Here is a 57,671-nt window from a genome sequence, read left to right on the forward strand (position 1 = left end):
GCCCCCTTCCCCCCACGCAGGATGCGGATACCCATGCCTCACGGATCTGATACCTTTTCCTTCCTGCCTGCCAGCGCGCCAGCCTTCCGCGCCACGCCCCGCGTCAGTACGCACGCGCCCGCCCTGTCGCGGGCCGATGGCATATCATGGCTGGTGGTGGCGGGGGCCGTGTTCAACCTGGTGCTGTGCTTCATCAACACCCGGCATGTCATCACCGTCCATAATTCGGAAATCGTGCTGTGCGAACTGTTCATCATTTTCCTCGCCTTCCTTGAAGTGCGCAACACCATCTCGCCCGCCGTGGTGCGCATAACGGGCGTGATGGTGTGTTTCGAGGTGGGGGCCAAGCTCATCAATCCCGGCCTGGACATGAAGATCTTGCATGACCTGGCCATTGCCTATGTCTTCTACCAGCTAGGCACGCGTTCCACCCTGCGCGCGGGTGAGCGGACAATGTGGGTGATGATGGCGATCATCCTGTTCATCGGGTTTTTCGAACTGATGTTCACCAACGTGTTCGGCATGGTGTTCGATGTCTGGACCTATTACGTGAACAAGGGCGTCATCGCCAGCACCACGGTCAATTACAGCAACACCAACCTCTTTATCAGCGGCAATCGCGGGGCTGCGGCGTCGCGCACGTTCTTCCAGTCCATCTTCGGCTCGCACCGCGTGTCCTCCGTCTTCCTTGAGCCGGATTCACTGGGCAATTTCTCGGCCATCGGGTTTGCGTGGTGCCTGAGCACCCATCTCGGCTCGCGGCTGCGCCATGCGTGCCTGTTCTTCCTCTCCGCCCTGTGCTTCGTGCTGGCGGATTCCCGCTTTGCGTCGGGCTGCACGGTGGCGATGGTGCTGTTGCGGCTGACCCCGCTGTACCGCTCGCGCTTCGTGGTGTTCGCCATGCCGGTGGCGGTGATGCTCGGCCTGATGATCCAGGGCGCCAACCACGAGATGCCGGGCATCCTGCCGTCCATCATCGGCGACAACTTCTCGGGCCGCCTGCTGTTTTCGGGCCGGCTGCTCGATTACTGGAACCTGCCGCAATGGTTCGCGCTCGCCCCCTCGCAGGTCTATACGGCGGATACGGGCTATGCCTACATCATCAACAACCTTGGCCTGCCGCTGACCCTGTTCCTGCTGGCACTGTTCACCATGCACCCTGCCCACACCGAGGCCGCCGTGTCGATGAAGGCGATGATCTCGCTCTATTTCTCCACCTCGCTGTGCATCGGGGCCTCGGTCTTCACCATCAAGACGGCAGCGCTGCTGTGGTTCCTGTATGGCACGACCAACAGCATGATCCCCATGGCAGAGACCGTGCGCCAGGCGCCCGAGCGCCTGAAAGCCTTTCGCTTCAACCGCTTCTCCCCTTCAGCGGAGCATGTGACATGACAGCTTTCCCTTCTTCCCCGCGCTGGCCCGCCTGGGTGCTGGGCGCCCTTGCGGGGGGCGGGCTTGCACTGGCCGCTCCGGCAACTGCCCAGACCTATCGGGGCGTGAACCTTGCGGGCGCGGCCTATTCCTCCAACAAGCTGCCGGGGCGCTACGGGTATGATTATCTCTACCCCAAGCCGGCGGAGGTGGATTACTTCACGCAGGCGGGCATGAACACCTTCCGCCTGTCGGTGCTGTGGGAGCGGCTGCAACCCACGCTGAGCGGCCCGCTTGATGAAAAGGAACTCCAGCGCGTCAGCCAGTTCATTGCCTACGCGCAGGCCCATAATGCCGCGACCGTGCTCGACATCCACAATTACGGGCGCTACCGGGGGCAGGAAGTGGGTACGCCCGGCGTGCCTGACGCGGCCTTCGCCGATCTGTGGGCGCGGCTGACGCAGGCTTTTGGCAATAACACCCATGTCCTGTTCGGCCTGATGAACGAGCCGCAGCAGCATGACGCGGGTGCCTGGAAGGACGCCGTGCAGGCCGCGATTGATGCCATACGCAAGGCAGGTGGCCACAACCTGATCCTGGTGCCCGGCATTGGCTGGGATGGCGGGCACAGCTTTGCCAAACTCAACGGCCCGGCCTTAAGCCAGCTCCATGACCCCGATAACAAGCTGCTCTATGAAGTACATGAATATTTCGATGCCGATGCCTCGGGCACCAAAGCCGACTGCATTGCGCCCGACAAGGCGGTTGACCGCCTGCGCCCGTTTACCGACTGGCTGCATGCCAACCATGCCCGCGGCTTTCTGGGGGAGTTCGGGGTCAGCCGCCAGCCCGAATGCGTGAAACTGCTCGACCCCATCCTGTCGCACCTGCGCGACAACGCCGATGTATGGACCGGATGGACCTATTGGGCGGCAGGCCCGCTCTGGGGCAACTATATGTTTACCCTTGAGCCCGACCATGGTACCGACCGCCCGCAGATGACGGCTATCAGGCCCTTTCTTGCAGGTGGCACGCACTGACCATTGATTGCAACGGCCATAACCGGAATTTCAGGAGCCCTTTCATGGATATAAAGACCTTCAACATCGCGGGCATGATGCTGATCACCCCGCCGCGCTTTGGCGATGATCGTGGTTATTTTTCCGAAACCTTCAATGCCGCCCGCATGAAGGAAGCCGGCATTACCGACACGTTCGTGCAGGACAATCACAGCCTGTCGCGCCAGCGCGGCGTGGTGCGTGGGCTGCACTGCCAGCTGCCGCCCCACGCACAGGGCAAGCTGGTGCGCTGCACGCGCGGCAGCATATGGGATGTGGGGGTGGATATCCGCACCGGCTCGCCCACCTTTGGCCAGTGGGTGGGCGTGACCCTGTCGGAAGAAAATGGTTCGCAGCTCTGGATTCCGCCCGGCTTCCTGCACGGGTTCTGCACATTGAGCGAAAATGCCGAAGTGCAGTACAAATGCACCGACCTGTGGAACCGCGAATGCGAGCGCTCGGTGCGGTGGGATGACCCGCTGCTCAACATTGAATGGCCGGTGGCCCCCGGTGCGGCCATCCTGTCGGCCAAGGATGCGGCGGCGGAGGCGTTCTCCAACGTCAATGACTGGTTTCACGTCTAGAACGCCCCTTACCCATCCTTTCCTCCCGCAAGAAGAAAAAAGCTCACGATGCAGAAATCGATCCTGGTCACCGGCGGCAGCGGCCAGCTTGCCAGCGCCCTTGCCGCCCAAGGCAATGTAAAACGGGCTGGCCGCCCCGGCTTTGATTTTGAGCGGCCCGACACGATTGATGCCGCCTTCCGCGCGGCAGACCCCTCCTTTGTGGTCAACGCCGCCGCGTGGACCGCCGTTGACGCCGCCGAGACCCACGAGGCGGAAGCCGAACGCGCCAACAATACCGGCCCCGCCCATCTGGCCGCCCTGTGCCATGAACGGGGCATTCCCTTCATCCACATCTCGACCGACTACGTTTTCAGCGGCGACAAGGGCAGCCCCTATGTCGAGACCGACCCGGTTGATCCGCGCTCGGTCTATGGCCGCACCAAGGCGGAAGGCGAGCAGGCCGTGCTCGCGGCCCACCCCGGCAGCATCATCCTGCGCACGGCCTGGGTCTATTCGCCCTATAACCGCAATTTCGTGCGCACCATGGTCAACGCTGCCGCCCAGCGCCCGGTACTGCGCGTGGTCAGCGACCAGATCGGCAACCCCACCAGCGCCGACCAGTTGGCCGATGTGATTTTCAGGATCATCGCCCGCATTGAGGAAAATGGCTGGAAAGACGAATATGCCGGTATTTTCCATGCCGTGGGCGAAGGGGCTACGAGCTGGTACGAACTGGCCCGCACCGCCATCGCCGCCGCTGCCCGCCGGGGCAACCCGCTGCCCGAGATCGAGCCGATCACCACGGCGGACTGGCCCACACCAGCGCGCAGGCCGCCCGATGCAAGGCTGGACTGCACGCGCCTCAAGCAGGTCTTTGGCTGCGCGCCCGGCCCGTGGGCGCCGGAGGTGGACCGGGTTGTGGACGAGATCATGAAGCAGGAACAACAGGGATAAAAGTTTTTGGGTGCCGCCTTTTTTCAAAAAGGTGGCATTCTTCGAAGCTTTTTGAAAAAAGCTTCACCAAAAACTTCCTTATGATTACTGGATGTTTTCCGGGCTAACTTTCAAGCAATCTCCTGGAAAACATCGCCTTTTAAAAAGGCGACACCCGGAAACATCTTATATATTCAGGAAATACTACAGACCACCCCGGGCTATTTGCAGCCTCTGGATCGCGCGCGCAAGGGCTGCACGGTAAAGCTGCCAGCGTGATACCGCACCGGGAAAGCGCCTGAGTTCTCGCCGCAAATGACTACCGGGCATGAAGTAATGCCGCACGAAATGCGTCTGCCGCAGCAGGCTGGCAATATAACGCTTCTGGTCCAGAACCGGGTGCACGAATGTATGCCCCCCCGCAGGCAGCACCAGATCGGCCTCGAGAATGGGCGGGAACCATGTATAGCGCGAGACATCGCCATACCGGCCCAGCGGCACGAAATTGAGCCCGGCCTTTTCTATTTCCGATGCGACGAAAGCCTCACCAAGCGGCCAGAATTTGATTCCCGCCCCCGGCGCCGACATGGCGCGCCGCCGCGCCGCGAGATGCATGAGCGCACGGCTGGAAAAAAAGGAAATGCAGTTGAGCGAAGCCCGCAACTGCCCATCGGGGTAGATCCCGGCATGAAACGCCGTCCAGTACCATGACAGGTCCGCCACGATGGGATGCGCGACGAAATCGGCGTCGTCCGCGATCATGTCAGCAAGCAGGCGGCTGCCATTGCCACCGATGCAGGCGTCATATTCAACAAACAGATAATACGCGTACTCAGGAATGCGGGCCTGTACCTGATAATGGGTATAATCGGCATTCCACCACAGCAGGCTGCCTTTTTCAAAACGGTTGGCAAACCCAGCGTCCACCATATCGGCATTGCAGGTGCGCAATACATTGGGGTGCGCAATAGTGCCCGCAAAGCCGCCCGTCTCGTCAATGGAAACAAAAATGTCCGTATCCGGAAAAGTGGCCTGCAGGCGCTGCAACTGGCGCTGCACGAAACTGTCCCATGCATAGGTTTTCAGTACAATAGCGCATGTTCGTGCGGCGGTCATGTCGGTCGCGATCCCTGATTCATGTGCATTATGACCTAAATTGGCTGAAGGATATTCCGGTTTTCCTGTTTTTCATGAATATGTCCTATAGGGAAAAACACTGGTCGTTTTTTTTCGATGCATGAATTTTTATTTTCTTTTTCATTTATCGTATACTTTGCTCATACATGAGATCACATGAACGTGTGGTAAACGATATGCCTCTGTGCGCGTTAAAAATGTACATGGTATGTAATTTTGCAAGCACCCTGGCATCCGATGGTACCTAGGGTGCGGCAATCAGAACAATACTTGTACTACTCACCGAATTCAGTGAATCGGAATGTGAAAATGACAGAAATGTCGCTCCCGGAAATATCGTTCATCCGTTCCAACATTCCGAAGATCAGCCAGTTATCCGAGAGCGTCATCGCAATGGAAAACTCGGGCATCTATACCAATTATGGCCCGATCAACCAGAAGTTCGAAAAACGCCTCGTCGAGCAGATGTTCGGCGGCGTGGGCCAGTGCGTAACGGTGTGCAACGCCACGATCGGCCTCATGATGGCGCTCAAATATGTCACGCGCCACACCAGTCCTGAGCGCCAGCGCTATATCATCATGCCATCCTTTACCTTTGCCGCGGCGGCGCATGCCGTATTGTGGGCAGGCTTCGTGCCGCTCCTGTGTGATATCGACCCGCAGGACTGGATGGCATCGCATGATGCCGAACAGGCACTATTACAACAGTACAAAGGCCAGGTTGCGGCAATATTTCCCTATGCCACCTTCGGCAATGCTGCCGATATGGCATACTATACGGAACTCGAAAGGCACACGGGCATTCCCGTCGTGATTGATGCCGCAGCCTCACTTGGCGCGCGCGACAGCCAGGGCCGTGGCTTTGGCCAGGGCTCGCCGCATGCCATCATCTGTTCGCTTCACGCTACAAAAACCATGGGGATTGGTGAAGGCGGTTTCATTTACGCCAACAACCCCGAGATGATCGAAGCCCTGCGGGCCATGGGCAATTTCGGTTTTGGCCAGGTCCGCCATGCCACCATGCCGGGCCTCAATTCCAAACTGCCTGAAATCGGGGCGCTGCTGGCCCTGTCGGGGCTGGAACAGCTTGATGCCGTGGTCGAGAAAAAATGCAGCATCGAACGACTGTATTACGACCTGCTGCCCGAGTTCACGTTCCAGCGCCCGCGCGGCACGCGCACGGCCTATCAGTTCCTGCCCGTGCGCCTGCCCGCGCAGTACGCCCCGCACCGCCGCGCCATACTTGAGCGCATGAAGCAAAGGCGCATTGGCACTTCCACCTATTTCTCGCCCCATCTGCATGAACAGAGCTATTTCGCCGCCAATAGCGTGGCGGGCGACCTCAGTGCGACCACAGCGCTGGCCGCATCCATCGTGTCGCTGCCGCTATGGCATGAAATGACCCCTGAAATGGTGCATTACGTGTGCCGCGAATTCAGGGCCGCCTGCCATGCCCAGATTGTCTGAGCCCCCGTCGTTCCTTCCCACCACGGAAAACGGACCCATGCCCCATGTCCACCCACGCGACAACGCCCATCCTCATTGCTGGCGGCGGCCCCGCGGGCATTGCCATCCTGCTCGCCGCCTCACGCATCGGCCAGTTACCCCACCTCCTTGATGCTGGCGTGACCCTGGTTGAACAGGGCAGCACGATCGGCTCCGGCATGCTGGGGCGCTATGTCATCAACTCCGACAGCGCGGCGGAAACCTTTGTCGATGCGATTACAGCCAACCCCGTGCCGGAACTTGCCCGCCTGACCCACCACCCGCTGGTGGAAATGATCCGCAGCCAGGGCCGGCAGCCCCTGCCGCTGCGCATCGTGGCGGATTTTCTCAATGTAGTGGGCCATGTGCTGACCGGGATCATCGCAGCCCACCCCGCCTCCCGCCTGCTCACCGGCTGGCGGCTTGAAACCCTGACCCGGCAGCAAGATGGCAGTTGGCTGGCCGATCTTGCCACGACCCGCGGGGCCCGCAGCCAGCAGGTGGTTGCGGGCAAGGTGGTGCTGGCCCTTGGCGCCTGCCAGCCCGAAGCACGCCTTTATACCGAGAACGTGGCAGGCCGCCCCCTGCTGCCGCGTTATGCGGGGCGTGTCGTGCAATCCGATGCCCTGCTGGCGCCCGAAGGCATGCCCACGCTGCGCGCCATGCTGGCGGGATGCGAAAAACCCAGGATCACCATTATCGGCGGCGCCAGCAGCGCCCTGTCATCGGCCAATGTCATTCTGCGCGACATGGGCGAGCGGATCGCGCCGGGGCACCTGACGCTTCTGCACCAGTCCCGGCTCAAGCTGTTCTACCGCACGGCGGAGGAAGCAAAAGCGGACGGGTATGCCGATTTTACTGACAGCGACATCTGCCCGGTCAGCCAGTTCGTGCATCGCTTTGGTGGCCTGCGTTATGATTCGCGCAACCTGGCCATGCGCCTGCTGGGCATTGCCGGCGCCCCGCCCGAGCCGCGCCTGCACGCGCTGCAAATGACGCCCGACAATACAGCGCAGATACAGCACATTCTCGATCATTCCGATGCCATCATCGCCTGTCTTGGCTACAGCCCGCGCCGCGTGCGCGTGCGCGACGCGCTTGGCCAGCCCATCGCCCTTGCGGCAGACCAGCCCCATGGCGCCCTGACCGGGCCGAACTGCGGCATTCTCGATCAGGCGGGGCACGAAATTGCGGGCCTGTTTGGCATTGGCCTTGCCTCGGGCTTCAGGCCATCGGGGGCCATGGGGGGGGAAGCCAGCTTCCGCGGGCAGGTCAACAGCCTGTGGCTGTGGCAGAACGCCATCGGGGAGCGGATCCTGACGCATATCCTGCCCCTTTCGGCGCGTGCGCCTTCCTCTCCCGTGCCGGCGCGCCCGTTCGACCTCGCACGCGGGCATGTACATCTTTGAAAATAAAAGTTTCTAACAACGTCGCCTTTTTGAATAAAGGCGACACCCAAAAACGTCTTTACTTCAGGTTCAGCGCAACTGGTCGAAGGTGCCCGCCTTGAGGGCAGTCTCGATTTCCTCAAGCGAGCGGCCACGGGTTTCGGGCACGTAGCGCCAGATGAACACGAAGGCCAGCACGTTCAGCCCCGCATACATCCAGAACGTGCCCGCCGCACCGAGGGCCTGCACCAGAGAGAGCGTGGTGAGCGAGATCAGCAGGTCCGCCGTCCAGTGGGTCGCGGCCACGAGGCTCATGCCCTTGCTGCGGCACGAGAGCGGATAGACCTCGGCCCCCACCAGCCAGATCGCCACCGACAGGCTGCCCACGTTGAATATGGCGTAGCACACCACCGCTGCCGCCGTGATCCATGTATTGATGCCATGCGTTGCCCCCTGGGCAAACATCACTGCCAGCACCATGAGCGATAGCGCAGCACCGGGCACCAGCCGCAGCAGCAGCCTGCGCCGCCCCCATGCATCAACCGCCCAACTGCCAAAGGCGGTGGAGATGACCATGGCCACGCCAATGGCGATCGAGGTCAGCAGCGCCGATCCCTCGCCAAACCCCACGCCCGCGAAAATGGTGGGTGCGTAATACAGCACCGCGTTGATGCCGGTAATCTGGCAGAACAGCGCCACCCCCACCGATGCCACCACCGCCGGCCGCACCCAGGGTTGCAGCAGGGCCGACCACGGGGCCTGCTCATCATGCATGGCCACGATGGCATCGAGTTCGGCGCGGGCCGCCACCGGGTCACGCCGCAGGCGTTGCAGCACGTCAAACGCGCTTTCCAGCCTGCCCTTCATGGCCAGCCAGCGCGGGCTGCGCGGCAGCAGCGACATGCCGCCCAGCAGGATCACCGCCGGAATGACCCCCAGCCCGAACATGAGCCGCCAGGACTGCGCGCGGAACAGGTAACCAACAATAAAGGAGACAAGAATGCCGGTGACAACGGCAAGCTGGAACAGCACCACCATCTGGCCGCGTTTTTCTCGCGGTGCGATTTCCGCGATATAGACCGGCACGATCTGCGAGCACATGCCCACGGCCAGCCCCAGGATGAAACGCGCCGCAACCAGCACGCCCACCCCCGGCGCGAAAGAGGCGACCAGCGTGCCCACGATAAAGACGAGGGCCGCGAACATGATCATGTAGCGCCGCCCCAGCCGGTCGGACAGCGGGGCGGCCATCAGGCATCCCGCGAGCGCCCCGGCCACGATGGCCGAGGTCACCACCTGCTGCCCCAGCGTGCCCAGGGCAAAGGCCGGGGTGATCTGCAAAAGGGCTGCTGAAATGATGCCCGTATCATACCCGAACAGAAGGCCGCCGGTCGCGGCCACGCCTGCAATCAGGTTGACAATGCCGGAGCCGGTAACCGTTTGACTGTGATGCGCCATTATTATGCGTTCTTTCAACTGCGCCGGATCAGGGCGGGGCGGCGGCGCGCCCGGGGTTATTGCATCGGTATCTTCACCACCAGCCAGGGGCGCTCTTCCATGTCGTGCCCGTCATGGAACACGGGCAGCCGCCCCCACTGGCCCACGGTCAGCCACAGCGCGTTATCCTTGATGGTCAGGCCATCGGGCGCGATCAGGCGCGGGTCATGGGCTACGACCGAAAGCTGCCCGTCAGGCAGGCGGCGCAGTACGGCGTGGCGTTCGATATCGGTCAGGTAGAGGGAATTGTCCGGCCCGGTCGCCATGCCGTCCACCACGGCGTCCTCCCCTTCGTCGCGCACGGCCTGTTCAAGCTGCGCGGGCCTGGTGGCGGGGTTGGCCAGGAGTGCGGTCGGCGCGCTGTACAGCCTGCGGCTGGACAGGGGCTGCCAGTACAGCGTGCTGGAATCCGTGCTCAGCGCAACACCGTCGATCCCGCCCTGCCCCATGGCCGGATGCGCCATGTCATAACGCAGCATCCTGCCATCGAGTTCCATGGCAAAGCCCTGCTCGGCACGGACGGAGGGCGCGTTTTCAAGCACGCGGCGGGCATGGCCGGTGGCAATATCGACCACGATGATGGCCGGGTGATCCATCTGCGAGGTATCGCTGATGAAGGCGGTGCCCTTCCCGCCATGCGTCAGGTCCACACGCACGTCATTGACGTGGCTGTCCGGTCGCGTGGCGCCGGTGTCCGGGCCGAGGGGGATGGTGGCGATGATCTGGCCACTCCTGGGGTCCAGCCCGATCAGCATCGGGGTGGCGGGCGCTGCCTGCCCGGCCACGGTGCCTTCATCCACGATCCACAGGTGGCCCGCCGTATCCACCGTCATGCCAAGGGGGGAAATGAAACGCGCCTGCGTCGCTTCATCGGGGAAGGGAATGGCCTTGCCCTTGACCAGCTGGCCCAGGCGCGGCCCCTTGTGGTCGGCGGCGCTGCGGGGGAAGGCAATGACCAGCCGCCCGTCAGGCAGGGCCGCGATGCCGGAGGGCTGCATGTCCGCAAACCGGGCGACCACGGTTATGTTGCCACTTGGCGCAGCACCATGGTCCACGCTGTCCCTGGCATGGGCGCCCATGGGCGCGAGAAGGGCCAGCAGGGCCGCCCCGCAGGCATAATGATGGAAAAGACGGGGGAACAGGCGTGTTTTCATCAAACTCTATCCATTTCCTTATTCTTGCCCGACATGCGTAACATGATCGCCATACGGCCATAACCGTCTTTTTCCACACCCTGCCCCGCCTGTACCTTCAGGCCGGGCATGCGGCCATCGCACTGCGCAGGGCGGGATAAAGCGCGCGGTAACGGGCCAGTGGCGTGGCGTAGGCTGCGGCCATGGTCGCATCGGGCACGAGCGTCTCCTCACGCTGCTGCGGCTGGCATATGGCGGCAACCGCCTCGCCGGTTACAGCGATTCGGGCCAGACGCGCCGCACCAAAGGCCCCGCCCTGCGCCCCATGCGCCAGGCGGTGCAGCGCAAGCCCCGTGACATTGGCAAGGATCGAGACCCACAGGCGGCTGTGCGAGCCCCCGCCAATCACGTCCGCATCGTGCAGGACGGACCCGGCATCGGCCAACGCATCGACCACGTCGCGAAACGAGAAGGCAACGCCTTCCAGCACGGCCTGCGTCATCTCCGCCCGCGTGGTGGTATCCGCCAACCCGGCGAAGCTACCCCGGATCTGCCCGTCATTATGCGGCGTGCGCTCGCCTGAAAGATAGGGCAGGAACATGACGGGCGAAGGCCGCGTGATCTCGGGCGGCAATTCGGCCAGCAGGGCACTTTCCGCCATGCCGGTGACACGCGCCCACCACGCCAGCGACGACGCGGCCGAGAGTGTCACCCCCATCTGGTGCCACATAGCGGGCACGGCATGGCAGAAGGCATGGATGCCGCCCTGCGGATGGGGGCGAAAACGGTCGGTCGTGACCCACAGCACGCCCGATGTGCCCAGTGACAGGAAGGATGACCCCGCCTGCACCGCTCCCAGCCCCACGGCACCGGCGGCATTGTCACCCGCCCCGCCTGCCAGCACGGGGCGGCCCTGCATGCCCCAGCGCCGGGCCAGGTCAGCATGGAGCAGGCCCGCCCGCGCCGTGCCCTCGACCACAGCGGGCATGGCGTCACGGCCAAGCCCGGTGGCTGCCAGCGCCGCATCCGACCAGCACCGCCCGCCGACATCGAGCCACAGCGAACCGGCAGCATCGGACATGTCATCAATCATCTCGCCGGTCATGCGGTAGCGCAGCCAGGCCTTGGGCAGCAGCACATGGCGGGTGGCGGCGAACACCGCGGGCTCATGTTCAGCTACCCAGATCAGCTTGGGCGCGGTAAAGCCGGGCATGGCGATGTTGCCACAGACCTGCCGGCTATAGGGAAAGCGGCGCTCGAATTCGGCGCATTGCGCCACGCTGCGCAGGTCATTCCACAAAATGCACGGGCGCAGCACGCCCCCATCGGCGCCAAGCAGCACCGCGCCATGCTGCTGCCCCGACAGGCCAATGCCCACGACCTGCGCCATCTCGCGCGGGTTTGCCGCCGCCAGCGCATCCATGGTGCCCAGCAGCGCCGCCCACCAGTCCTGCGGGGCCTGTTCGCTCCACCCCGGCTGCGGCGATGTTACGCGCAGGGGGTGGGCGTGGCTGGCGACGACCTGCTGCCGGTCATCGACCAGCACGGCCTTGAGAGATGATGTACCCAGGTCCAGTCCGACAAACATTATTGTTATTCCCGTGCCGTAACTGGCATTGCAGTTGCGGCATTGCTGTTTTCTGCTTGTTCAGGACTTTACTCAAGACATACCGGCCGCGTTGTGGCAAGCACCGGATGGACACCTTATGGTGACCGGAATGCGGCAGGACCGAATATTGTTGCGGAAAATAAAAGTGCCGGGCCTGACATGCGTTAATTTTTTTCCAAAAACAGTTCATGAATGAAATACAAAGTTTCCGGGTGCCGCCTTTCCCCCAGAAGGCGGCATGCTGATTGTCAAGAACAGGCTTTACGCCGTCGCCACCTCATGCCCGATGAAGGCTTCCACAACTTCATTGACCGTCGTGGCGCTTTCAAGCTGCGGCATGTGCCCGATGGCGGGCAGGATGTGGCGGGTCACGCTGCCCGGCAGGCCATCGGCCTGTGCCACGGGCAGGATTTCATCCGCCTGCCCCCAGATCAGGGTCACGGGCATGTCGGCCGTGGCCAGCACGGGGCGCAGGTCATCGCCCTGCTTCCCGCCCGGAAAACACGCCGCCGCCACCGTGCGCAATGCGGCTTCCGCCCCGTCCAGCCGCTTGTAGCGCAGCACGTCATCGGCCATGCGCCGCCCGATGAGCGATTTGTCATGCACCAGGTATTTCAGCACATCCTGCACGCCGCGCACGCGGTCGGCCTCGATGAAGCCGTTGATGAAATCCATGTTGATCTGCGGCCCCAGCCCGGCGGGGGCGATAAGGGCCAGCGACGCCACCTTGGCAGGCTGGACCTGGGCCAGTGTCAGCGCAATGCCGCCGCCCAGCGAATGGCCCATGACATGCACGCGTGGCAGATCGAGATGCGCCAGCAGTTGCGCCGTGACATCGGCAAAGAACGCCAGCGTGCCCGGCCCCACATCCTTTGACGAGCCGCCATGCCCCGGCAGGTCGAATGCAATGACGCGCCGCCCATGCGCAAGGGCTGCGTGATTGAGCATCCAGTTCTTGAGGTCGCCACCAAAACCGTGAATGAGCACGAGCGGCGTGCCGTCTCCTGCGCCCCGGTCATGCACCCGCAGGTTGTGCGCGCCCACCTGCATCATCACCGGCTCATCAGCGGCCTCCGCCCCGCCGGGCGCGTCCGATGCAGCGGCAAAATCGGCCTGGAAGCGGGTGATGAACGCATCGATATCCGCATCCGCCACCGCCGCATCGGCCACGATGCCGATCAGCGCGCCCACGGGCAGCATCTCGCCATTGGCTGCTACATGGCGGCGCAGCAGGCCCGCGACCGGGCTTTCGAAAGTGTTGGTGATCTTGCTGGTCTCGATATCGACCAGTTCCTCGCCGGTCGTGACCTGCGTGCCGGGCTCGACCAGCCAGCCCGCAATCTTGCCCTCCGTCATGGCAAGGCCGAATTTGGGCATGGTGATGGGGGTGATGTCGGGAGTCATGTCACACTTTCTCCTTTACGCGGTGGTTCATGGTGGCGGTGACCGCAGCCTCGATCTTTTCAACGCTGGGCATGTACAGCGTTTCCAGCACGGTGGCGAAGGGCACCGGCGTGTGGGGTGGCACCACGCGGCGGATGGGCGCGCGCAGGGCATCAAATGCCTCCTCCGCCACCAGGGCCGCGATATCGGTGGCCATGTTGCAGCGCGGGCTGGATTCATCAACAATGACCAGCCTGCCGGTATCGGCCACGCAGTCCAGTATGGTCTCGCCATCGAGCGGCGATGTGGTGCGCGGGTCGATGACCGTGCAGCCTATGCCTTTTTTTGCCAGCCGGTCGGCAGCCTCGTTGGCCATGCCCACCATGCGGCCAAAGGCCACGATGGTCACGTCATCGCCCTCCCGCGTGAGGTTGGCTTCGCCAAAGGGGATGGCGTAGGGCTCATCGGGCACCTCTTCCTCCACGTCATACATCACCTTGTTTTCAAGGAAGATGACGGGGTCATCATCACGTATGGCCGAGATGAGCAGGCCCTTGGCCTCGTAGGGGGATGACGGGATGACCACCTTCAGCCCCGGAATATGGGTAAACAGCGGATACAGCGCCTGGCTGTGCTGGGCTGCGGCATTGAAGCCCGCGCCGTACATGGCCCGGATGACCAGCGGCGTGCGCGCCTTGCCGCCAAACATGTAGCGGAACTTGGCGGCCTGGTTCATGATCTGGTCGAGGCAGCAGCCGACGAAATCGACAAACATCAGTTCCGCCACCGGGCGCAGGCCGGTCACGGCGGCCCCTGCGGCAGCGCCGATATAGGAGGCCTCGGTAATGGGGGTGTCGAGCACGCGGGTCTCGCCAAATTCCTCATACAGGCCCTTGGTCACACCCAGCACGCCGCCCCAGGCATCGACCGTGCCAGCCGAGCCGCCACGGCCACCCGCCACGTCCTCGCCCATCAGGATGACGGTGGGGTCGCGGCGCATTTCCTGGCGCAGGGCCTCGTTGATCGCCTGGCGGAAGCTTTTCTTGCTCATGGATTATCTCCTTCGCGTTGGGGCAGGGTCAGTAGCGCACGTACACATCGGCCAGCAGGTCGGCTGACTGCGGCAGCGGGTCATCCTTGGCCTGCAGCACGGCGGCCTCGATCTCGTCGGTTACGGCCGTATCGACCTCGTCGAGCACGCTGTCCTCGAACAGGCCCGCCTGCGTCACGCGCTCGCGGAACAGCCTGAGGCAGTCATGGTCGCGCTTGGCCTCGGCGACTTCGCCCGGCGCGCGATAGGTCATGGCGTCACCCTCAAAATGGCCATACCAGCGCTGCAGGTGCACATGCAGCATGACCGGCCCCCTGCCCGCGCGCGCATGGGCGATGGCCTCGCCCGCCGCCTCATGCACGGCGAAGTAATCCGAGCCATCGCATTCGATATACGGCATGCCAAACCCGGCAGCCCGCGCCTTCTGGGTGCCCGCGCAGGCAAAGGAGGCACCCGTGGCCTCGCCATAGCCGTTGTCTTCCACCACGAACACGGCGGGAAGCTGCCAGACGGAGGCAAGGTTGAGGCTTTCAAGCGTGGTGCCTTCATTCGAGGCGCCATCGCCATAGAACGCCACCGCAACCCCACCATCACGCAGGGTCTTGTGCGAGAGTGCGGCGCCACAGATCAGCGGCGGGCCGCCACCCACGATGCCATTGGCGCCCAGCATGCCGCAGGCAAGGTCGGCAATATGCATCGAGCCGCCCTTGCCCCGGCACACGCCGGTGCTGCGGCCATAGATCTCGGCCATCATGCCCGCCACTTCTACGCCCTTGGCAATGCAGTGGCCGTGGCCGCGATGGGTGCTGGCAATGGTATCGTTATCGGTCAGGTTGGCGCACACGCCCACGGCGGAGGCTTCCTCACCACAATACAGATGCACGAAGCCGGGTATCTCACCGGTTGCAAATTCGACATGCAGGCGCTCTTCAAACATCCGGATGGTGCGCATCGCCCGATACGAGCGCAGCAGCGTTTCACGCGCTATTTGCATGGGTCTTTTCCCTGTTTCTTCCCTGGTCCCGTCGCGCATGCCATGCGGCACGCAACCGGGCTGTGGGCAGCACACACGCAAGCCACCTGTGGGCGCAAGCACGCGGCCCCGATGCTTCACGCCCATGTGACGGGGCCGGTACGAAGTGTCGCGAAACCGCGCCATGTGGCCGCGTGTTTAGCCGCCACCCCTCCCACCCTGGCAAAGAGACAGCATGCTGCACGGTTCCGGTTTTCCGCCTGCCTTCCCTGCCCGGCCTGCCCCTTCCGTGATCGGGACGGGGCTGGAAGCCTCATGGCAACGGTGCCGGCACGACTACGCGCTCGACCCCAGCACGCCCGTGCTGCCCGATGTGCTGTCGGGCACGGAACTGCGCCATGCCTGCCAGCACGCGGGGCGCATGCTGTATTTTGCAGGCCCCGAAATGGTGCGACTGCACCACGCGCTTGAACCCGTGGGCTACACCGCCCTGCTGGCCGATACCGCGGGCGTGGTGCTGGCGCATAACGTGGCGGGCGCCCTGCAACGCGGCTGCCGCCGGTGGAACCTGTGGCCCGGCGCCGTATGGCACGAGCGCCATGCGGGCACCAACGGCATTGGCACCTGCCTTGCCGAACAGCGCAGCATCAGCGTGCACCGCAATGAGCACTGGCGCAGTTTCCTGCACGGGCTGACCGGCATCGCAACGCCGGTCTATGACGCGATGGGGCGCATGGCGGGCGCGCTCAATGCCAGTTCCTACCGCCCCTCGCCCGATGGCAGCCTTGGCGCGCTCATCGCCTCAAGCCTGCTGCAGGCCGCGCGCCAGATCGAGCAGGCTTTCTTCATGGACCTGTATCGGGGCCATACCATCATGCTGCTCGGGCCGCCGCAGGGCGCATCGGCATCCGTGCCGATGATGGCGCTCAACCGCGAGCGGCATGTGGTGGGCGCTACCCATGCCGCGCGCGTGCAGATGGGCCTGCCGCCTGCGGGCGATGTCAACCTGTGCCTGATGGAGGAGACCGTGCAGCGCTCGCCCCTGCGCGAAGCGCAGGCCATGGCCATCCGCACGGCCCTGGCCAGCGCGGGCGGGAAGGTGGCGGTGGCGGCAAGGATGCTGGGCATCAGCCGCTCGACCCTGCACCGCAAGCTGCGTGCCCTTGATGGCACACGGGCGGCCATGCGGCCCTGAACCGCCCTTCAGGTAATCCGTTCACACACGTTGAAATTCGGGCTATCCGCGACCTGCCACAGTTCATACCACGGCTCGGCCTCGCGCAGGGTCAGCACCGCGCGCCGCATTTCCAGCGGCATGTAGAAGTCATCCTCCGGCCAGGACTGGTGCCAGCCGCCTACAATGGCATCGACATTGTCCCGGAACAGGTCGCCCCGTTCGGTATAGAGATCATCATAGGCCCTGCCCAATGGAGTAAGGGCCGCCCGGGCATATTGATAGCGTTGCAGCCCGAGGCCCTGCAGCCATACGGCCACTTTTTCGCTACCATAAAGGCAGACGGCCTCAAGCGGCGGGAAAGACGTGCTGGCCGTGGCATAAAGCGGCAGGCCGGTGCAGCCAAGTGCCGTGATCGGCTGCTGTGAGCGCAGCACGTTGTAGAACCTCTCATCCTCCACCTCGCTAAAGCCGATGCTGGCATAGCCCATGGGCATGCCCGTCTGCACCAGCAACTGGCTGTCGAGCGTCATGACATGGCGGCGCGGGGCTGGCGGGGCATAATCGGGGCGTTCGCCGCGCCAGTATCCGGCAATGTCGCCTTTACCTTCCACACTGAGGGTAAAGCACGGGCGGCGCAGGCTTTCGCCTTCGGCCAGCAGGTCATCAAGGGTCATATGCTCATTACTCCTGTATCGGGCACAACCGCCTTGATATCGTGGCCTGCGGCCCAGGCCCCCATGTCCTCGCGCCGCAGGGCAGCGGCCATCATGTCGGGGAACAGGTCGGGCGTGCAGGCGAAGACGGGAATGCCCATGCCCGCAACCGCCCCGGCCATGGCCGGATGGTAGGCGGGATTGCCCGTATCGGTCAGGGCCAGCAGCACGATCACGTTGACCCCAAGCCCATGCAGCCAGGCCAGGCGGTCCAGCAGGTCCTGCGCATCGCCGCCTTCATACAGGTCGGTAATCAGCACGAGATGGGTCTTGGCGGGCTGCTCGATCCGCCCGGCGCAGTAGGCCACGGCCTGGTTGATGTCCGTGCCGCCGCCAAGCTGGAGGCCAAAGAGCATGTCCACCGGGTCGGCCAGATCTTCGGTCAGGTCGATCACGGCGGTATCGAAGCACACCAGCCGGGTTGCAATGCCCGGCAGCGAGGCCATGACAGCGGCGAAAATGGAGGCATAGACCACCGATGTCGCCATGGAGCCGGACTGGTCCACGCACAGGATGACCTCATCAAGATCCACCCGGCGCCGATTGCTGCTCATGAAGCCGACCAGCCGCTCGGGCACGATAGTGCGGCATGCGGGCTGGTAATGGCGCAGGTTGGCCATGATCGTGCGTGGCCAGTCGATATTGGCAAAGCGCGGGCGCGCGGTGCGCCGCGTGCGGTCCACCGCGCCACGAATGGCATCGCCCGTGCGCTGTGCAAGCCGCTCCATCAGAGCCGCCACAACGGTGGCAATCACCGCGCGGGCACTCTCGCGCGCCTTGTCCGGCATGGCGCCGCGCAGCGCCATGAGGTCGGCTACGAGATGGACATCCGCCTCGACGGTGGCAAGGAATTCGGGCTCCAGCAACATCTGGCGCAAGCCCTTGCGCTCGAACGCATCGCGCTGGATGACCTGCACCACCGAGGCGGGGAAATAATCGCGGATATCGCCCAGCCATTTCGCAACACCGGGCGCAGAACGGCCCAGCCCGCCCCGGCCCTTTTCGCCATCCGTGCCATACAGCGCATCAAGGGCGTGCGACAGGCGCTGGTCACGCGCAGGCAGCGGCGGCATGCCGGGCATGTCTTCCACGCCCAGCGCCAGACGCCACCGGCGGCTGCGTTCGGTGGTTTCGTCCGTGCCCATCACACCCCTCCCGCATCAAGCAGCGCCAACACGCGGGCCTGATGCGCGGGCCACAGCGCAGCCGCATCGGGCACGGGCAGGTAATCGCGCGCGGCCTGCGCGCGGGCGAACAGCGCATCGAGCAGGCGCCGCCGCTCGGCGCGGTCAAATGCCGAGAACACCCGGCGGAACAGGGGCAGGCTGTTCATGAACACCTCCTCATCAAGGCTCACAAGCCATGCATCGACGGCCTGGCGCAGGGTGGCGTCATGGATCAGGCGCGGACCGGCCTCCTCAAAAAAACCTTCGAAGAAACCGGCGGCCTGCGCAATCGGCGTGCCGGGCGAGAGCATGCGGGCCATGAGGTCGGTCGTGGCCTCGGCCCCCAGCGCATCGGCTTCATACAGCAGGCGCGCCACCGTGCCGGTAATGAGGCGGGTTGTGGCTTCCTCCTCCATGACCGCATGCAGGGCCTGCCGCCATTGCGCCGTGATGTCCTGGCCCATCTGCGCAAGGGCTATGGCCTGGTCGGCGGCCAGCAGCGCGTGGCGCAATGCGGTTGCGGCCGCGGCATCCAGGTTGCGGGCATCATGCGGCAGCGACAGGGCCGCGCGCACCACCATCTGCGGCATGAGGCCATCAAGATGCGCCACCGTGCCTGCACGTGCCTCGCCATACCGCACGATGGCGGCCATGGGCGGCAGCGCCCGCAGCAGGGCATGGCAGGTGGTGGTCAGGGCCGCCTTGTTCGCAAGCATGCCAGCGCCTGCGGCAACCGCCCGGTCCAGATCGGCCACGAGGGCGGCGCGCACCAGTTCCGCCAGAACATCCAGCGTGGGTTCGCGGCCCATGCGCTCCATGAGGCGGCCGGTCGCGGCCTCGGCAATGGTGGCGCCATGCACGAGATTTTCAACCAGTTGCACCGCAAATTCCGGCTGCCAGCACAGGACCCAGTTCTCGCGGAAGGTGCCCCGGCTGCCGCCTGCGTCAACCAGCCTGCCCCAGCCCACATCGAGCACATTGAGCCGGTGCAGCAGGGTGGAGCGGGCCAGGCCGCCTGCGCTGCGCAGGTCAACCGACAGGGTACGCTCCAGCGCTTCGGCCTTCAGGCGGGTCGCCTTGATCTGGCGTTGCAGGTCTTCCAGCAGGGGCGCGCGGGGCACGTCGGGCGGGATGGCGCCCACATCGGACCCGATCAGCAGCGCCGGGGCGATACTGTCCCACCGCGTGCGGTAGCCTTCGCACAGGCAGGCAATCACGGCATCGGCCAGTTCCTCGAACCCCGGCGCGGGGCGGTTGCGCAGGGCTGCCAGCGTCAGCGCCAGGCGCTGTGCCTCGATCACGCTGGCAACTGATACGAAATGCCCCTGCGCACGCAGGGCCGTGACAATGCGGGCAAGCCATATGACGGTGGCATTCGCATCCTTCTGCGTGGCCCACAGATGCGCGCACCACCCCGGTGCGGCAACGCCCGCACCATAGCCACTGGCACGGGCAAGGCGCGGGGCGGTCCAGGGCGCCCATGTGGTGCAGACCTTGACCCTGGGCCGCCCGCGCAGCAGCGCCCGATCTGCCGCCAGCGGCCTGCGCCCGGTGAGCGCGGGCACATGCCATGCCCCGCACACCACGGCGATGGGACCATCGAATTCCTTGGCCGCCTGCGCAATGGCAAGGCGCATATGGGCCTCGCGCGCGGCTTCCTGCGGGTCGGGGTCCGCCGCCTGGGCCCGCAGGGCGGCCATGGCATCGGCCACGGCGGCAAAAACGGGGCCGGGATGCGGATTTTCCTCGATCACGTCCGCCCACCATGATTCCCCATCACTGTAACCCGCCAGCGTTGCCAGCGTGCCGATGGGGTCGCGGGTGACGGGATCGGGCGGGTCAGGCGGTGCGCTGGCTTCATCCGCTACCTGCGCCAGCACATCGGCTGCGGGCAGGTCGATGAAGCGCAGTTCCGCCCCGTGCCTTACCCCCCAGCAGGCGGCCTGATATTCGGGCGAGTACTGGGCAAAAGGCGCAAAGCTGGCCCGCGTGGGGTCCGCCACCACATAGGACAGCAGGGCCACCGGCGGCACCATGGCCGGGTCACCAAGCAGGGGCAGCAGGCCAGACGCATCGGCCGGGCCTTCGATCAGCACGACCCGGGGTTGTAGCGCATCAAGCGCTTCAACCAGTCGCCGCGCCGAGCCCGGCCCGTGGTGCCGGATGCCGAAAATGGAAACCGCGCCAGCCATCGGGTCAGATCATCTCGGTCAGAGCGGCGTAATAGTCCTCGAAGCCGGGTTTTTTCTTGAGCACGGTTTCAAGATATTCGCCCAGCACCACGCGGTCCTGCACCGGGTCCTTCACCACCGCGCCGATGATGCTGGCCGCCAGCGTGGCGGGGGTCAGTTTTCCATCATTGAAAAACGTCGCCTGGCTGATGCCGCCCACCAGCACTGCAATCCCCTCCGCCGTGGACAGCCCGCCCGAAGGGGTCTTGAGCGCCACCTTGCCATCTTCGGTGGCGCCGCCGCGCAGTTCGCGGAAGATGCTCACCACGCGCGCCACTTCCTCGGCCACGTTGGGGGGCGCTGGCAGGTCGAGGGTGGCCGTCATCTCGCCCACGCGCTTGACGATGATGGCGATTTCCTCATCCACGCGTTCGGGTAGCGGCAGCACCACCACGTTGAAGCGGCGCTTGAGCGCGGAGGAAAGGTCATTCACCCCCTTGTCGCGGTTATTGGCGGTGGCAATGATGTTGAACCCGCGCCGCGCATGGATGGCGGTATTGAGTTCGGGGATGGGCAGCATCTTTTCCGACAGGACGGTAATCAGCGTGTCCTGCACATCGCTGCCCATGCGGGTCAGTTCCTCAAGGCGGCAGATCTTGCCCGCCTCCATCGCGCGCATCAGCGGCGTGGGCACCAGGGCCTCGCGGCTCGGGCCATCAGCCAGCAGTTTCGCGTAGTTCCACCCGTAGCGGATCTGGTTTTCATCCGTGCCGGCGGTGCACTGGATGACCAGCGTGGAATCCCCCGTAATGGCGGCGGCCAGATGTTCCGACACCCACGACTTGGCCGTGCCCGGCATGCCCAGCAGCAGCAGCGCGCGGTCGGTGGCAAGGGTTGCGACCGCCGTTTCGATCAGGGCGCGGCTGCCCACGTATTTGGGGGTGATGGGCGTGCCATCATCCGCCACGCCCCCCATGAGATAGGTCACGACCTGCCGGGGCGAGAGCTTCCAGCCCGGGGGCCGGTGGCCGCCTTCGTGTGCTGCCAGCGCGCGCAGTTCGCCTGCATAGCTTTCCTCGGCGAGCAGCCGCAGTTTTTCGCTCATTCCTGTGCTCCAGTCTTCTCAAGGGCGATATTGAGCCTGAGCATGTCAAGCCGTGAGTCGGCAGCGAGGTAGCCTGCCTGTTCCAGTGCCGCCATGGCCTGCCGGGCGGCGCGAGGGGTGGCCAGCAGGCCAAGGGCAAGCAGTTCGGTTGCAAGATTGGGAGCCGACAGCCCATTCTCTGCCGTGCGGGCCGCCAGCACGGCGCGGAAGGCGGGGGTGTTCACCACGTCATCAAGTTCACCCCTGCCCGCCAGCAGGCCAAGTGCCGAGAAGAATGCCAGCCGCCCCTCAGCCGCAAGCGGGGCACGGGCCAACTGCGCGCGCGCGGCCACAGGCAGCCTTTCGGCCAGGGCATCATAATCGCGCCTGTATGGCGGCCCGTTGGCCAGTATGGCCTGCAGCAATCCGGGCAGCATCGCATCCGGGCCGCTTTTTGCCGCCATGTTGATGAAATCCATATCCAGCCGCTCATCCACGTTCCATGGCCACAGGCGTGACAGGTCAGTGGGCGCCAGATCCAGGGCCGCCGCAAAGTCCAGAACGGGCACCAGATACAGCAACCTCCAGCGGGTGTTTTTCTGCGCCTGCGTTTTGAGCGGCATGGCTTTTATAGCCTGCTGGCCGCCTGCCGCGCCCGCGGGTTCGATGGTGAAAAAACCTGTCAGTTCTTCAGCCATCGCCCTATCGCAGGTTCCTGTTTCCTGCCGCGCCAGCAGCAGCGTGGCCAGTTCCTTTGGCTTGCGCGCCCGGTCCGTACTGGCGATATCGCGCAGCAGCGGCACATCCTCCGGCCCGGCATCGGCTCCCAGAACGTCCAGCAGGCTCAGGCGCTCATCAGCCGTGAGGTGCCTGCGCCTGTTTTCAAACAGGGCACAGGCGCCAGCGGGGTCACTGTGGCGCAGCCGGGCAAACGCCGCAAGCCGGGTGGCCGGGCCGAAATCATGCCAGTTTTCCGCGCTCAGGGGCGCATCGGGCGTCGGGCGCAGGGTCTCCTGCCCGGCGGCGATGGCGGCGGCCCAGTCCTGCCACGGGGCATAAAGGGCTGGCACGTCATCGTGCGGGGCTGGCATCCAGTCCGCCGGGTTGAGGCTGTAGCCACGCCGGGCCAGCAGATGCACGAGGCCAAGGCCGCGCTCATCCTTCAATTGGCCAAGCACGCGCCGTATCATTGGCGTCAGGACCTCTGGCGCAGGAGGCAAGGCGACCTGCGGAATGGGGGGGAAAGCCCTGAGGCTGGCGGGCACTGCCGCCTCCACCATCGTATCGAGAAACTGGCCACTCAGGGCCAGCAGCCGCCGTTCCGCCACGGCCGGGTCCTGGCCCAGCACGGGCTGCCACGCCGTTGCCACGGGTGCGGCGGGTGCCCCCATGGCCCAGCGCGCCAGCACCGGGGCCATCATGTCATAGACAGGCTCAACCATGATACAGGCGCCCCCACGCGCTCCGGGCCGCCAGCAATGTCAGCCGGCCATGCGCCCACAGGCCGGTGGCGCGCGTGAGGTCAGTGCCAAGCCATACGGGCGGCACATCGCCCGCCAGCGGCAGCGTCAGGCTGCCATCATCAGCGCGCCACCACAGGTGTTTCGCCTCATCGTGCATGATGCGCCCTGCTGGCAGCATGAGCGGCACCTCAAGGCTCCACGGCGCGGCCAGGAGGGCTGCGTTGATGGTAGCGCGCGGCGGCTCGCCCGCAGGCCAGTCAGGCGGTGGATCATCGGGCTGCAGGGCAGCGTGTTCGCACAATATGGCACGCAACAGGTAGGGTGCGGGGTAGAAGGCGACCGTGCCGGTAAAATACGCGCCCGGCATGAACAGGCCGCCGCGCTGCACGCCAGCGCCCTTGGGGAAAAAATCGACCAGCATGGCAAAGCGCGGCCCGCCATCGCCCAGATTGAGCAGCCATGTGGTCTGCACCACCAGCCTGTCGCGCTGCATGTGCTGCTGGCTGGCCAGCACTTCCCACACGGCATGAACGCTCCGGGTATCGGGGTGGGCCAGCACGCTCTCACGTGTTTCCGCCGTGCAGACAAGGCGGCGCAGGTCAGGCCGCTGTGGCGCGGCACGGAAGGCGCAGGCAAGCTGTACCAGCTTGCCCAGTTCCACCACGCTGGCCTGCAGCCGCGCGCCTGCTGGCAGGGCCAGGATGCGGGCGGGCAGTTCATCCACCCGGCTGGCCAGGGCGGTGGCCTTGCCATCAACCAGCCGGGCCGCGACCTGGCGGCAGCGCTCGGGCATGTTGTCCACAAAGCTGCCCAGCCCCAGCCGCAACTGGTCGCCAATCCACTGCTCAAGCGTGCCCAGCGCGCAGCACACGGCCTGCGTGGTCTCTTCCGCGCGTTTTCTGGCCGCATCCTCGCGGCGGGCCTCGGCCTTGGGGTCGTCCGGCGTGTTGGGCCGTGCCTGCCGGGCGGCCTCAAGGTCGGGGGCCATGCCTGCGGGCCGGGCTACCGCAGGCGTGGTGGCCGCCTTTGGCCTGCGCCGGGCCAGCCATTCCCCCACCCATTCAGGCGGGGCGCCGGGCGCGAAGGGGGCCTTGTGCCCGGCGCACAGGCAGATCAGCCCGAGCACATGCTTGCACGGAAATTTGCGTGAGGGGCAGGTGCATTTGCTGCCCATGTCACGCGCATCGACCATGACACGATAGGGCCGGGCACCGGAACCCGCGCATTCGCCCCATAGCAGGGTTTCATCAGGGCTGTGCCCCAGCCCGGACCACTTGGCGGGCTTGGCCAGGCCCAGCCCCGCGCGCAGGGAGGCCTGATCGACCGCAAGCTGTTCGACAATGCCGGGGTCAATCTGCATGATGGTTACGGCTCTCCTCCCGATGGAGAAAGCATACCCATCAATGGTAAATATTCAATACGCCACCGATAGATCAGATAAAATCCTGTGTTTTCCGGCCAATATCGCAGGTTAAGATACAACAGGAATGCATGAATTATTTCCTGCATTTCCCATATTTATGCGCCATGCCACAAACGGCCTGATATTTCCTGCTCCGCGCCTTATGGCCCCGCGCGTTATGACCCTGCGCGCCTGATGCGGGCACGGACCAGAAATATGACCCGCCAAAGCACCATGCCCGTCAACGCCGCCGCGTAGCTGACGCTGGTGGCGTTATAGGTCTTGAAGGCCAGCAGAAAATGCACCGCAACCAGCACCGCCACGCCATAGACCAGCTGGTGCAGCCTGCCCCAGCGCCGCCCGAGCTTGCGGATGGACCAGTCATTTGACGTGAGCGCGAGGGGCACAAGCAGCACAAAGGCCGCAAACCCCAGCATGAGGAAGGGCCTGTGCGTAATGTCGCGCCACAGCACGGCCAGATTGCCCTGCTGGTCAAGTGCGACGTAAACACTCACATGCATCAGCGCATACCAGAAGGCCAGCAGCCCCAGCATGCGCCGGTAGCGCAGCAGGCTGATGCCGCTCACCACCCGCAGCGGCGTGACCAGCAATGCAGCCAGCAGGAAACGCACCGCCCACAACCCCAGCCACCGCTCGAACACATTGACCGGGTCCGGCCCCAGCCTGTCATGTGCGCCGTACCAGAAATAGAGCGCTGCGGGCAGCAGCCCCACCGCCATCAGCACCATTGTCTCGCCACGCCACGGCAGCAGCGTGCGGGTGCGGCCCGCTTTGGTCAGGCGCGGCATGCTCAGTAAAAGCGGCTCAGGTTCATGGTGCCGTACAGCCCGGCCACCTGCGCGCCATAGCCGTTGAACATGAGGGTTTTCTTACGCCCGCCGCCAAAGAAGCCGCCCGCGCCGATCACCCGCTCCGAAGCCTGGCTCCAGCGCGGGTGGTCCACATCGGGGTTGACGTTGGCGAAGAAGCCATACTCGGCGGGGTTCATCTGGTTCCATGTCGTAGGCGGCATCTTTTCCACCAGCCGGATGCGGGTAATGGACTTGATGCCCTTGAAGCCATACTTCCACGGCACGACCAGCCTGACCGGCGCGCCATTCTGGTTGGGCAGGGTCTCGCCATACAGGCCCACGGCCAGCAGGGTGAGCGGGTGCATGGCTTCATCCAGCCGCAGCCCTTCCACATACGGCCAGGCCAGACTATCGAGCCCACCCGTCTGGCCCGGCATCTCGGCAGGGCGCACGACGGATTCAAACGCCACATAACGCGCGCTGCCCAGGGGTTCGGCCAAAGCAAGCAGGCTGGCCAGCGGAAAGCCATCCCACGGGATGACCATCGACCATGCCTCGACACAGCGCATGCGGTACAGCCGCTCCTCAAGCGGCATGGCAGCAATCAGCGCATCAATGTCCCACACGCGCGGATGGGCCACCAGCCCCTCGACCGATAGGGTCCACGGTCGCGGCCTGAACTGACCGGAACGGGTGGAAGGGTCGGTCTTGTCCAGCCCGAATTCGTAGAAATTGTTGTAATGGGTCACGTCCTGCAGAGCGGTGGTTTTTTCCGCCGCCTGAAAGGGGCCGGGCCGGGTGTGCAGGGCCTCGGCGAAGGCACGCGGGCCTACGCCCGCCGCCACGCCCAGTGTTGCCCCCGCCAGCAGCCTGCGCCGCGACAGCCAGAGCCCGCGCGGCGTGATCTCGCTTGCGGAAGGACGCGGATAGGACCATCGGGCCATGAAGACCTCTCCCCTTGTGCCTGTGCAACACCTCAAACGCATTGCACCCTGCGCGGTATCCCGGCCATGCACAAGACGGGCCTCAAAACATGACCGGCCTGTCGCCGTCAGTCAGGTTCAGGGCACGGAAGGGGTTGTGGGGGAGCGAGCGCACGTTTTTGCAGGCAGGACGGGCACAGACAGGCTGACCCGGCCTGCGTGGGCACGGGGTGCACCGGCGATTGCTTTTTGCACCAGCAATCGCCGTGCGGATCGCACCCGAATGGTGCCTGACAGATGGCGCAGTAAGCCAGTTTCTCCTCCTTCCCGCCATGCGGGCTTTGTGTGCCGGACCACAACAGGACGACTCCTGCCGGGAGGGTTCAGTCTTGCGGCTACAGGCACATGATGCATGGAAATTCCGGGCAATATAACCCGCCCTGCATCAGGCATTCCGGGTTCTGTAATTAAGAATCACATATATCAGTCCAGACAGCGCCACCCCCACAAACCAGGACATGGAATTGATCAACGCAGACATATGAAAAATCTGGGCGCCATAAAGAAAAAACAGGGTGACCAACATGGAGGCAAGCGCCGACATACGCCAGCCATTCCGGCCATGGTAAGGGCCGGAAAAAACATACAGCCAGTTCAGTTGAAGTACCTGCCGACGGATAAAATAATAATCGGCCAGCATGATGCCGGTAATGGGCGCAAGCGTGCTCGCTATGACATTCAGAACCATATAAATGTTTTCCGGATGATCGAACCACAGCCAGGGCACGGCGCCGATCCCCAGGAACAGGACCATTTTGCTGCCCCGGTTGAAATCAAACTGCCGCGGGAAGATACTGAGCAGATCATAGGCCGCAGGCATGATATTACCCGCTACGTTGACGGAAAGAGCCGCGATGATGATTGTAGCACCCCCCACGAGCGTCAGCGCGGTATTGTCAATCCTGACCAGGATATCAACAGGATTCCATATCGGGTATCCAAACTGCACGACCGTGGCCGATGTAATGAAAATGCTCATGGGCGTAAACAGGATGGCTGTCAGCGGCAGGCCGATGGCCTGACCGATCACCTGATCGCGCTGTGAACGGACAAAGCGTGAAAGATCGGGAATATTGACGGCATAAGACGCCCATATCCCGATAATGCTTGTCACGGCCGACCCGAATTTCAGCCACAATGTCGTGCCATGCAACTGTGATGGCTGGTCAAACAACGGGCCGACGCCATGGCAGACATATATGGCCCACGCCGATGCCACCCCGGCCACAACCAGAACCAGGGGACCTGCATATAATTCAAAATTGCGGATGCGGTGAACGCCATGGGCACCGATGACGCCATGCAAGGCCCACATCATGGCCATTGCCAGCCACATCTGTATGGATTGCCCCGCCACGACATGGTCAAGATGCGCCCAGCCCGGCCACAGGATGGAGAGGATGGCATTCAGGGCCTGTGATGCCGCATAGGCCTGCACGGAAAACCAGAAAATGGCACATATGGCCCGCAGGCCAATCGGGATCATGGCCCCCCGTGGCCCGAAGGAAGAACGGATGATGACACAGAAGGGAATACCATAGCGCGTGCCCGAGCGGGCATTGAACCACATGGCCACGCACAGGGCGAGATAGGCCGTGCCAATGATGTAAAGGCACTGCAAGGCCGAAAACCCGACAGCCATGAGCCCGGCCGCGGCTTCATAAGCCACGACATTATGCACCATGCCCATCCACACGGTTGCCATGTTGAACCAGTTCCAGTCCCTGCGTGCGGCGGGCACGGGCGCCAGGTCGGCATTATACAGAAGGGGGTCGTATCTGAAATTGTCGTGTCCGTGCGCTACCGGCTGATTCATTCAATTGGCATCCCACAAAGAATATTCTGTCGTATCGGGCAGGTTTTCCAATACTCACCTGCCCTGCATGGGCCATCTTGCGTTAATGGCGATTGTGCCAACGCCCCCCGCCGCCACAACAGGGACAGCCCTGACCGGTCAAAATGACCGCCAGCACATCGCATTTCCATGTCATACCCTTGTTTTTTATGGCCGTTCCATATTGGCTTATATATTACTTATCCGCAACATGGTCACGGTTCCAAAGGCCATGAGGAAACCGATCATGGCGTGGATGACACGTCCTGGCGCACCTTGGGTTTGCAAAACCACGGCGCTTTCTCTCCAGGTCAGGAGGCGGAAGCTGTTTTTCCAGATCAGGCACCGTCTGTTCACGCCGGGTAAAAGCGATACCGAAACCTTTAGCGTTCCGGCTCAAGATGAAATTCCACCGGCACATTCAGCACGATGGGATCACCCTTTACTTCGGCAGGGGGGACCGGCAGCGGTTGCGCCCGCCTGAGCAGGGCGAGCGTTTCCTCATCAAGCAGCGAATGGCCAGCACTCCGTGCGATATGGGCCGAAAGAACATGCCCCTGCCGATCCATTGCAAAATGCAGTAACGCAACCCCTTCCTGCCGCCCGGCCTGCGCCTGCGCGGGGTAGCGCTTGTACTGTTCCAGGCGTGCAAGCAGTGCTGCCTGCCACGTAGGTGCCGCGTGCGAGACATGGGCCGGGTCAGCGCCCGGCGCGGGGGCTGCCTGCGCGCGGGCCACAGGGGCGACAAGGCCAGGCGGCGCCGTTGTCGCTTCGGCGGGAGGCTTTCGGTCAGGTGGTGCATCCTTGACGGGTGGCGCAGGCCGTTTCTTTTTGGGCGGCGTCTTTTGGTCTTCCTGTCGTGGCACGACAACAGGCGGGTTGGGCGCGGGCGATGGCGGGGCCATGATCTCGGGTGGCGGCTGTGGCGTCGGGTCAGGTTGCGAAAGAACCTGCATGGGGCCGGGCGGCGCATCGGTGGGGGTTGCTACGGGTTCGGGCGCCAGGTCAATGGCGATGGCCGCAGGCGGGGCATCCGGCATGGGCATGACAGGGGGCGGCAGGCGCATGCCCCACCATGCCGCGCCCGTCAGGCCGCCCAGAACCACCAGCAATGATGCGCCCCATACCAGCCTGTCGCGCCGGTCCGCATGCCGCAGGCTGGCCGCGCGCCATAGCACAAAGGAGCGGCCTGCATCATGGGGTAAGAAAACGCCGGGCATCAGGGCGCAACACCCCCCTCGCCCGCATTTTGCAGGTTGACCAGCGCAACCTTGAGGTAGCCCGCCGCGCGTAACCGGTCCATCACCCCCATCAGCGTGCCATACTCCACGGTTTTGTCGGCCCGCAGGAAAATGCGCCCGTCACGGTTGCCCTGCGTTGCGGCGGCAAGGGCTGCGGGCAGGCTGTCGGCGGTTACATCATCCTCGCCCAGCGCCAGTCCGTGATCGGCCTTTATGGTGAGAAAGACCGGCGCATCGGGGCGGGGGGCAGGTTTTTCGGTAGAAGAAGGCAGATCAACAGGCACGTTAACGGTAGTAAGGGGTGCCGTGACCATGAAGATCACGAGCAGCACCAGCATCACGTCAATAAAAGGCGTGACATTGATGTCACGCACTTCATGCGCCGTGTCATCACCGTGGCGGATACGATGCATTGCCATCACCCGCCCCCTATTCCGCCGCCGCGCGGGCATCATGCAGCGTGTAGCCCCGCAGCACGGTGCTGCCCTGCGCCTCGCGCCCCAGATCGCGCGAGACCAGCCGCATGACCAGCGCGGTGAGGTCCGCCACCTGCGCCCGGCACCCTGCCGCCTGGCGCATGATGTGGTTATAGATCACCACCGCCGGTATGGCCGCGACAAGGCCGAGGGCAGTTGCCAGCAGGGCCTCGGCAATGCCCGGCGCCACCACGGCCAGGCTCGTGGCCCGGCTTGCCGCAATGCCGGTAAACGCGGTCATGATGCCCCAGACCGTGCCAAACAGCCCGATAAAGGGAGCAGTGGCGCCAATGGTGGCCAGCAGGCCGGTGCCGCGCATGAACCGCCGCCCTTCAGCGGCCTCCAGCCGCTCAAGATACATTACGGTGCGTTCCTTTACGCCCTCCGCGTCCCCCGTAATATCATGTGACTGCCTGCGCTCGGCCTGCACCGCCACGAGCAGGGTGCGGGCAATGCGGCATGGGGGCGCGCCATCAGCGCCGTCCGCTACCGATGCCCACGCATCCAGCGCGGCGGCGGCATGCTGCATCTGCCTGCGGGCCAGGAGGAGTTCGACGGTTTTGGCGATCAGGATGGTCCATGTAATGAGGCTGCACGCCACCAGCACGAGCATGACCCCGCGCACGACGGGCCCCGCATGCACGAACATCTCCCACGCGGAGAACGACATGGGCGAAGAAAGGACTGGCGGCATGAATGAATCCTGGCTTTTTACTCTATGAATACACGAACGGCATGTGCGTTTTATGTTCAGGAACCACGATCATTCCTGACACGGCGGGACAACACGCCTGTGCCCGCGGGGGCATGCCGCACCAGCAGATGGCAAATTCCGGCATTTTATGCAAGTGATAATCAATATCAAAATGTTGATTCCATAACGCCAGCCCCCTCTCGTACCGCAGCCCTGGTCGCTACACTTCTTTGATATGATTAGGCCCTTTACGCTTTTTGCCACCTGCGCTGCTGCATGATTACATATTATTGCATCATTTTTTCATACCTATTCTTGACCTGCGCATGTTGCCCTCAAGCAACACCTGATTTTGTTCCTTGTTATAATAATGAGAATCATTTGCGTTTTATGTTGCGAGCGATTATCAACTCCCTGTTTCCGTCATGATCATCAAACAACGCACCCGCCATCAGGGTGCAGCAGGAGTGGTGAATTGAGCCAGCCAGAACTCTCCCCCGCCAGGGCACAGGGCCACGGACTTCGCGTGGCCGTGGCGCTGAGCATGTCGGTGGGCCTTGGCGCGGGCGCGGATGAAGCCCATGCCGAAGCCCCGCCCGAACCGACCGATACAGCCGACAGCACCATCAATCTTGCCGCCGTGCGCGTGGGCGGGCAGGCCCACACGGAAGATGCGGGCATTGAATCGGGCAATACCAACAGCGAGAGCCTGCATATTGCCCGCATGCCCGCCAGCGTGCGCGACACGCCGCAGACCATTACCGTCGTGCCGCAGGAACTGATCAGGCAGCAGCGCGCCTTCACGCTCGACCAGGCGCTGGCCAACGTGCCGGGCATTACCCTTTCCACCGGCGAGGGCGCGGGCGGGCTGAATGGCGACCAGTTCCGCATTCGCGGGCTGCAGGCGCGCCAGGACATCTATACCGATGGCCTGCGTGATTTTGGCACCTATACGCGCGATACGTTCAACACCGAGAGCGTGGAGGTCATCAAGGGGCCGTCGGGCGAATATTTCGGCGCGGGCAATGTGGGCGGCGTCATCAACCAGAGCCAGAAGCATGCCCATGCGGGCAACAGCTACAGTTATGACCAGACCTTTGGCAGCGGGCCGCTGTTTCGTGGCGTGGGCGACATCAACTACCAGATCAACGAGGACATGGCCATTCGCATCAATGGCATGTTCAACAGGCAGGATGTGGTTGACCGCGACAACGTGACATCGAACCGCTACGGCGCCGCGGTCGATTTTGGCGTGGGCCTGCGCAGCAAAACGTCATGGCACCTGACATGGCAGTGGCTGAACAGTAACAGCAAGCCCGATTACGGCGTGAGCATGATCAATGTGGGCGGCATCTATCGCCCCATTACCGATTACGGCGTGGCCCGCAACACCAGTTATACCCGCAGTTTCGACTTTGACCGCTCCAATATCCACACCCTGACCTCCGCGCTCAAGTCAGACATTACGCGCTGGTTCACGCTCACCAATGACACGCGGCTGAGCCTGTACGAGCGCGATTATACCGCCACGACGCCTGCTGCGTGCTCGGGGGCATGTGCTGCCGCCATCCTCTCGGGTGGCGATTACGCCCTGCCCTATGGCGCGGGCGGCGGGGCCGCCTACCGGCAGCAGGGCTGGGGCGTGCAGAATGTCATCATGGGCCGCGCGCGCTTCAATACCGGTTTTGTGCATCATGACCTCAAGGCGGGGGTAGACATCAACTACGCCAGTGATTCGCGCTGGCCGGGCAGCTTTACCAACCGCACCAACAACCAGACCATCCGCAACCCGCAATATGCCTATCCGGGCACGTCGGTCAGCTTTCCGGCCACGGGCTACGGCAATGCCAATGCGCGTGACCTCGGGCTGTTCGTGGCCGACCGCATCCAGTTGACCCGGCAGCTTTCGCTGTTCGGCACGGCGCGGTGGGATTCGTTCAGCAGCACGTATTACAAGCAGTCAACCGCAAGCGATGGGCGCGCCGAGCAGAAATCCGACCGCTGGAGCCCATCAGGCAGCATCATGTATGCGCCGCTGAAGGAGACATCGTTCTACTTCACCTTCGCGCGTTCGTACAAGCCCGTGGGCACGGATGTGTCTTCACTGGTCACGGTCAAGCCGCAGGCGGGCGACGTGGCGCAGAAAGGTGTCAACCTCTCGCCCCAGCGCAGCGACCTGTTCGAGTTTGGCAACAAGTCCGACTTCTTTCACAAACGCCTGGGCACCACGGTCGCGTTTTTCCAGATCAGCGAGAACAACTCGCGCTATTATGACGTGAATGGCGACATGGAAACCGGCTTTGCCGATTCCGGCAGTGGCCGCCGCATCCGTGGCGTGGAACTGAGCGCCAACGGCAAGATCACGCGCGACTGGCAGGTCTTCGCCTCCTACGCCTACATGGATGGGCGCGTGACCCACAGCAACACCGGCGATAACGGCAAAACCGCGCCGCAGGTGCCGCACAACACCATGTCGGTGTGGAGTTCGTATGACCTCTCGCGCCTGCTGCTGCGCCCCGAATGGGGGGATCTCAAGATTGGTGGTGGCGCACAGTATTCATCAGGCTATTGGGCCGGGCCGGACACGACCAATACCGCGCGCATGCCCTATACCTTCAACCTCAACGGCATGGTGTCGTGGGATTACAGGCACTACCATGTCTCGTTCAACGCCAACAACATCACCAACCGGCTCAACTATGCCTCCTCGTTCTCCGGTTCGCGGGCGGTGCCTTCGCCGGGGCGTTACTTCCTTGGCAGCATTGGCGTATCATTTTGATACTTCTGCATTCCATAATGCATGACATATACTGCTTCAAACAGAATAATACCGTGCTGAAATGAATAAAAGCGAACCGGGTGCCGCCAGCCGCCGCCCCCTTTCCACGCCCCTGCCGGGCGTGGTGGAGACGCACCTCATGCTGGGGCAGATCCATCTTGACCAGGGCCGGATGGATGACGCCTTTCTCATGTTCGAGGCTGCGGCACGCAGTGGTGATCCGCGTGCGGTGAACATGCTCGGCCGCGCCCATGAGCGCGGCTGGGGTACGGCCCGCAACCCAGCCATCGCGGCGCTGTATTATACCCACGCGGCAGATAGCGGGTACGGCTGGGCGCTGTTCAACCTTGCCGACCTGTACCTGGCAGGCCAGGGCGTGCGGGCCGATCCGTGCCGTGCCCATGTCCTGTATGTGGCCGCTGCCCGGGCGGGGGTAGCCAAGGCGCTGAACATGCTCGGCATCATGGCGGAACAGCGCATGGTGCAGGCGGCACGGCCTGCAAACGCGCCCGTATTCTTTCATGCCGCCGCAATGGCGGGTGACTGCTGGGGCAGCGTCAATCTCGCGCGCCTGCATCTCGCAGCAGGCCAGACGGCGCAGGCCATGCCATGGCTGCGCCATGCGCTCGACCACGGCTTTGGGGATGTCCCTGCGGCCATTGCCACGCTTGTGGCCACACGGACCGAACCCTGCCTGCGCGCGCTGGCGCGTGAGGCCACAAGACGGATGGCGGCCGCGTGCAGGTAAAAAGCAGCGGGATGCCATGCCATACGTGCCGGATATTTTACCCAGGCAGCCTTTTAGACACAACAAGAGCACATGACAGATGAAACTGATGATAAAGAAATACGCCACGCCGCTGATTACCGGCCTGTTCCTGGTCTCGGCCATTTCCGGCACGGCCCTGTTCTTTCACTGGATGCCGGGCATGTTCCATTCCATGCATGTCTGGCTGAGCATGGTGCTGCTGCTGCCTTTCGTGCTGCATATGTGGCGCAACTGGTCGCAGTTCATGCTGTATTTCCGCACGCCTTCCATGCTGGTGGCCTGCGGGCTGTCGCTGGCTGCGGCCATTGCCTTCGTGCTCACCACCGGGCATGCGGGCGGCAACCCCGCACGCCAGCTTTTTCCGCTGCTGACCCACGCGCCGCTGAACACGCTGGCCCCCGTGCTGCACACAGACCCAGACGCACTGGCCGAACGCCTGGGCCATGAAGGCTGCACGGTCCATTCCCCCGACGAGACGCTGGAACAGATCGCAACGGATTGCGGCCAGAAATCAAACGACCTCCTGCTGCGCCTGCTGCCGCGTCATGGCGATCATGGCGATCATGGCGATCACAGGCATTGAGCACGATGATCCGGCCAAGGGGGAATGCCGCATGCTGATCCATATTCCCGGCGTGCTCAGCCGCGATGACGTGGCCCATTGCCGCGCGGTGCTGGGCCGCTCGCAATGGGTTGACGGGCGGGTGACGGCGGGCGAGCAGTCCGCCAAAGCCAAGTTCAACCTCCAGATCCCGCATGACAGCCCGGAAGGGCGCGATCTGGCCGACCTGGTGCTGCAACGGCTGGGGTGCAATGCCACCTTCAACAGCGCGGCCCTGCCCCTGCGCGTGTTCCCGCCGCTGTTCAACCGGTATGATGCGGGCATGTGCTTTCACACCCATATCGACAACGCCATCCGCCCCCTGCCGGGCACCGGCCACCGGCTGCGCACCGATGTATCCTCCACGCTGTTCCTGAGCGCGCTTGATGAATATGACGGCGGCGAACTGATGATACAGGACACCTATGGCACGCAGAAAGTACGCTTCCCCGCAGGCGACATGGTGCTCTACCCCGCCACCAGCCTGCACAGCGTCAGCCCCGTTACGCGCGGGAGCCGCTGGGCGTCGTTTTTCTGGTCGCAGTCCATGGTGCGCAATGACGTGCAGCGCACCCTGCTCTACCAGTTTGACCAGTCCATCATTGAAACCCGCCGCACCCTGCCCGACAGCCACCCCGCCGTGCTGGGCCTGACCGCCACCTACCACAACCTGCTGCGCCAGTGGGCTGAACTGTAGCCGCCTGCCTGCCCCACCGGAACGCATGGCGGTGGGGCGGATCGTTCATTCATTTACCTGCCAGAATGTCAGGCACGCGCCATCTTCGGGCCATATGCCTTTTTCCGAGATTTCAAATTCAAACCGCTTGCCCGGATAACATTCCGACAGGGCGAAGCGCCAGTAGCGTTCGATCTGCCGTGCAAAAGCGAGCTTCAGGTCCATATATTTACGCCATCCTTCCTCTGCCGTTTCAGTAACACAATCGCTCACTTCCTCGCCGACCAGAAAAAAATCTTCTATGCAGAACAGATTATAATAACGCTCTCTTTCCTTTACAGTGGCATCTGTAAACTTCTGCCTGCCCTCGCTGTAGTCGATTGATTCTACGTTTTCCCACATGATGCAGCCATCAACTTCAAGGAATTTCGGGCTCAGGATTCCCATCACACCAAGCGTTTTGTCCACACTCACGTGATTGCTGACATACAGAAAAAAATCATCGAATGGAAAAGGCGTGGCGAACAGCTCCATTATTTTCCCGTCCATCCGATTATTCAATTTTTTCATTTTCAACACCTAATGAATTTAAAATAAAAACCATTTTGCCATACAGCAGGCGATCGACCTGCTTCGGTGACAGGCACAGGCGGCACGGCTGGATACACCGATATATTCATTATAAACATGCGCCGGATGCCGCATAGAGGAACGCTACCCGATGAACGCCACAAACGTTTCCCACCCCATGGGGCACTGAGGTGATGGAACCGGACCGGAGCATGCGGGGGCGGCTGCGCGATATTGTGGCCGGGCTTTCCCTGGCATCGATGAACATTCCGCAGGTGCTGGGCTATACCCGCATTGCCCGGATGCCTGCGGTAACCGGCCTGTACACGGTGCTGCTGCCACTCATCGCCTTTGCGGGGTTCGGGGCCTCGCGCCATCTGGTGGTGGCAGCCGATTCCGCCACGGCGGCGATTTTCTCCAGCGCGCTCGGGCGCATGGCCGTGCCGGGCAGCGCGCATTACATGGCGCTGGTCAGCATGGTGGCCCTGCTCAGTGCAGGGTTCCTGCTCGTCGCGCGACTGTTCCGCCTTGGCTTTCTGGCCGATTTCCTCTCCCGCACCGTGCTGGTGGGGTTCATGGCCGGTGTGGGCGTGCAGGTGGCGCTGGCCATGACGCGCGACATGCTGGGCATAGACGTCACCGCCCATAACACCGTGCTGCAACTGTTCCAGACAGTAACGCGCCTGCCACGGCTCAACGGGCCGACACTGCTGCTGTCGGTGGGCATTGTCGCGGTCATCATGACAGGCGAGCGGCTGGCCCCGCGCCTGCCGCTGCCGCTGGTCACCGTGGTGGGGTCGATCATCGCCAGCATGGCATTCGATCTGGCGGGGCATGGCATTGCCACCATCGGCCCGATTGAAAGCGGCCTGCCCCGCCTGCGCCTGCCCGATGTTTCATGGAATGAAATGCTGGCCCTGCTGCCGGTCACCACATCATGCGTGTTTGTCATCATTGCGCAGAGTGCTGCCACATCACGCGCCTTTGCCCAGCGCTTTCATGATCCGGTCAATGACAATGCCGATATTCTCGGCCTTGCCGCTGCCAATGCCGCCGCCGGGCTGAGTGGCACCTTCAGCGTCAATGGCAGCCCGACCCAGACCGCCATGGCCGTGCAGGCAGGCGCGCGCACGCAACTGGCGCAACTGACCTTTGCTGGCGTGACCATGATCGTGCTGCTGTTCCTGACCGGCCCGCTGCAATACCTGCCGCGCTGCGTGCTGGCCTCGATCGTCTTTACGGTCGCCATCGGCATGGTCAATGGACGCGCCATGCTGGCCATCTACCGCGAGAGCCCGGGCGAGTGCGGGCTGGCCCTTGCCACGGCGGCGGCCGTTGTGAGCATCGGCGTGGAACAGGGCATATTCCTGGCCATAGCCCTCTCGCTGTTCCGCCACGTGCGGCACAGCTACGAACCCCATACCATGCTGCTGTGTTATGATACGCATTCCGGCCTGCTTGAGCCGCAACCCGTCTCGACCGGGGTGCAGACCGCGCCGGGCGTGCTGCTCTACCGGTTCTGCGCAGACCTGTTCTATGCCAATTCGATGCGCTTTGTCAGCGACATCCGCTCCCTCGTGGCCCCGGCACGCACGCAGCCTGACTGCATCGTGGTCGATGCCAGCGCGATCACCGATATCGACTTTTCGGCTGCCAGTGACCTGCGCGACCTGTTTACCGGCCTCAGGCAGCAGGGGGTCAGGATCATATTCGGGCGGGTCACGCCCTACCTCCGCGCTGATATGGACCGCCATCGCATCACGCCGGTTATCGGGGCGGAGAACATTCATGCGCAGTTGCACACGGCCATGGCGGCAGCGCAGCGTATCGTGAACATGCCCCCACCCGCCTGATCCCCTCCCGTATCTGCCCGGCCAGACCGGGCGGCGCGCGGCTTGACCGCGTTACGGTGCCCGCCCTCAGTCCTTCAGGGGCTGGAGGATCTGGCTCAGTATGGTCGTGGTGGCTGGCTCGCGATGGAAGTCAAGGCAGCTTTCAATCCCTTCCAGATGGTGCGCCATAAGGGCGGAGGCCTCGGCATAATCATGCGCCAGAAGCAGTTCGAGCAGGTCGTGATGGTCGGAAGACAGGCAGCACGTCGTGTTCTGCCGCTCATACATGGTAATGATGAGCGACATGCGCAGGATCAGTTCGCCGGTAATGCTTTTCAGCACCTTGTTACCGAGTTCCTCGATCAGCGTCAGATGGAACTGGCCGGAGAGATAGATCATGGCAATCGCGTCATGTGCCGCATGCGCCTGCGCTTCCTGCGCCATGATCTGGCGCAGTCGCCCGGCCCCCTGCGCGGATAGCTTGCGGTAGGGCCGCGCGAGCAGGCTGACTTCAATCAGGCGGCGGCTGGCCAGCACGTCACGCGCTTCCTGCGGGGAAGGACGACTGACAAAGGCCCCCCGCCCCGGCTCGAGCGTGACGATGTGCGAGCGCGACAGCAAAAGCAGCACCCGGCGGATCTTGGCGCGGTTGGAGCGAAAGATCTGGGCGAGTTCCTCCTCGGGCAGCTTGCTGCCAGGTGCCAGCTTGCGCTCCAGGACCGCCTTGCACAAGGCATCAGCAATGCGCGCTTCTTCCTTGGCGGATGATCCCATGGCCCGTGTCTCCCCTCCCCTTTCGCTGAAACGCATTTCTGTTGGGGCAGTCTGACGCTTCCGTCAAGAGGCTTGATATTGTAAACAATAATGGTTGACGAAACACGTTTCCAAATCATACTGACTGACAAAGGTCACTGATATGGCCAACCTTAATCATGATTGGATGCCCGCCCGTGTCGCGCCTGCTGCTTATCAATCCCAATACCGATACGGACATGACGCACCGCATGGTGGTCCATGCCCGGGCCCAGTTTGCCGGTGCTATCGCGATTGAGGCGGTTACCGCCCGGTTCGGGGCGCGCTACCTGACCAACCGCGTTTCCGTTACGATTGCTGGCCATGCAGTGCTTGATGCGCTGGCATGCGCGCGCGGCCCGTTTGATGGCGTGCTGGTGGCCTGTTTTGGCGACCCGGGGCGCGAGGCGCTGGCCAGCCTCTGCCCGGTGCCGGTTGCGGGCATGGCGCAGGCTTCCCTTGCACGGGCGGCACGGCTGCCGGGGCGCTTCTCCATCGTGACCGGCGGCCCTGAATGGAAACCCATGCTCGTCGAGCTGGTGCAGGCCATGGGATTGAGCGCACGGCTGGCATCCATCCGCATCCTGCCGGCAGCGGGCAATGTTCTGGCACAGGGGGGCGCTGCCGCATGCCGCGAGATCGCGCGGGCCTGCAATGAAGCGGTGCAGGAGGACGGCGCCGCCCGCGTGGTGCTGGGCGGCGCAGGGCTTGCAGGCTTTGCCGCGCGGATTGCGCCAGATGTCGCAGCCCCGGTCATGTGTTCCCTGCATGAAAGCCTGAGCGAAGTCCTTGACCTGCTATCGCGCCCCGCCCCCTCCATGCGGCACCGGGACAGCATGGAAACGGTGGGCCTGTCCCCCGAACTGCAACGTTATCTGGCCTCTGGCGCGCCTGCCTGCACTTACCAGGATTGAAATCCATTTTTGTAAACAATATGCGTTGACACGTATTTTAAACCGATATTATCCTCCATCCGTAACGAGAGACATTGCTCTCAAGTCTCATTCCATGCCGTGATCCCGGCCTGCCCGGCGGGATAAAGAATAAGGACACCGGCAATGTACCTTGACGGAAAAAGCCAGACCGGATCGCATCCCTCCAGGCAAACCGTGCCGCTGCTCCGTTTTTCCGTTCAGGCGCCGGGCCATCGGTTCTTTCTGGCGCTGACAACCGCGCTCGTGCTCACGGCGCCACGCGGGGCGGCCCTGGCGCGCACGGTATCGGCCCATAATACGCATGCTCACGATACCCACCCCGCCACGACGGAGCCACAGGGCATAAAAGCGACAGGCGGGGCCGAGCAGATCCGGGTGGGGGCCAGCGTTGTCCATTCACCCGATGGCGTGACCGGGCGCGCGCCCGGTGGCGGCCTGATCCAGAAACAGACCGCCCCCAAGGCCCGCAGTACCGTCACCCCCGACTACATCATGAAGCAGTCGCCCGCGCAGAACGCCTATAATGCCGTCAAGCTGCTGCCGGGCATCGTGGTGGCCAATACCGATCCTGCCGGCCACGAAAAATCCGCCCTGAGCATGCGTGGCCTGACACAGGACCAGATTGCCAATGTGTGGGAAGGCATGCCGCTGAGCAGTATCGGTGGCTACAACCTTGACGTGGCATGGGTGACCGATAGCGAGAATATCGGCAGCGTTTCGGTGCAGCCCGGTTCATCCAACCTCGATACGCCCGCCATCAACGGCTCGGGTGGCATGTTCGAGTTCAAGAGCCGCGATCCCTCCAAGAAATTCGGCGGGCTGGGCGATGTGGGCGTGGGCAACCGCGACTATACCCGCCAGTTCCTGCGCGTGGATACGGGCGAATGGGGCAAGACGGGCATCCGCTCCTACATCTCGTTCTCCAACCAGCATGACACGTTCTATCATGGCCCCGGCCAGGAAGACTTCAAGCATATCGACTTCAAGATCCTCAAGGAATGGGGCGACGGCAACCGGGTCTCGCTGGTTGGTGGCTTCACGCGCGGCATTATCGGCAACGAGCCCTACTGGGACATGACCATGGCCAGCTGGAAGCAGAAGGGGCTGAAGAACGAACTTGCCGGTTCCTACAACCTCAATGATGCTGCCGGCGGCACCGATTACTGGAAGCTGAACTGGCTGCATTCCAAGACCTTCAACATCGCCGCCCCCTCGCACTTCAATTTCGGGCGGCTGGGGCTGGATGTCACCCCTTACATCGCCGCCAACCAGAAGGTTTACGGCTCCGGCTTCGAGCTGAATGACCAGGTGTACAATGGCTATGGCAGCAGCCCGCAATCCATTGTCATTCCCGGCCAGCAGGCGGGCCAGTCCTACGGCGTGGCCGAGCAGTACAGCAGCCTGAACGAGATGCGCGGCGGCGTGAACGCCAAGCTGAGCTACAAGGTCGGCAACCACCATATCTATCTGGGTTACTGGTTCGATTACGATAATTCGACCAACCTTGTGGGCTATACCGGAGTCAGCAGCGCGGGCGACCCGGCAACATCATGGGGGCGGGCGCGCAACTCGCTGCGACTGGGCAACGGGCAGGTTTTCTATTCCCAGAACTACAGCGACATTTCCACCGTCAACGGCATCTATGCGGGCGATACGGTCACGCTGCTCAACGGGCGGCTGGTGCTTGATGGCGGCATGCGCGTGACCATGATCCACCGTGACGGCACCGACAACATTCCCGGCCTGCAGCGCAAGGTCAGCGCCAACGAGTTCATGCCGCTGCCCACGCTTGGCGGCCACTTTCAGCTGAACAAATACGTGCAGATCTTCGGTGGGGTCTCGACCGGCGCCAAGGCGCCGCCTGACAGCGCCATGATCACCACCATCAACCCCAATACCGGGCAGATCGCCAATCAGGGCCAGACCCATATCCATGATGAATATAATATTACCGAAGAAGTCGGCATGCGCTACACCGGCAAATACATCATCGGGTCCTTCACGTATTTCCATTACAACCTGTCGCATCATCAGGTTTCCACCTCCATGTTCCTCGGCAACGAGGCCATCGGGCAGGTGATCGACGCAGGCAACCAGACAACCAACGGGTTTGACGCGGAAATCGGCACCCGCCCCATCCACCATTTCCGCCCCTATGCCTCCATGCAGTACCTGCATTCCACCATCGACAACAATATCCAGGGCCTGCCCACCAAGGGCAAGATGGCCGTCGATACGCCCACATGGGCCGCCTCGCTCGGGGTGGACTGGGACAATGGCATCTTCTTCTGGAATTATGGGCTGAATTACTTCTCCAAACAGTATTCAACCTTCATGAACCAGGAAGCGCTGCCATCACTGTACACCATGAATGCAACAGTGGGCGCGCGCCTGCCGCGCAACAGCCTGGTCGGGCGTGGGCTGAGCTTTCTCAAAAGCCCGGAAGTCATGCTGTGGGTCAACAACATGATCGACACCCATGCCTATTCCGCCATCAACAGCGTCAGCCTGACCAATACCACCATCGGCAAGATCCAGGGCACGGCGCCGACCTACAATACGCTGGGACGTTTCTCCGCCGTGGTGACCTTCCGGGCCGGGTTCTGAGCGGGCAACATGCCAATGCGATACGTAAGCGGGCATGACCTTCACACACTCGCCACGGCCGGGCATAGTGGCCTGCAAGGGGGCTGTGCATGAACAGGCAGGCACGACCGGAGGCTGTTCCATCTTCTTCAGCCATGCAGCACGGCGCGCAGGATGACAGGTTGCGCAACAGCGATCTGCTCCCTGCGGCAAAGCAGGACTGGAACTGGTACGATTACCTGTCTTTCTGGATGTCGGACGTGCATAGCGTTGGCGGCTATGTCACGGCAGGCAACCTCTTTACCCTCGGCCTGCCTTCGGGGCTGGTTTTTGCCGCCCTGCTGGGCGGCGTACTGATCGTCAACGCCCTGTGCAACCTTGTGGCAGTGCCCAGCCAGCGCACGGGCACGCCGTTTCCGGTTGTGTGCCGCATGTCCTTTGGCGTGCTTGGCGCCAATATTCCCGCACTGATACGCGGCGTGATTGCCGTATGCTGGTACGGCATACAGACATGGCTGGCATCGAACGCACTCGTTGTGCTGACCCTGCGCCTTGCCCCCGGCCTGACGCCCTGGGCCGAGGTCAGGCTGCACGGCGTGCTGGGGCTTTCAGCCGTGGGTTGGGGCGCGTTTGCGCTGTTATGGCTGATGCAGGCCGCCATTTTCTGGCGGGGTATCGAGACAATCCGCCGGTTTATCGAACTGGCGGGCCCGGCTGTCTATGCGGTCATGATCGCGCTGGACCTGTATCTGCTCCAGCATGTGGGGTGGAGACACTTTTCTTTGCAGATTACCGGGGCTGCGGCTCCCCTGCACGGGGGGGCGCTGGTCTGGGCCAGCGTGAATGCCGTGGCACTTGTGGTCTCCTATTTTTCCGGCCCCATGCTTAATTTTGGTGATTTCGCCCGCTATGGGCGCAGTGCGGCGGATATCCGGCGGGGCAATTTCTGGGGGTTGCCGTTCAATTTCATCGGGTTTTCGGCCCTGACAATCTGCACCATTGCCCTGACCGCGCCAGCTTTTGGCCATGTCATGATCGATCCGGTGGAAACCGTCGCGCATATCGATAGCCTGACGGCGGTCATATTCGGCATGCTGACATTTATCATCGCAACGGCAGGCATCAATATCGTGGCCAATTTTGTCTCGGCCTCGTTCGATTTTTCCAATCTCTCGCCCCGGCATATCAGCCTGCGCAGTGGCGGCATGATTGCTGCCGCCGGTTCCATCGCCATCATGCCATGGAAACTGTATGGCAACCCACATGTCATGCATCTGACACTCGACGTGCTCGCGACGTTCATCGGCCCGTTATTTGGTATTCTTGTCTGTGACTACTATATCGTCCGCCGCCGCGCGGTTGATGTCGCGGCACTTTATACCACCAGCAGGCAAGGCTGTTACTGGTATCGCAACGGGGTCAACCCGGCAGCCATCCTTGCGCTGCTGATTGCGGTGATGGCGGGAAGTGCGAGCGTGTTCCTGCCTGCGTTATCGGTCCTGTCTGAATTCGCATGGTTCATCGGATGCCTGACAGGCGGATTATGTTATCTTGCCTTGATGAAATCAGGCCATGCCATAAGAGACTGTTTCAAAAGTCTAAACCTCTGGAAAACCTAAATTAGTTGCCTTTTGGCCCGCTAAGCTGGCTTTCCAAACCACCATATAGAGGATACCCATCTGGTGAAGTGGCAAGGTAAGGAAGGTACAGCATGGGTATTCCAAGCGACCCACTCTTGGACATCATCAGGCGCTCGATAATCAACCTTGAATTTATTGAAGCAAATTACGAGACCCGCGCCCTGTATGAAGTCACCCAGCTTGTGAACACGTTTTTGGGTGCGCTCATTCATCCCTTTGAGAGGTCATCAAAGGGGAAGCAGTTTATTGCATATTTCACTCATAAGCCTGTTCCGATAAACGTATTTTATAAGATCGAAGTCAAAGAAGATTTTTCTTATTATGATTTTCTAAAATGTATACGTCATGCGTTGGCACACGGAAATATCAGGTATAACCCTGATAATTTTAAAAGAATACAGTCTGTGGATTTTTGGAACAAGGAAGACAACAAGAAGACGTTCAGATGCACTATATCATTAAATGATATGAAGCACCTTTTGTTAGATTTTAAAAATTGCATTGAAAAGATTTATAAATAAAAAAGGGAGAGCAATACTCTCCCCTAAAAAGGTTATCGACCACCGAATTGATTTATTAAGCTACCCCACGCAGAATTTGTAATTTCATCCATGGAGAGAAACCTGATATTTGTGGCGTTAATGCCCGGTTGTACCACCCTCTGTCCGTTTTGAACGACACTAACATTATGAGCTACACCGCTCAGGATGACTGAGCATATGCTATTTGTATCAAGAGAGTTTGATGAATACGGATCGCACGTCAGGAGGCGCTGCCTTGTTGGAACGCTTAGGGAACGCGGGTTGAACCAGACTGTTTTAGCCTGATCACGGCTATCTATGATATTGCAGGAATCCAAGTCGCGGCAATAGATGCTGCCTTTAACATTCACGTTTTTATCTAAAACTTCTGAGCCGTAAGCAAGAAAGTTTCTTACATCAAGAGCATTATTATATGCTGCCTGCATGGCATTATTTTTCTGTTCTTGCTGCTGTTGCTGCACTTCCGGGTCAATGCGCTGGGTCCAACCGGGAGCAGGGCCCTTATTGGTTATGCAATCTTGAAAATGCTGCACATACTGGCTAAAATTGGGCCACGAAATATCCATATTCCCGATATCAACCCATTTTTTCTTTTTTGCAGAAGAAATTAAATTGCCTATTAAACCTCCCGAATTATTATTTTCGCTTGTATCCTTGAGAGACATTTGGATATTTATAGACTGCTGGCTCATTAACTGAGCTAAAAACGCTCTGGAGTTATCTGGATTCATATCCAACTGATACAGATGGTTTTTGTCATCTTTCAGGTCGTGACCAATACCGCCCCATGGTTGATCCTGATATAAGAATTTAAACCTAAAATCAGAATTTACATGTTGAAGGATATTCCTCTGTTCATAAATTCCCATTTCATAATTAACGGCATATTTCAAAAAGTAATTCGGCGCTTCGCCTCCCTTTGAATATAAAGACAATTGTTCATTGTCATTTGATATAACGCATAAATCTTTCTGCGTCGATCCAGACGTTAATATCGTTCCGTCCGGATACTTGTAATAAATGCTTCCTGCATGTGCCTGTTGAACAGAATATCCAGCCATTACAGCTAGAAAGCCGCCTAGAATGCGTCTCATAGCGTCACCTTATGCATATGAGTTTGCCCAGTTACAGGATCGTCAATTAACGTTGCTGCCACCTTGTAAAGCAGCCCGTGCTTTTGCGCTGTCCATGACACATCATGCTTTCCGCCGGGAAAGGTCACAGTTCCAGTGCACTGCCGCGTTCCGTCAGGGTCTACGGATTCATTGGATACCTGCACCACTATGTGAGACGCAGACTGTCCAACGAGGGGAGCTACCTGTTTGGCCACGCTATGAGTGACCAGCATTTTGCCGCACACTGACGCAACGCCGGTATCTTCGGCGTCTACCTTATCTTGGTGTTGTTCCATGGCGTGAGCCGTGGCCATAGCAGCGCCTGTTCCTGCTGCACTGGCCGCAGCGGTATGTGCGGCTGTGCTAGCCAAGGAGCTAATGATGCCTCCAGCATGAGCCGTTATAGGCATCGTGAACAAGCAAAATGCGGTAGCCGTAAATGACGGGACGCGCTTATCTAACCTTAAATTAGAAGCGAATATCTTATATTTCATTTATTAATACCTCGTCGGAAAGCCCTACGACAGGCCCGTTTACCAGTGATCTCCCTGGCGTCGGGCGGGTCGTAGCGTGTTCACACGAGGTATAGGCACGCCCTGCTTATTTCCCTTGGGCGATGAACGAGTAAACCCGTCACCACTTTGGCTCGAAAGCCGGGTGTTGCATTAGGCAGGCCACCCGACAGAGGGCGACCTCGTGTGAAAAGGCGCTACGACACGCCGTTTATTATCATACGCGAAAGCCGTCTTTTAGGCAAGATTTCTGAAAAAGCGCTTAAACACAAACACTTACATCAACATAATAGAGCGGCTGTCAGAAGATAAACCAATCCAACATATAAGTATTGAAAATAGAAAAAAGAAAGCAATATAATAAAAATATGGTCAAAAAACCGCATTTTATATAATTTTATTATTATATACGATAATGTAGGAGAATATTTTTAAAATGTACGATACTGATTTGACAGATCAGCAGTGGGAGTTGCTAGAGCCTTACATTTTCAAAGCTAAACCGGGAGGTCGCCCTCGCTCAACCAATATGAGAGGGGTGATCAACGCGATTTTTTATGTCCTAAAAAATGGCTGTATGTGGCGCAGCTTGCCGCGCGATTTCCCGCCGTGGCAGACCGTTTACCGGTATTTCCGGCATTTAGGTGCATCGAAAGCGTTCGATAATGCATTTAGGGATATGTATGAGCGCGTAAGGGTGAAAGATGAACGTAACCCTGAACCATCCCTGCTGATTGTGGATAGCCAGAGCGTAAAAACCGACAAGACTGCTGTATTTGATACTCGTGGATATGATGGCGGCAAGAGAGTCAAAGGCCGAAAGCGGCATCTTGCGGTTGATAGTGCCGGGAATATTGTTGATGTTTTTATTAGTAATGCCAACCTGAATAACGTTAAAGGAACTAATAAATTATTTAAATCAATTCAGAAAATGTATACTTTTACGGCAATTGATTTGGTAATTGCGGATAAAGGATACAGAGGCGAGAGGTTTAAAAAGTATGTTGCTCGCAGATTCGGTGGCGAAGTTGAAATAGGTGAGAATCACACTAGTATGGAAACTGACTTTGTGCCTGCTAAAAAGCGTTGGCTGGTTGAACGTGCCCTCGGTTGGCTGAATAATTATCGCCGACTAGCCAAGGATTACGAGGAAAAAATTGAGGTATCCCGGCACATGATACGCATGGCAGCAATGCGGCTCATGCTCCGTCGCCTTTGTCCAGTTCCGAGGAAAGGGAAGACGTGGATTTAACACTATTAATTTTTATTTTTGTCACTTAAGTATTAAAATAAATAAAAATTACATTTCGTGGAAATATAATATTAAGCAATACATAAAAATAACTTTTTTACGAAAATCACATGAAATAAGGTAGGAAATTTGCTTTTAATTTTCCATTTGATAGAATATAGTAATCCTAAATATGGAGACATATAAATGTGCGTATTTAATATGAATGGCGTGGGCATCCCATTTTCTAGAATAGACGTTTCTTGCCTTCCTGAAAATAAAAGCATAATTCTTATATCAAGACCTAAAGGTGAAATATTGTCATATTCAGAAAATCCAAAATTATGGTTTGAAGTAAATAATTTTTCAAAAATGAAAATTTCTGGAATATTTATATATAATGGAGATAATCCAGATACATTTTGGCAAAGAGCTATGGAAATGTCTGGGGGTGATCTATCTGATGATACAATATTTTTTAGTCATTAAATAATTAGTGGTGATCATGTAAATGCTTTGTTTTTTGGTCACCAATATAACATACTAGCCGTGGGAAAATAAGGTTCCAAATAATTTTCGATAACTTGTTTTTTATTTTATCGAAAATTGTTATCTTTATATTAAATTTTTCTATTGCTCTGTAGTTTATTTCATCATCGTTAAGCATTTTCTTTATCCTCTGATTTTATTAAATTCTCAAACCCCGGCACGTTCGTAGTCGTCCGCGGTTCTTCTGCGTCGTCTACCCTCTCCGTACACTCCATACCGGGATGTACCTGGGCCTTTACAAGAACCTCCAAGAGTGTCGGCATTTCCTGCCCTCCCAATTGGTTTGCGTAAGGGTTGGGGAGGTTCCCCAGTCCCGTTTATAATTGGGTTGTTTCCTGCCGTATTTTGTGGTTTTTATTAAATTGACATCAATATATGGTAGAGAGCTTTAAGCTTTGGCCGATCTTGCTAATTTAGCAATTACCTGCACTTCGTCCCCATCCTCTGCGCCAGCACCAGATGTTTATTCGATCTTCGGTCATTTGGTGACAGTTAAGCCATCCGATATCGGAACGTTGATCGTAACCCTCGTAATTGGGTCCGTAACTGTCTGGATTGCCAACTGGCAGCGACGCATAGCCAAGGAAAAGATCATTTCAGAATTGTTCGACCGTAGATACAAAATATACTATTCTTTCGTTGAGCACATACAATTGGCTCTTATTTGTATAGATATGAAAGATTTCTACGCGTCAGAAATGGAAGTAATATCATCATGTGAAGAGGCGAGGTTTTTATTTGGTGAAAAACTGCACAAAAGACTCGTAAAAATAAAAGATGCCCTTCAGGACATCAGAAACGAACGACATTTCCAAGATCAAATTCGTAGCGCGGCTTTGTCTGATTATGGGAATTCGCGTGAATTGTCCAAACAGTCTTTTGAAAGAGGCATAAATTTAGAAAAAGCTTTACGAAGCGAGTTATCCGGACCACTGGCAGCGGATTTTATGCCGTTTCTGAAAATTGAGGATTTCAGGAAACAACGTTCATAATTTCAAGGCCGTGGCTTTCGGGGCTGTGAAGGCTAAGGGGACTTTTGAAACAGTCTCTAAGCCCGTCGCGCCAATAGGCGCGACGGGCTTATGGTAGCAAGGCAGGTTGATTACCATGCGCTTTTGCCACCGCATCAATATGCCGTGGCCAGTTCCCTGCGCGCCTGGTGCCGCGCAGGGAACACCTTTGGGTTCAAGCTGTCAGACGGAGCATCTCGGGGTCTACGTCGCTGGCTGCAGCCATGTTGTACGGGCCACCGGCCATAATTTCGAGACAGAGCAGCCCCATTGATCCAGCACGCCGCTGGCCCAGATGCAACGTGGCCTGCCCGTCTGTCCAGCGACAGGGCTCATTGCGGGGGGCATACCACCCGTCATACCATCCCTCGGGCGCCTGGGGGGCCAGATGGGTTGCGATGGCGTGCGCCACGCTGCCTTCAAACAGCTTGATATTTCTGACCAGCACGCCCAACTGGCGCCGGTCATCGACATAGGGGCCAATCGTGTCAGCAGGCCGGCTGGTGCGTGACAGGATACGGACCGTTTCGACCCCCGGCGGAATCATGAAGAAGGCATAGCCATTGGCGTCGCGCATCTTGCGGATGATGCTGCCTGCGGGCGTCATCAGATGCAGGTCGGCATCATCGCTCAGGGCGGGCGGTTCGCAGGCAATGGCATGGCCAGCCTGGAGGGCCCGGCTTTCAAGCATGCGGAACACGGGTTCAACCACCTCCGGCGCCACGGTCAGGGGTGCCGCGGCATCTTCAGCCCAGGACCGGACCGGTTTGCGGCCAATGCTGACAACAGCGCCATTTTGCTGAAACGTGCCGCGATTGCCCGTATCGAGATAGCTTTCGGTCAGCATGCCATCTGCCTTGATGATGGAATGCTCTTCCGTTTCAATATGATAATACTCGTAAGCCGTAATCGACCGGTCATAAAAAACGGATCGGTTGTTAACGAGCATGCGGGCCGGTATGAAGCCCCCTTCAAAAAACAGGCAGTGCTCGGCAGTAATCAGCATGTCCTTGCAGGGCACGCCTTCAGCAACGGCATTGCGCAGGATACGGATCGGATAGCCTGCCTCGTCATCGGGCAACCCCATGCGGACGGTTTCCTTTTTGCGGCCTGCCCATATGACCCGGCGGGTCAGCGTGCTGCCTGCGGCATAGGCAATGATCTCATCGCCAATGCGCAGATCCTGCACCGCGCACTGGCCCGACGGCGTTTCAATCATGGAATCCGCGAGAAAACAGGCCCCGATATAGGTATTGTCATCGGCATAGGTGACCTGCAGGGGATTGGCGGCGAGATCCGTCACATTGGTTGAATAGTTGCCATCGGGCAGCGTGACACCATCTGCTGTCTTGACCGCATATTCGGCAACCGTCTGCCCGGCGGAATTCAACATTGTGATGGTCTTGCCACCCGATCCGCTATCCTGGATCGAGTAGGCAGAAATGGCGCCGGTCGTGCCCTGCAGTTCGATCGTATCTTTCGCAGGGTCATAATTGTTCAGGGTGGTGCCGCTCAGTGTCCCGGAGGCCAGCAGGCTGATGACCGTGCCGCCGCCATTCAGGATCAGCGTGCCGCCGCCTGTACCGAAATTGACCGTGCCCCCTTCAAGAACGCTGACCAGCGCGGCACCGGTATTGAACGTGCCACCATATTCGATGTTGACCGTGGACCCGGTCAGGAGGCCCACGAGCGATCCCCCGCTATTGCCTGTCAGGGTTGCCGTTCCGCCAACCACATTGATCGTGGTTCCCGTAATCGCGCTGACCAGACCCGATATGGTGTTGTCACCACCGATATAATAGGTATCGGCTTCCGCTGCGCCTACGCCAATGTCGACGTCGCCGGTAGAGCCTGGCGCCGTGACAATGGTCTGGTTACTTGCGGCACTAATCAGGGTGTCATAGTTGTCTGTGCCGGTCAGGACATAACCCGAAGCCGCTAGCTGCAACACGCCAAGAACGTCAATTCCAGGACTAAGATTTGTGCCTGTATATATCGTGCTTCCATCAGGCGCGGTGATCGTGACATCCCACACATCGTATATAGGTATAAGCAAATCGGTATCGGGCTGGGTAATGTTGTAAGTTACACCTGAAGCTGTCGTGTATTTGGTCATGTCTGATACCTTCCTTGCCGGAACTGCCCGAACCATGCGGCCTGTTGAAAGCGGCATCGGATTATGTTCCGTAAAGGTGAGCAATTGGTAAACACGGAACCAGGCTCAATAACGGCAGGAATTCAGAAGATATTTTTCATCCGGCCCCTGAAAACAGGCAAACGCGTTATTGTCCGGCAAGGTCAGCGCAGGCTTCCGCAAGTTCGAATCCATTCTGCATGGCAGCCCCATATGTGGTGTTGTCATAGATCGTCCAGACCTCGGTGCCGCGGGCGGCAAGGGCTGCAACAACCTTTGCATGCGCCTTGACCGCTTCATGCGTGTACCGTGACTTATAGATGTCCGGGGCGCCGTGCAGCCGGAAATAGGCAAGCCCGCTCCAGCCACCGGGCTGTGCCGCGGGGTGTGGCCGGGCCGGGTCTGCGGCAACGCGTGCGATCCGCAGTTCTGTCAGCATTTGATCCACCATTGGCTGAAACCAGCTTGCATGCCTGGGCTCCACCACAATGCCGCCGCCAAACATGGCCCGCAGATCATGGAAGAAACGCACGGCAATATCACCGGGATAGGCGAAACTGGGGGGAAACTGCACCAGGATCGGGCCACGTTTGTCGCCAAGGCCATCCGTTTCCCCGGCAAAGCGCTCGATCAACGCCTGACAGTCGACCAGACGGCGCTCATGCGTGATGGTTCGGGGCATCTTGACGGAAAAACGGAATGCAGACGGCACGCCTGCCGCCCAGCGCATGTAGGTCGTGCGCCGATGGGGGCGATAGAAGCTGGTATTGATCTCGACCGCCGAAAAACAGGTGGCATACCGTTCAAGCTGCGTTCCCGTTGCGGGCAGTTGCAACGTTCTGGCCATTGCGGAAGAGATCGACCAGCCCGCAATGCCGATACGAATGGACATGATCCCTTCCTTCCCCATCAAGGCCATCATGGGCTACCATAACCCGGTTTGCGGCACCACCCGATGCGTATGGGCACCGGAAAGGCATGCGGACGCATTGCGGCATTTCCGCGCCTGAAGCGCCAACACGGAGAGAGGGAAAGAATGTCCGGCCATCATGCGCAGGCCCCGCGATGACGTGATCCGCCCGGGGGATCGAGATCGGCCCCTTTCGGCCCGCTTGTGCATCGCGCCAGACCTGCAACGACAACCGCAGCAACCGGGGCCGCATGCGTTCGTCAAACAGGTGGCATGAGGGCCATCTCTTTTATCATCACAGGATTCCTTCGTGCAGTCATCTTCCGTGGCAGAGACGACATCTGCCTATAGCCCTTCGACACGTCGGCGTGTTTTCACCGGCCTGATCCTGACCATGATCATGGGCGCACTCGACCAGAGCATCGTCTCGACCGCCTTGCCCACGATCGTCAGTGACCTTGGCGGCCTTGCGCACATGTCGTGGGTGGTGACGGCGTTCATGCTGACCTCCACAATCGCCACGCCAATGTATGGCAGGCTGTCCGACATGTTCGGCAGGCGGCCGTTGCTGGCGTTCAGCATCGGCTCGTTCCTCGCCGCCTCGCTGCTATGCGGCATTGCACAGGGCATGTGGCAGTTGATCGTGTTCCGCGGGCTTCAGGGCGTGGGGGCTGGCGGTCTGATGACACTGTCACAGACGGTGATCGGCGATATGGTCTCCCCCCGGCAGCGCGGTCGCTATCAGGGGCTGTTCACGGGCGCGTTTGCGGTCAGCAGCGTAACGGGGCCCTTTCTGGGCGGCATGCTGACCAGCGCGCTGTCGTGGCGATGGGTGTTTCTGGTCAATCTGCCCATCGGGCTTGTGGCGTTCGGGCTGATCATGCTGAGCCTGCCGGTTGGCCGGGCCGAGGCAAGGCCCCGCATCGACTACCCCGGCGCGGCCCTGCTGAGCATTGCCACGGCAGGCTACCTGCTGCTGTTCAACGCGCTTGGCACGACCCTGGCATGGACATCGCCGCTCACATTTCTCCTGCTTGGGGGTACAACGCTTGTATTCGTGCTGTTCATCCGGCAGGAGCGACGGGCGCTGGAGCCGCTGGTCAGTCTGGACCTGCTGCGTATCCCGACTTTTTCCGTCTGCGTTGCCGCAACCGGGATCATGTCCTTCGCCATGATGGGGTCCATGATCTTCCTGCCGCTTTATTACCAGCTCGTTCTGGACGAGACGCCAGCAGCCTCTGGCCTGATGATGCTGCCGCAGGTGGGTACGATGATGATCAGTTCGGTGCTGGGCGGATATGTCTCGTCCAGAACGCAACGCTACGCGCTTCTGCTCTCCATCGGCGTTGGCATCGAGTTCACGGCGCTGAGCCTGATTGCTGTCTGCGCCCATCATGGCGCGCCAGCCCTGTTCTTCCTGCTCGGCCTGGGGTGTCTGGGCGTAGGCATGGGCATTGGCATGCCCAATGCCACGGTCATGATCCAGAACGCCGTGCCAGCGGGCGCGCTTGGCATTGCCACGGCCATGATGTCCTTCATCCGCTCGCTCGGCGGCGCGCTTGGCGTGGCCCTTTCGGGCGGTGTCATGGCACTGACCCTGCAGAACCGGCTGCAGGTGCTGCCAGAGAAAATCGACGTGCCCGCATTCCTGGAAAAGGGAATGGCCGCGATCCGTACCCTTTCACCCGCCACGCATGCTGAGGTGACGCAGGCCTACAAGGGCGCAATCAGCGCCAGCCTGAGCGTGAGCAGCAGTTTCATGTTCCTGGCGTTCGTGCTGATCGTTGGCCTCATGGCGCACCAGACGGCCAGGCGGAACAGATAGAACAAAAGGCATCGCGGCTTTATTGCAACCGATCATCCGGCGCGGGCCGTCCGGCTCCCTGGCGAAATGGCCCGCACACCGCCCTGCCCTGTATCAGGCAGGGTCAAAATGTTCGTCCGCCGCCATGATCGCGCGCATCAGCACGTTTGCACCTGCCACGATATCATCCGGTTCGGCATATTCCGCCTCATTGTGGCTCAGCCCGTCGCGGCAGGGAATGAAGATCATCGCCGTCGGGCAGATCCGGGCCATATAGGCCGCATCATGTCCCGCGCCGGAAATGATGTCGCGATGGCTCAGCCCCGCCCTGGCCGCCGCATCGCGCACCATGCCGATACAGGCCGGGTCAAACGGCACGGAAGGCGAGCCCCAGCTTTCCTCGATCGAGAGTTCGATGCCTGCCTTGCCCGTAATCTCGGCCGCCCGCGCACGGAAATCGGCTTCCATCCTGTCGATTACGGCATCATCGGGGTGGCGCAGGTCCAGCGTCATGCGCACTTCACCCGGCACCACGTTGCGGCTGCCCGGACTTGCATCAACGATGCCGATGGTTGTCTTGGCATCAGGCCCGTGCGCCGCCGCCACATCCGCGGCCAGCACCATCAGGCGGGCTGCCGCGAGCAGCGCATCGCGGCGCAGTTCCATCGGGGTGGTACCCGCATGAGCTTCCTGGCCAATCAGGGTCACGTCAAACCACCGCATGCCCTGCACGCCTGTCACGACGCCAATGGTCTTGCCCTCGTTTTCCAGCACCGGCCCCTGTTCGATATGCAGTTCGAAATAGGCGGCAGGCGGGTGCGCACCACAGGGTTCATCGCCCCTGTAGCCAATCGCGAGCAGGGCATCCCCCAGGCGGACGCCATCGCGGTCGGCAAGGCCATAGGCCTGCTCAAGCGTAAAGACACCGCTAAAAACGCCTGATGCCGTCATGGCCGGGGCAAAGCGCGCCCCTTCCTCATTGGTCCAGTTGGCCAGTTCGATTGAGTGGCGCGGCACATACCCCGCCGCCCGGAAGGCCCGCAATACGGCCAGCCCCCCCAGCACGCCATAAATGCCATCATACCGGCCGCCCGTGGGCTGGGTATCAAGGTGGCTGCCCATCATCAGTGGTGGCAGGGCGGGATCGCTCCCCTCCAGGCGCAGGAACTGGCTGCCCATGGTATCGACCTTGAGGGAACAGCCAAGTGCCGCGCCCTGGGCTGCCAGCCAGTCACGGACAAGACGGTCCTCCGCCGACAGGGCCAGCCGGCGGATACCGCCCCGTGGGGTCGCGCCAAAACGGGCTGTATGGGCAATGTCCTCGTTCAGGCGGGGGCCATCAATCGTGATATTGGCATTCTTGTGCATCTGACTAACCTTTTTCATGGTCCTGTGCTGGTGGGTGGGCCGTGGCCATCCGCATCGTATCAGCCCGCCTGCCCCTTGCGGTTACGCGGTTGCGAAGGTCAGCATCCTGTTGCGCAGGGTGTCCTGCAGGGCATCAAGCCGGGCCAGGCCCTGCCAGGCAATGGCCTGGTTGCGCGTGATGTATGCGGCATCGGCGGGATTACGGCTCGCCCGCCATGAACTGATGCCCAGCGACATGACCAGCCGCGCGCCCATCATGGCGGGCAGGCACGCCAGTTCCGCCCGTGTCAGCGCAATGGCCTGGCAATAGCCGGAAAGAATGGCCATGAACTGCTCCAGCGGCTGCGTGCCGCTCCCCATCACGTACGAGGCGGCAATTGCAAGATCCTGCACGCGCGGGGCGCGGATCACATCGCCAAAGTCGATCACTCCCTCGATGGCCTGATCGCTGCACAGGATATTATGAACATTGAAGTCATTATGGATCACCTGCGCGGGCAGGTCCGCCATGACAGGCTGCACCTGCTGCTCGAAGGCCGCCAGCGCCGCACTGGCCAGCGCTCTTTGCGCCCCGGTGGGGAAATAACGGATGAAATTGCGCATATAGGCCGCATTGCGCAAATTCCATAAAAGCGCATGTGACTGCGCCGGGTGATGAAAACCCGCCAGCACCTGGTCCAGCCGCCCCAGCATCCCCCCGATGGAGGCGCATAGCGGCACCGTGGCCGGCCGGTTGCCCAGGGGCGTGCCGGGCAGGAAGGTCACCATCCGCACGATGCGCGCCTCCCCCGCGCCATCACGCCACACGGCATGCGGCACGGATGGGGCCAGCAGTTCCGGCACGGCCAGCGTCGGGTCTTCCGCCCTGAGATAGCGCAGGACACTGTCCTGCAGGTCGAGCATCTCCTCCTGTTCGGCACAGTGCGCGATTTTCAGCACGTAATCCCCGCCCTGCGCGGTACGGAGGCGGAAATTCCTGTCGCGCTCGCCCGGCAGGCGCGACACCTTGCCCGTCACGGCGAACATGTCATGCGCGATCCGGGTTGCGTCCTCCACCGATACGGGCCGCGATGGCTGTTCAAGCAGGAGCAGGGCCTTTTCAAAATTGGCCCCGGCTTTCTCCATGCCGGTGGAAGAGACAGGCATGCCCATCGGATGCCCCCCGTTCACATATAATCCATTGATGTCACCAGACGGGTATCGAGGTAGGCGTCAAGCGCCTCCGACCCGCCTTCCGAGCCATAACCGGAATCACCGATCCCGCCAAAGGGAATTTCCGGTAGCGACAGGCCGATATGGTTGATGGTCAGCATGCCCGTGCGCACACCATCACGCAGGCGGGCCGCAACCGCGCCCGACCCCGTAAAGGCATAGGCCGCCAGCCCGTAGGGCAGGCGATTGGCCTCGGCAATCGCCTCATCCAGCGTCTCAAAGGGGCAGAGCAGCGAGATCGGGCCAAAGGGTTCCTCGTTCATGATGCGCATATCAGCCTTCAGCCCCGTCAGCACGGTCGGGGCATAGAAATAGCCCGGCCCGGCAAGGCGGTGGCCGCCGGTTTCCACCCTTGCGCCCCTGTCGCGCGCCTCATTGACCAGGCCCTCGATCGCTTCAAGCCGCCGCTGGCTGACCACGGGACCCATCTGCGTGCCGGGGCGCTGGCCATTGCCCACCACAAGCGCCTGCATATGGGCAACATAGGCCGCCCGGAATGCCTCAAAGACCCCTTCTTCGATCAGGAACCGCGTGGGCGAGACACAGACCTGCCCGGCATTGCGGATCTTGGCTGCGGCAAGCAGGGAGACCGCACGCCCGATATCGGCATCCGCCGTGACAATGACCGGGCCATGGCCGCCAAGTTCCATGGTCACCCGCTTCATGTGCGCGCCCGCAAGGGATGCCAGGATCTTGCCAACCGCCGTCGACCCCGTAAAGGTGACCTTGCGGATGATATCATCGGCGATCAGCGTTTCCGAGATTTCGGCAGGCGTGCCATATACCAGCCCGATCACCCCGGCAGGCACGCCCGCATCGGCAAAGGCGCGGATCAGCATGGCGGGCGAGGCCGGGGTCTCCTCCGGGGCCTTGACGATGATGGAACACCCGGTGGCCAGGGCCGCGCTGACCTTGCGCACGACCTGGTTGACCGGAAAATTCCATGGGCAGAATGCGGCAACCGGACCAACCGGCGTGCGGATGACAGACTGCGTGACCCCCATGAGGCGCGCGGGCACGAGGCGCCCGTAGGCACGCCGCCCCTCTTCCGCCATCCAGTCGATTATATCGGCGGCGGCGGCCATTTCGGCACGCGCCTCCGCCACGGGCTTGCCCTGTTCGCGCGACATGTAGCCTGCCGCCTCTTCCGCGCGCTCACGCACCAGCACGGCGGCCCGGCGCATGATCTGGTAGCGCTGGAAGGCAGGCGTAGCGCTCCATACGGCAAAGCCACGCCGCGCCGCAGCAAGCGCCTGCGCCAGTTCGGGCTGCCCCGCATGGGCCACCGTGCCGATCACCTGTGC

General features: G+C 61.1%; 47 protein-coding genes (1 of these 47 running past the window's edge). 20 read left to right on the plus strand and 27 right to left on the minus strand.

The window, feature by feature from the left end; all coding sequences use genetic code 11:
- Positions 1 to 33: 33 nt before the first annotated feature.
- The 4 genes from HNW77_RS06640 to rfbD are packed head-to-tail and all read left to right on the plus strand — an operon-like array spanning position 34 to position 3,949.
- A complete protein-coding gene (locus tag HNW77_RS06640) occupies positions 34 to 1,392 on the plus strand; it encodes a polysaccharide polymerase (protein WP_241694331.1) in 1,359 nt (452 codons plus the stop codon).
- A complete protein-coding gene (locus HNW77_RS06645) occupies positions 1,389 to 2,411 on the plus strand; it encodes a glycoside hydrolase family 5 protein (RefSeq protein WP_172156298.1) in 1,023 nt (340 codons plus the stop codon). Before HNW77_RS06640 ends, HNW77_RS06645 begins: the two co-directional genes overlap by 4 nt.
- A 44-nt stretch (positions 2,412 to 2,455) precedes the next feature.
- Complete coding sequence (gene rfbC, locus HNW77_RS06650; RefSeq protein WP_172156300.1) at positions 2,456 to 3,013, plus strand: dTDP-4-dehydrorhamnose 3,5-epimerase; 558 nt, start codon at positions 2,456 to 2,458, stop codon at positions 3,011 to 3,013.
- Between the two features lie 48 nt (positions 3,014 to 3,061).
- Positions 3,062 to 3,949, plus strand: a complete 888-nt coding sequence (rfbD, locus tag HNW77_RS06655) for a dTDP-4-dehydrorhamnose reductase (protein WP_172156302.1) — start codon at positions 3,062 to 3,064, stop codon at positions 3,947 to 3,949.
- Positions 3,950 to 4,132: 183 nt separating this feature from the next.
- On the opposite strand, the gene HNW77_RS06660 is transcribed toward rfbD, so the two are convergent.
- Entirely contained in the window at positions 4,133 to 5,044 is a 912-nt protein-coding gene (locus tag HNW77_RS06660; RefSeq protein WP_241694332.1) for a hypothetical protein, read from the minus strand.
- 330 nt (positions 5,045 to 5,374) lie between these two features.
- Between HNW77_RS06660 and HNW77_RS06665 the strand changes: the two genes are divergently transcribed.
- Together HNW77_RS06665 and HNW77_RS06670 are read left to right on the plus strand one after the other, a co-directional pair.
- Positions 5,375 to 6,532 carry a DegT/DnrJ/EryC1/StrS family aminotransferase gene (locus HNW77_RS06665; protein ID WP_241694333.1) on the plus strand — a complete coding sequence of 386 codons (1,158 nt, stop codon included), beginning with the start codon at positions 5,375 to 5,377 and terminating at the stop codon, positions 6,530 to 6,532.
- A gap of 44 nt (positions 6,533 to 6,576) precedes the next feature.
- Entirely contained in the window at positions 6,577 to 7,959 is a 1,383-nt protein-coding gene (locus HNW77_RS06670; protein WP_187353197.1) for an aminotransferase DegT, read from the plus strand.
- Between the two features lie 69 nt (positions 7,960 to 8,028).
- On the opposite strand, the gene HNW77_RS06675 is transcribed toward HNW77_RS06670, so the two are convergent.
- From HNW77_RS06675 to HNW77_RS06700, 6 genes are all read right to left on the minus strand, one after another.
- The gene (locus HNW77_RS06675) at positions 8,029 to 9,396 is read right to left on the minus strand and encodes a sugar porter family MFS transporter (RefSeq protein ID WP_172156304.1); all 1,368 of its coding nucleotides are present in this window, start codon (positions 9,394 to 9,396) and stop codon (positions 8,029 to 8,031) included.
- Positions 9,397 to 9,452: 56 nt separating this feature from the next.
- On the minus strand, positions 9,453 to 10,589 hold the full coding sequence (locus tag HNW77_RS06680) for an L-dopachrome tautomerase-related protein (protein ID WP_172156306.1): 1,137 nt from the start codon (positions 10,587 to 10,589) through the stop codon (positions 9,453 to 9,455).
- Between the two features lie 97 nt (positions 10,590 to 10,686).
- Positions 10,687 to 12,156 carry a xylulokinase gene (gene xylB / locus HNW77_RS06685; RefSeq protein ID WP_172156308.1) on the minus strand — a complete coding sequence of 490 codons (1,470 nt, stop codon included), beginning with the start codon at positions 12,154 to 12,156 and terminating at the stop codon, positions 10,687 to 10,689.
- Between the two features lie 282 nt (positions 12,157 to 12,438).
- Positions 12,439 to 13,581: an acetoin dehydrogenase dihydrolipoyllysine-residue acetyltransferase subunit gene (locus HNW77_RS06690; protein WP_172156310.1), complete on the minus strand. Its 1,143-nt coding sequence runs from the start codon at positions 13,579 to 13,581 to the stop codon at positions 12,439 to 12,441.
- Position 13,582: 1 nt separating this feature from the next.
- Positions 13,583 to 14,611, minus strand: coding sequence for an alpha-ketoacid dehydrogenase subunit beta (locus tag HNW77_RS06695; RefSeq protein ID WP_172156312.1), 1,029 nt, complete (start codon positions 14,609 to 14,611; stop codon positions 13,583 to 13,585).
- 28 nt (positions 14,612 to 14,639) lie between these two features.
- Complete coding sequence (locus HNW77_RS06700; protein WP_172156313.1) at positions 14,640 to 15,605, minus strand: thiamine pyrophosphate-dependent dehydrogenase E1 component subunit alpha; 966 nt, start codon at positions 15,603 to 15,605, stop codon at positions 14,640 to 14,642.
- Between the two features lie 214 nt (positions 15,606 to 15,819).
- Here HNW77_RS06700 and HNW77_RS06705 point away from each other — a divergent pair, with 214 nt between their 5' ends.
- Positions 15,820 to 16,779, plus strand: coding sequence for a helix-turn-helix domain-containing protein (locus HNW77_RS06705; RefSeq protein ID WP_172156314.1), 960 nt, complete (start codon positions 15,820 to 15,822; stop codon positions 16,777 to 16,779).
- Positions 16,780 to 16,787: 8 nt separating this feature from the next.
- On the opposite strand, the gene HNW77_RS06710 is transcribed toward HNW77_RS06705, so the two are convergent.
- The 12 genes from HNW77_RS06710 to exbB form a co-directional block, all read right to left on the minus strand.
- On the minus strand, positions 16,788 to 17,435 hold the full coding sequence (locus HNW77_RS06710) for a hypothetical protein (RefSeq protein ID WP_172156315.1): 648 nt from the start codon (positions 17,433 to 17,435) through the stop codon (positions 16,788 to 16,790).
- Complete coding sequence (locus tag HNW77_RS06715; protein ID WP_172156316.1) at positions 17,432 to 18,619, minus strand: VWA domain-containing protein; 1,188 nt, start codon at positions 18,617 to 18,619, stop codon at positions 17,432 to 17,434. Before HNW77_RS06715 ends, HNW77_RS06710 begins: the two co-directional genes overlap by 4 nt.
- On the minus strand, positions 18,619 to 20,832 hold the full coding sequence (locus HNW77_RS06720; RefSeq protein WP_172156317.1) for a DUF5682 family protein: 2,214 nt from the start codon (positions 20,830 to 20,832) through the stop codon (positions 18,619 to 18,621). The genes HNW77_RS06715 and HNW77_RS06720 overlap by 1 nt, the downstream gene beginning before the upstream one ends.
- A gap of 4 nt (positions 20,833 to 20,836) precedes the next feature.
- Positions 20,837 to 21,916, minus strand: a complete 1,080-nt coding sequence (locus HNW77_RS06725; RefSeq protein WP_172156318.1) for an ATP-binding protein — start codon at positions 21,914 to 21,916, stop codon at positions 20,837 to 20,839.
- Positions 21,913 to 23,337 (minus strand): DUF5691 domain-containing protein, encoded by a 1,425-nt coding sequence (locus tag HNW77_RS06730; RefSeq protein ID WP_172156319.1) that lies wholly within the window; start codon positions 23,335 to 23,337, stop codon positions 21,913 to 21,915. Before HNW77_RS06730 ends, HNW77_RS06725 begins: the two co-directional genes overlap by 4 nt.
- The gene (locus HNW77_RS06735) at positions 23,330 to 24,718 is read right to left on the minus strand and encodes an SWIM zinc finger family protein (RefSeq protein WP_172156320.1); all 1,389 of its coding nucleotides are present in this window, start codon (positions 24,716 to 24,718) and stop codon (positions 23,330 to 23,332) included. Before HNW77_RS06735 ends, HNW77_RS06730 begins: the two co-directional genes overlap by 8 nt.
- Positions 24,719 to 24,936: 218 nt before the next feature.
- Complete coding sequence (gene msrQ / locus HNW77_RS06740) at positions 24,937 to 25,569, minus strand: protein-methionine-sulfoxide reductase heme-binding subunit MsrQ (protein WP_172156322.1); 633 nt, start codon at positions 25,567 to 25,569, stop codon at positions 24,937 to 24,939.
- 2 nt (positions 25,570 to 25,571) lie between these two features.
- Positions 25,572 to 26,516, minus strand: coding sequence for a protein-methionine-sulfoxide reductase catalytic subunit MsrP (gene msrP / locus HNW77_RS06745; protein ID WP_172156324.1), 945 nt, complete (start codon positions 26,514 to 26,516; stop codon positions 25,572 to 25,574).
- A 424-nt stretch (positions 26,517 to 26,940) separates the two neighbouring features.
- A complete protein-coding gene (locus tag HNW77_RS06750; RefSeq protein WP_172156326.1) occupies positions 26,941 to 28,371 on the minus strand; it encodes an NCS1 family nucleobase:cation symporter-1 in 1,431 nt (476 codons plus the stop codon).
- Positions 28,372 to 28,772: 401 nt separating this feature from the next.
- Positions 28,773 to 29,609: an energy transducer TonB gene (locus HNW77_RS06755; protein ID WP_172156328.1), complete on the minus strand. Its 837-nt coding sequence runs from the start codon at positions 29,607 to 29,609 to the stop codon at positions 28,773 to 28,775.
- On the minus strand, positions 29,609 to 30,043 hold the full coding sequence (gene exbD / locus HNW77_RS06760) for a TonB system transport protein ExbD (RefSeq protein WP_172156388.1): 435 nt from the start codon (positions 30,041 to 30,043) through the stop codon (positions 29,609 to 29,611). The genes HNW77_RS06755 and exbD overlap by 1 nt, the downstream gene beginning before the upstream one ends.
- A gap of 16 nt (positions 30,044 to 30,059) precedes the next feature.
- Positions 30,060 to 30,800, minus strand: a complete 741-nt coding sequence (gene exbB, locus HNW77_RS06765) for a tonB-system energizer ExbB (protein ID WP_172156330.1) — start codon at positions 30,798 to 30,800, stop codon at positions 30,060 to 30,062.
- A gap of 475 nt (positions 30,801 to 31,275) precedes the next feature.
- Between exbB and HNW77_RS06770 the strand changes: the two genes are divergently transcribed.
- The 4 genes from HNW77_RS06770 (at position 31,276) to HNW77_RS06785 (ending at position 35,646) form a co-directional block, all read left to right on the plus strand.
- Positions 31,276 to 33,579 carry a TonB-dependent receptor gene (locus HNW77_RS06770; protein ID WP_172156332.1) on the plus strand — a complete coding sequence of 768 codons (2,304 nt, stop codon included), beginning with the start codon at positions 31,276 to 31,278 and terminating at the stop codon, positions 33,577 to 33,579.
- Between the two features lie 61 nt (positions 33,580 to 33,640).
- Positions 33,641 to 34,327, plus strand: coding sequence for a tetratricopeptide repeat protein (locus tag HNW77_RS06775; RefSeq protein WP_172156334.1), 687 nt, complete (start codon positions 33,641 to 33,643; stop codon positions 34,325 to 34,327).
- A gap of 79 nt (positions 34,328 to 34,406) precedes the next feature.
- Positions 34,407 to 34,931 (plus strand): hypothetical protein, encoded by a 525-nt coding sequence (locus HNW77_RS06780; RefSeq protein ID WP_172156336.1) that lies wholly within the window; start codon positions 34,407 to 34,409, stop codon positions 34,929 to 34,931.
- Positions 34,932 to 34,962: 31 nt separating this feature from the next.
- Positions 34,963 to 35,646, plus strand: a complete 684-nt coding sequence (locus HNW77_RS06785; RefSeq protein WP_172156390.1) for a Fe2+-dependent dioxygenase — start codon at positions 34,963 to 34,965, stop codon at positions 35,644 to 35,646.
- 45 nt (positions 35,647 to 35,691) lie between these two features.
- Here HNW77_RS06785 and HNW77_RS06790 read toward each other — a convergent pair whose 3' ends face one another.
- Positions 35,692 to 36,159 carry a hypothetical protein gene (locus HNW77_RS06790; protein ID WP_172156338.1) on the minus strand — a complete coding sequence of 156 codons (468 nt, stop codon included), beginning with the start codon at positions 36,157 to 36,159 and terminating at the stop codon, positions 35,692 to 35,694.
- Positions 36,160 to 36,407: 248 nt separating this feature from the next.
- Between HNW77_RS06790 and HNW77_RS06795 the strand changes: the two genes are divergently transcribed.
- Complete coding sequence (locus HNW77_RS06795) at positions 36,408 to 38,048, plus strand: SulP family inorganic anion transporter (RefSeq protein ID WP_241694334.1); 1,641 nt, start codon at positions 36,408 to 36,410, stop codon at positions 38,046 to 38,048.
- A 66-nt stretch (positions 38,049 to 38,114) separates the two neighbouring features.
- On the opposite strand, the gene HNW77_RS06800 is transcribed toward HNW77_RS06795, so the two are convergent.
- Complete coding sequence (locus HNW77_RS06800; protein ID WP_172156342.1) at positions 38,115 to 38,801, minus strand: GntR family transcriptional regulator; 687 nt, start codon at positions 38,799 to 38,801, stop codon at positions 38,115 to 38,117.
- 158 nt (positions 38,802 to 38,959) lie between these two features.
- Between HNW77_RS06800 and HNW77_RS06805 the strand changes: the two genes are divergently transcribed.
- From HNW77_RS06805 to HNW77_RS06820, 4 genes are all read left to right on the plus strand, one after another.
- Entirely contained in the window at positions 38,960 to 39,733 is a 774-nt protein-coding gene (locus HNW77_RS06805) for an aspartate/glutamate racemase family protein (protein WP_172156344.1), read from the plus strand.
- Positions 39,734 to 39,928: 195 nt separating this feature from the next.
- Complete coding sequence (locus HNW77_RS06810) at positions 39,929 to 42,361, plus strand: TonB-dependent receptor (protein WP_276592072.1); 2,433 nt, start codon at positions 39,929 to 39,931, stop codon at positions 42,359 to 42,361.
- Between the two features lie 89 nt (positions 42,362 to 42,450).
- Complete coding sequence (locus HNW77_RS06815; protein ID WP_172156348.1) at positions 42,451 to 43,959, plus strand: NCS1 family nucleobase:cation symporter-1; 1,509 nt, start codon at positions 42,451 to 42,453, stop codon at positions 43,957 to 43,959.
- A gap of 92 nt (positions 43,960 to 44,051) precedes the next feature.
- Positions 44,052 to 44,501, plus strand: coding sequence for a HEPN family nuclease (locus HNW77_RS06820; RefSeq protein WP_172156350.1), 450 nt, complete (start codon positions 44,052 to 44,054; stop codon positions 44,499 to 44,501).
- Positions 44,502 to 44,533: 32 nt separating this feature from the next.
- Here HNW77_RS06820 and HNW77_RS06825 read toward each other — a convergent pair whose 3' ends face one another.
- On the minus strand, positions 44,534 to 45,616 hold the full coding sequence (locus HNW77_RS06825; RefSeq protein ID WP_172156352.1) for a hypothetical protein: 1,083 nt from the start codon (positions 45,614 to 45,616) through the stop codon (positions 44,534 to 44,536).
- Positions 45,617 to 46,585: 969 nt separating this feature from the next.
- Here HNW77_RS06825 and HNW77_RS06830 point away from each other — a divergent pair.
- The 3 genes from HNW77_RS06830 (at position 46,586) to HNW77_RS06840 (ending at position 48,921) form a co-directional block, all read left to right on the plus strand.
- Entirely contained in the window at positions 46,586 to 47,401 is an 816-nt protein-coding gene (locus HNW77_RS06830) for an IS5 family transposase (RefSeq protein WP_172156354.1), read from the plus strand.
- A 186-nt stretch (positions 47,402 to 47,587) separates the two neighbouring features.
- The gene (locus HNW77_RS06835) at positions 47,588 to 47,869 is read left to right on the plus strand and encodes a hypothetical protein (protein ID WP_172156356.1); all 282 of its coding nucleotides are present in this window, start codon (positions 47,588 to 47,590) and stop codon (positions 47,867 to 47,869) included.
- A 455-nt stretch (positions 47,870 to 48,324) separates the two neighbouring features.
- Positions 48,325 to 48,921, plus strand: a complete 597-nt coding sequence (locus HNW77_RS06840) for a hypothetical protein (RefSeq protein WP_172156358.1) — start codon at positions 48,325 to 48,327, stop codon at positions 48,919 to 48,921.
- A gap of 193 nt (positions 48,922 to 49,114) precedes the next feature.
- Here the strand turns inward: HNW77_RS06840 and HNW77_RS06845 are convergent, their stop codons facing one another.
- Positions 49,115 to 50,890, minus strand: a complete 1,776-nt coding sequence (locus tag HNW77_RS06845; protein WP_276592099.1) for a Hint domain-containing protein — start codon at positions 50,888 to 50,890, stop codon at positions 49,115 to 49,117.
- 331 nt (positions 50,891 to 51,221) lie between these two features.
- A complete protein-coding gene (locus HNW77_RS06850; RefSeq protein ID WP_172156360.1) occupies positions 51,222 to 51,965 on the minus strand; it encodes a DUF72 domain-containing protein in 744 nt (247 codons plus the stop codon).
- A gap of 328 nt (positions 51,966 to 52,293) precedes the next feature.
- Here HNW77_RS06850 and HNW77_RS06855 point away from each other — a divergent pair, with 328 nt between their 5' ends.
- Positions 52,294 to 53,808, plus strand: coding sequence for a DHA2 family efflux MFS transporter permease subunit (locus HNW77_RS06855; RefSeq protein ID WP_172156362.1), 1,515 nt, complete (start codon positions 52,294 to 52,296; stop codon positions 53,806 to 53,808).
- Positions 53,809 to 53,901: 93 nt separating this feature from the next.
- Here HNW77_RS06855 and HNW77_RS06860 read toward each other — a convergent pair whose 3' ends face one another.
- From HNW77_RS06860 to HNW77_RS06870, 3 genes are all read right to left on the minus strand, one after another.
- Positions 53,902 to 55,173, minus strand: coding sequence for a M20 family metallo-hydrolase (locus tag HNW77_RS06860; RefSeq protein WP_241694335.1), 1,272 nt, complete (start codon positions 55,171 to 55,173; stop codon positions 53,902 to 53,904).
- Positions 55,174 to 55,236: 63 nt separating this feature from the next.
- Positions 55,237 to 56,301 carry a phosphotransferase gene (locus tag HNW77_RS06865; RefSeq protein ID WP_241694336.1) on the minus strand — a complete coding sequence of 355 codons (1,065 nt, stop codon included), beginning with the start codon at positions 56,299 to 56,301 and terminating at the stop codon, positions 55,237 to 55,239.
- Between the two features lie 20 nt (positions 56,302 to 56,321).
- Positions 56,322 to 57,671, minus strand: partial view of an NAD-dependent succinate-semialdehyde dehydrogenase gene (locus tag HNW77_RS06870; RefSeq protein WP_172156396.1) — the 3' portion only. It continues 93 nt past the right edge of the window; 1,350 of the gene's 1,443 nt are visible here — the last part of the coding sequence; its start codon lies off the right edge, out of view; it ends in the stop codon at positions 56,322 to 56,324.

Source organism: Komagataeibacter melomenusus (assembly GCF_013155395.1).
Classification (GTDB): Bacteria; Pseudomonadota; Alphaproteobacteria; order Acetobacterales; family Acetobacteraceae; genus Komagataeibacter; species Komagataeibacter melomenusus.

Bases quoted from the DNA above. Each gene is read 5' to 3' on its own strand.
- HNW77_RS06640 (WP_241694331.1), top strand. From the start codon at position 34: ATGCCTCACGGATCTGATACCTTTTCCTTCCTGCCTGCCAGCGCGCCA.
- HNW77_RS06645 (WP_172156298.1), top strand. From the start codon at position 1,389: ATGACAGCTTTCCCTTCTTCCCCGCGCTGGCCCGCCTGGGTGCTGGGC.
- rfbC (WP_172156300.1), top strand. From the start codon at position 2,456: ATGGATATAAAGACCTTCAACATCGCGGGCATGATGCTGATCACCCCG.
- rfbD (WP_172156302.1), top strand. From the start codon at position 3,062: ATGCAGAAATCGATCCTGGTCACCGGCGGCAGCGGCCAGCTTGCCAGC.
- HNW77_RS06660 (WP_241694332.1), bottom strand. From the start codon at position 5,044: ATGACCGCCGCACGAACATGCGCTATTGTACTGAAAACCTATGCATGG.
- HNW77_RS06665 (WP_241694333.1), top strand. From the start codon at position 5,375: ATGACAGAAATGTCGCTCCCGGAAATATCGTTCATCCGTTCCAACATT.
- HNW77_RS06670 (WP_187353197.1), top strand. From the start codon at position 6,577: ATGTCCACCCACGCGACAACGCCCATCCTCATTGCTGGCGGCGGCCCC.
- HNW77_RS06675 (WP_172156304.1), bottom strand. From the start codon at position 9,396: ATGGCGCATCACAGTCAAACGGTTACCGGCTCCGGCATTGTCAACCTG.
- HNW77_RS06680 (WP_172156306.1), bottom strand. From the start codon at position 10,589: ATGAAAACACGCCTGTTCCCCCGTCTTTTCCATCATTATGCCTGCGGG.
- xylB (WP_172156308.1), bottom strand. From the start codon at position 12,156: ATGTTTGTCGGACTGGACCTGGGTACATCATCTCTCAAGGCCGTGCTG.
- HNW77_RS06690 (WP_172156310.1), bottom strand. From the start codon at position 13,581: ATGACTCCCGACATCACCCCCATCACCATGCCCAAATTCGGCCTTGCC.
- HNW77_RS06695 (WP_172156312.1), bottom strand. From the start codon at position 14,611: ATGAGCAAGAAAAGCTTCCGCCAGGCGATCAACGAGGCCCTGCGCCAG.
- HNW77_RS06700 (WP_172156313.1), bottom strand. From the start codon at position 15,605: ATGCAAATAGCGCGTGAAACGCTGCTGCGCTCGTATCGGGCGATGCGC.
- HNW77_RS06705 (WP_172156314.1), top strand. From the start codon at position 15,820: ATGCTGCACGGTTCCGGTTTTCCGCCTGCCTTCCCTGCCCGGCCTGCC.
- HNW77_RS06710 (WP_172156315.1), bottom strand. From the start codon at position 17,435: ATGACCCTTGATGACCTGCTGGCCGAAGGCGAAAGCCTGCGCCGCCCG.
- HNW77_RS06715 (WP_172156316.1), bottom strand. From the start codon at position 18,619: ATGGGCACGGACGAAACCACCGAACGCAGCCGCCGGTGGCGTCTGGCG.
- HNW77_RS06720 (WP_172156317.1), bottom strand. From the start codon at position 20,832: ATGGCTGGCGCGGTTTCCATTTTCGGCATCCGGCACCACGGGCCGGGC.
- HNW77_RS06725 (WP_172156318.1), bottom strand. From the start codon at position 21,916: ATGAGCGAAAAACTGCGGCTGCTCGCCGAGGAAAGCTATGCAGGCGAA.
- HNW77_RS06730 (WP_172156319.1), bottom strand. From the start codon at position 23,337: ATGGTTGAGCCTGTCTATGACATGATGGCCCCGGTGCTGGCGCGCTGG.
- HNW77_RS06735 (WP_172156320.1), bottom strand. From the start codon at position 24,718: ATGCAGATTGACCCCGGCATTGTCGAACAGCTTGCGGTCGATCAGGCC.
- msrQ (WP_172156322.1), bottom strand. From the start codon at position 25,569: ATGCCGCGCCTGACCAAAGCGGGCCGCACCCGCACGCTGCTGCCGTGG.
- msrP (WP_172156324.1), bottom strand. From the start codon at position 26,516: ATGGCCCGATGGTCCTATCCGCGTCCTTCCGCAAGCGAGATCACGCCG.
- HNW77_RS06750 (WP_172156326.1), bottom strand. From the start codon at position 28,371: ATGAATCAGCCGGTAGCGCACGGACACGACAATTTCAGATACGACCCC.
- HNW77_RS06755 (WP_172156328.1), bottom strand. From the start codon at position 29,609: ATGCCCGGCGTTTTCTTACCCCATGATGCAGGCCGCTCCTTTGTGCTA.
- exbD (WP_172156388.1), bottom strand. From the start codon at position 30,043: ATGCATCGTATCCGCCACGGTGATGACACGGCGCATGAAGTGCGTGAC.
- exbB (WP_172156330.1), bottom strand. From the start codon at position 30,800: ATGCCGCCAGTCCTTTCTTCGCCCATGTCGTTCTCCGCGTGGGAGATG.
- HNW77_RS06775 (WP_172156334.1), top strand. From the start codon at position 33,641: ATGAATAAAAGCGAACCGGGTGCCGCCAGCCGCCGCCCCCTTTCCACG.
- HNW77_RS06780 (WP_172156336.1), top strand. From the start codon at position 34,407: ATGAAACTGATGATAAAGAAATACGCCACGCCGCTGATTACCGGCCTG.
- HNW77_RS06785 (WP_172156390.1), top strand. From the start codon at position 34,963: ATGCTGATCCATATTCCCGGCGTGCTCAGCCGCGATGACGTGGCCCAT.
- HNW77_RS06790 (WP_172156338.1), bottom strand. From the start codon at position 36,159: ATGGAGCTGTTCGCCACGCCTTTTCCATTCGATGATTTTTTTCTGTAT.
- HNW77_RS06795 (WP_241694334.1), top strand. From the start codon at position 36,408: ATGCGGGGGCGGCTGCGCGATATTGTGGCCGGGCTTTCCCTGGCATCG.
- HNW77_RS06800 (WP_172156342.1), bottom strand. From the start codon at position 38,801: ATGGGATCATCCGCCAAGGAAGAAGCGCGCATTGCTGATGCCTTGTGC.
- HNW77_RS06805 (WP_172156344.1), top strand. From the start codon at position 38,960: ATGATTGGATGCCCGCCCGTGTCGCGCCTGCTGCTTATCAATCCCAAT.
- HNW77_RS06815 (WP_172156348.1), top strand. From the start codon at position 42,451: ATGAACAGGCAGGCACGACCGGAGGCTGTTCCATCTTCTTCAGCCATG.
- HNW77_RS06820 (WP_172156350.1), top strand. From the start codon at position 44,052: ATGGGTATTCCAAGCGACCCACTCTTGGACATCATCAGGCGCTCGATA.
- HNW77_RS06825 (WP_172156352.1), bottom strand. From the start codon at position 45,616: ATGAGACGCATTCTAGGCGGCTTTCTAGCTGTAATGGCTGGATATTCT.
- HNW77_RS06830 (WP_172156354.1), top strand. From the start codon at position 46,586: ATGTACGATACTGATTTGACAGATCAGCAGTGGGAGTTGCTAGAGCCT.
- HNW77_RS06835 (WP_172156356.1), top strand. From the start codon at position 47,588: ATGTGCGTATTTAATATGAATGGCGTGGGCATCCCATTTTCTAGAATA.
- HNW77_RS06850 (WP_172156360.1), bottom strand. From the start codon at position 51,965: ATGTCCATTCGTATCGGCATTGCGGGCTGGTCGATCTCTTCCGCAATG.
- HNW77_RS06860 (WP_241694335.1), bottom strand. From the start codon at position 55,173: ATGAAAAAGGTTAGTCAGATGCACAAGAATGCCAATATCACGATTGAT.
- HNW77_RS06865 (WP_241694336.1), bottom strand. From the start codon at position 56,301: ATGCCTGTCTCTTCCACCGGCATGGAGAAAGCCGGGGCCAATTTTGAA.